The 55,755-nt window shown below is 43.4% G+C and carries 38 protein-coding genes and 1 pseudogene; 8 read left to right on the top strand and 31 right to left on the bottom strand.

The window, feature by feature from the left end; genetic code table 11:
• Positions 1-354 precede the first annotated feature (354 nt).
• Positions 355-1,668 (bottom strand): anti-phage deoxyguanosine triphosphatase, encoded by a 1,314-nt coding sequence (locus E0496_RS24530; RefSeq protein ID WP_141504406.1) that lies wholly within the window; start codon positions 1,666-1,668, stop codon positions 355-357.
• Between the two features lie 97 nt (positions 1,669-1,765).
• On the opposite strand from E0496_RS24530, the gene E0496_RS24525 reads away from it, so the two are divergent.
• Positions 1,766-2,323: a guanylate kinase gene (locus E0496_RS24525; RefSeq protein ID WP_161601553.1), complete on the top strand. Its 558-nt coding sequence runs from the start codon at positions 1,766-1,768 to the stop codon at positions 2,321-2,323.
• A 138-nt stretch (positions 2,324-2,461) separates the two neighbouring features.
• On the opposite strand, the gene E0496_RS24520 is transcribed toward E0496_RS24525, so the two are convergent.
• The 4 genes from E0496_RS24520 to E0496_RS24505 all read right to left on the bottom strand — a co-directional run bounded on the left by E0496_RS24520 (position 2,462) and on the right by E0496_RS24505 (position 7,750).
• Positions 2,462-3,292: a carbohydrate ABC transporter permease gene (locus E0496_RS24520; protein WP_141504404.1), complete on the bottom strand. Its 831-nt coding sequence runs from the start codon at positions 3,290-3,292 to the stop codon at positions 2,462-2,464.
• A 12-nt stretch (positions 3,293-3,304) separates the two neighbouring features.
• Positions 3,305-4,204 carry a carbohydrate ABC transporter permease gene (locus E0496_RS24515; RefSeq protein WP_141504403.1) on the bottom strand — a complete coding sequence of 300 codons (900 nt, stop codon included), beginning with the start codon at positions 4,202-4,204 and terminating at the stop codon, positions 3,305-3,307.
• 76 nt (positions 4,205-4,280) lie between these two features.
• Positions 4,281-5,600, bottom strand: coding sequence for an ABC transporter substrate-binding protein (locus E0496_RS24510; protein ID WP_141504402.1), 1,320 nt, complete (start codon positions 5,598-5,600; stop codon positions 4,281-4,283).
• A 56-nt stretch (positions 5,601-5,656) separates the two neighbouring features.
• Complete coding sequence (locus tag E0496_RS24505; RefSeq protein WP_141504401.1) at positions 5,657-7,750, bottom strand: amylo-alpha-1,6-glucosidase; 2,094 nt, start codon at positions 7,748-7,750, stop codon at positions 5,657-5,659.
• Between the two features lie 250 nt (positions 7,751-8,000).
• Between E0496_RS24505 and E0496_RS24500 the strand changes: the two genes are divergently transcribed.
• Complete coding sequence (locus tag E0496_RS24500) at positions 8,001-9,011, top strand: LacI family DNA-binding transcriptional regulator (RefSeq protein ID WP_141504400.1); 1,011 nt, start codon at positions 8,001-8,003, stop codon at positions 9,009-9,011.
• Positions 9,012-9,112: 101 nt separating this feature from the next.
• On the opposite strand, the gene E0496_RS24495 is transcribed toward E0496_RS24500, so the two are convergent.
• From E0496_RS24495 to E0496_RS24470, 6 genes are all read right to left on the bottom strand, one after another.
• On the bottom strand, positions 9,113-9,364 hold the full coding sequence (locus tag E0496_RS24495) for a hypothetical protein (RefSeq protein WP_175598115.1): 252 nt from the start codon (positions 9,362-9,364) through the stop codon (positions 9,113-9,115).
• 447 nt (positions 9,365-9,811) lie between these two features.
• Positions 9,812-10,696, bottom strand: coding sequence for a M48 family metalloprotease (locus tag E0496_RS24490; protein ID WP_141504399.1), 885 nt, complete (start codon positions 10,694-10,696; stop codon positions 9,812-9,814).
• 63 nt (positions 10,697-10,759) lie between these two features.
• The gene (locus E0496_RS24485; RefSeq protein WP_141504398.1) at positions 10,760-11,305 is read right to left on the bottom strand and encodes a LemA family protein; all 546 of its coding nucleotides are present in this window, start codon (positions 11,303-11,305) and stop codon (positions 10,760-10,762) included.
• Positions 11,306-12,423: 1,118 nt separating this feature from the next.
• A complete protein-coding gene (locus E0496_RS24480; RefSeq protein WP_141504397.1) occupies positions 12,424-13,419 on the bottom strand; it encodes a FecCD family ABC transporter permease in 996 nt (331 codons plus the stop codon).
• Entirely contained in the window at positions 13,412-14,422 is a 1,011-nt protein-coding gene (locus tag E0496_RS24475; RefSeq protein ID WP_141504396.1) for a FecCD family ABC transporter permease, read from the bottom strand. The genes E0496_RS24480 and E0496_RS24475 overlap by 8 nt, the downstream gene beginning before the upstream one ends.
• Before the next feature lie 77 nt (positions 14,423-14,499).
• The gene (locus tag E0496_RS24470; RefSeq protein WP_241674969.1) at positions 14,500-16,455 is read right to left on the bottom strand and encodes an AraC family transcriptional regulator; all 1,956 of its coding nucleotides are present in this window, start codon (positions 16,453-16,455) and stop codon (positions 14,500-14,502) included.
• A 242-nt stretch (positions 16,456-16,697) separates the two neighbouring features.
• Here E0496_RS24470 and E0496_RS24465 point away from each other — a divergent pair, with 242 nt between their 5' ends.
• Both E0496_RS24465 and E0496_RS24460 read left to right on the top strand, forming a co-directional pair.
• Positions 16,698-17,417 carry an AzlC family ABC transporter permease gene (locus E0496_RS24465; protein ID WP_141504410.1) on the top strand — a complete coding sequence of 240 codons (720 nt, stop codon included), beginning with the start codon at positions 16,698-16,700 and terminating at the stop codon, positions 17,415-17,417.
• Positions 17,407-17,739 (top strand): AzlD domain-containing protein, encoded by a 333-nt coding sequence (locus E0496_RS24460; RefSeq protein ID WP_141504394.1) that lies wholly within the window; start codon positions 17,407-17,409, stop codon positions 17,737-17,739. The genes E0496_RS24465 and E0496_RS24460 overlap by 11 nt, the downstream gene beginning before the upstream one ends.
• Positions 17,740-18,971: 1,232 nt before the next feature.
• Here the strand turns inward: E0496_RS24460 and E0496_RS24455 are convergent.
• The 3 genes from E0496_RS24455 to E0496_RS24445 form a co-directional block, all read right to left on the bottom strand.
• Complete coding sequence (locus tag E0496_RS24455; RefSeq protein WP_141504393.1) at positions 18,972-19,388, bottom strand: WapI family immunity protein; 417 nt, start codon at positions 19,386-19,388, stop codon at positions 18,972-18,974.
• A 98-nt stretch (positions 19,389-19,486) separates the two neighbouring features.
• Positions 19,487-20,347 (bottom strand): SWIM zinc finger family protein, encoded by an 861-nt coding sequence (locus E0496_RS24450; protein ID WP_141504392.1) that lies wholly within the window; start codon positions 20,345-20,347, stop codon positions 19,487-19,489.
• Between the two features lie 21 nt (positions 20,348-20,368).
• Positions 20,369-23,077, bottom strand: a complete 2,709-nt coding sequence (locus E0496_RS24445; RefSeq protein ID WP_206669849.1) for a DEAD/DEAH box helicase — start codon at positions 23,075-23,077, stop codon at positions 20,369-20,371.
• 267 nt (positions 23,078-23,344) lie between these two features.
• Here E0496_RS24445 and E0496_RS24440 point away from each other — a divergent pair, with 267 nt between their 5' ends.
• Both E0496_RS24440 and E0496_RS37250 read left to right on the top strand, forming a co-directional pair.
• Positions 23,345-26,896, top strand: a complete 3,552-nt coding sequence (locus tag E0496_RS24440) for an Npt1/Npt2 family nucleotide transporter (RefSeq protein ID WP_141504391.1) — start codon at positions 23,345-23,347, stop codon at positions 26,894-26,896.
• A gap of 200 nt (positions 26,897-27,096) precedes the next feature.
• Positions 27,097-27,894, top strand: a pseudogene (locus E0496_RS37250) (IS1595 family transposase); the annotation flags it as partial.
• A gap of 2 nt (positions 27,895-27,896) precedes the next feature.
• Here the strand turns inward: E0496_RS37250 and E0496_RS24430 are convergent.
• The 4 genes from E0496_RS24430 to E0496_RS24415 all read right to left on the bottom strand — a co-directional run bounded on the left by E0496_RS24430 (position 27,897) and on the right by E0496_RS24415 (position 31,803).
• Positions 27,897-28,241 carry a VOC family protein gene (locus tag E0496_RS24430; protein ID WP_241674967.1) on the bottom strand — a complete coding sequence of 115 codons (345 nt, stop codon included), beginning with the start codon at positions 28,239-28,241 and terminating at the stop codon, positions 27,897-27,899.
• Positions 28,242-28,432: 191 nt separating this feature from the next.
• On the bottom strand, positions 28,433-30,286 hold the full coding sequence (locus E0496_RS24425) for a nuclease-related domain-containing DEAD/DEAH box helicase (protein ID WP_141504390.1): 1,854 nt from the start codon (positions 30,284-30,286) through the stop codon (positions 28,433-28,435).
• Between the two features lie 230 nt (positions 30,287-30,516).
• Entirely contained in the window at positions 30,517-30,924 is a 408-nt protein-coding gene (locus tag E0496_RS24420; RefSeq protein WP_241674971.1) for an S-layer homology domain-containing protein, read from the bottom strand.
• Positions 30,925-30,957: 33 nt separating this feature from the next.
• Positions 30,958-31,803 carry an S-layer homology domain-containing protein gene (locus tag E0496_RS24415; protein ID WP_141504388.1) on the bottom strand — a complete coding sequence of 282 codons (846 nt, stop codon included), beginning with the start codon at positions 31,801-31,803 and terminating at the stop codon, positions 30,958-30,960.
• Between the two features lie 281 nt (positions 31,804-32,084).
• Between E0496_RS24415 and E0496_RS24410 the strand changes: the two genes are divergently transcribed.
• Positions 32,085-32,315, top strand: coding sequence for a hypothetical protein (locus tag E0496_RS24410; protein WP_206669848.1), 231 nt, complete (start codon positions 32,085-32,087; stop codon positions 32,313-32,315).
• A gap of 565 nt (positions 32,316-32,880) precedes the next feature.
• Here E0496_RS24410 and E0496_RS24405 read toward each other — a convergent pair.
• From E0496_RS24405 to E0496_RS24390, 4 genes are read right to left on the bottom strand one after another with little or no spacing between them, the layout of a single operon-like run.
• Entirely contained in the window at positions 32,881-34,938 is a 2,058-nt protein-coding gene (locus tag E0496_RS24405; RefSeq protein WP_141504386.1) for an AIPR family protein, read from the bottom strand.
• Complete coding sequence (locus tag E0496_RS24400) at positions 34,935-35,924, bottom strand: PD-(D/E)XK motif protein (protein WP_277755882.1); 990 nt, start codon at positions 35,922-35,924, stop codon at positions 34,935-34,937. The genes E0496_RS24405 and E0496_RS24400 overlap by 4 nt, the downstream gene beginning before the upstream one ends.
• Before the next feature lie 44 nt (positions 35,925-35,968).
• Entirely contained in the window at positions 35,969-38,731 is a 2,763-nt protein-coding gene (locus E0496_RS24395; protein ID WP_141504384.1) for a Z1 domain-containing protein, read from the bottom strand.
• Complete coding sequence (locus E0496_RS24390) at positions 38,732-40,255, bottom strand: ATP-binding protein (protein WP_141504383.1); 1,524 nt, start codon at positions 40,253-40,255, stop codon at positions 38,732-38,734.
• A 134-nt stretch (positions 40,256-40,389) separates the two neighbouring features.
• Here E0496_RS24390 and E0496_RS24385 point away from each other — a divergent pair, with 134 nt between their 5' ends.
• A complete protein-coding gene (locus tag E0496_RS24385) occupies positions 40,390-41,058 on the top strand; it encodes an HhH-GPD family protein (RefSeq protein WP_161601550.1) in 669 nt (222 codons plus the stop codon).
• A gap of 22 nt (positions 41,059-41,080) precedes the next feature.
• On the opposite strand, the gene E0496_RS24380 is transcribed toward E0496_RS24385, so the two are convergent.
• The 9 genes from E0496_RS24380 to E0496_RS24340 all read right to left on the bottom strand — a co-directional run bounded on the left by E0496_RS24380 (position 41,081) and on the right by E0496_RS24340 (position 55,384).
• On the bottom strand, positions 41,081-42,784 hold the full coding sequence (locus E0496_RS24380) for a DNA cytosine methyltransferase (protein WP_141504381.1): 1,704 nt from the start codon (positions 42,782-42,784) through the stop codon (positions 41,081-41,083).
• A 107-nt stretch (positions 42,785-42,891) separates the two neighbouring features.
• Entirely contained in the window at positions 42,892-43,638 is a 747-nt protein-coding gene (locus tag E0496_RS24375) for a DUF6339 family protein (RefSeq protein WP_141504380.1), read from the bottom strand.
• Positions 43,639-43,643: 5 nt separating this feature from the next.
• Positions 43,644-44,495 carry a hypothetical protein gene (locus tag E0496_RS24370; protein WP_141504379.1) on the bottom strand — a complete coding sequence of 284 codons (852 nt, stop codon included), beginning with the start codon at positions 44,493-44,495 and terminating at the stop codon, positions 43,644-43,646.
• The gene (locus tag E0496_RS24365) at positions 44,485-46,386 is read right to left on the bottom strand and encodes a hypothetical protein (RefSeq protein ID WP_141504378.1); all 1,902 of its coding nucleotides are present in this window, start codon (positions 46,384-46,386) and stop codon (positions 44,485-44,487) included. The genes E0496_RS24370 and E0496_RS24365 overlap by 11 nt, the downstream gene beginning before the upstream one ends.
• A complete protein-coding gene (locus tag E0496_RS24360; RefSeq protein WP_241674970.1) occupies positions 46,361-47,443 on the bottom strand; it encodes a DNA cytosine methyltransferase in 1,083 nt (360 codons plus the stop codon). Before E0496_RS24360 ends, E0496_RS24365 begins: the two co-directional genes overlap by 26 nt.
• Before the next feature lie 1,268 nt (positions 47,444-48,711).
• On the bottom strand, positions 48,712-51,462 hold the full coding sequence (locus tag E0496_RS24355) for a DEAD/DEAH box helicase (protein ID WP_141504377.1): 2,751 nt from the start codon (positions 51,460-51,462) through the stop codon (positions 48,712-48,714).
• Between the two features lie 8 nt (positions 51,463-51,470).
• Positions 51,471-52,727 (bottom strand): hypothetical protein, encoded by a 1,257-nt coding sequence (locus tag E0496_RS24350; protein WP_141504376.1) that lies wholly within the window; start codon positions 52,725-52,727, stop codon positions 51,471-51,473.
• Complete coding sequence (locus E0496_RS24345) at positions 52,717-53,496, bottom strand: OmpA family protein (protein ID WP_241674965.1); 780 nt, start codon at positions 53,494-53,496, stop codon at positions 52,717-52,719. Before E0496_RS24345 ends, E0496_RS24350 begins: the two co-directional genes overlap by 11 nt.
• Positions 53,497-53,515: 19 nt before the next feature.
• Positions 53,516-55,384, bottom strand: a complete 1,869-nt coding sequence (locus tag E0496_RS24340; RefSeq protein ID WP_141504375.1) for a hypothetical protein — start codon at positions 55,382-55,384, stop codon at positions 53,516-53,518.
• Between the last annotated feature and the right edge of the window lie 371 nt (positions 55,385-55,755).

Raw genomic sequence — 55,755 nt, 5'->3', positions numbered from 1 at the left:
CTGAGCCAGGATCAAACTCTCCAAATTGGTGTTTGAAATGCTCATTACTTTTTTATCGCTTTTTCGCTTATCCCGAAGGATTTGCGAGGCAGTTATTACTCGTTGTTCAGTTTTCAAAGAGCAATCTATTCTTTCGTTTGTGTTGCTTGTTTTTCTTGTCGTCCGCGTGTATCTCTCGGCCGGAATTAGAATATACCATGTATGAATAGAGTAATGCAAGTCTTTTTTTAAAATAAATGAAAATAGTTATGATTTATATGTTTTATCATGCTTTTATCACATTTCTAACGCCTGTTTGGAAGGAGAGGAACAGCTGCTTCAGTTAGCAGCTGTCCCCTTCCGATGAGTCCTAATTCAGATATCGAACAATCTTCCGCCTGCAGCTTCATATAACCGTGAATACATTTTTAACGCATAGGTATCCGTCATCCCTGCAATATAATCGCAAACCAGTCTCGCATTCACCCGCTCGCTTGATGCATCCCAGTTTATTTTTCTATTTTCCGGGAGCAGGTTCTTATCATGTATCATAGCATCGAACAGCTTCTCAATGATTTTCCCGCCGCGCCACTCAAAGGTTTGAACCTTTTGCGAGAAAATAACATGCTCCCCAACCAGCGACTTCAAATCCTCCAGCAGCAGCATCGCATCCTCAGGAATGACAGCCTTATAACGCAAACGGTTTGATGAGAATGAGGGCTGAGGCTCCACAATTGTAATCTCATTAATGAAGCCCGACACTAGATCAGCAAACAATGGCTTCGTCCGTACGTTTAAATGACTGCTTTGCTCCATGAAATTATTCAGGGCCCCAGCGATCCTTGCTGAGGAAACGGATCTATGTCTCTCCGCAATTTCATATAGTTGTTCCGATTTAATAAGGTTAAGCTTCACCGCATCTTCTAAGTCATAGGTAGCGTAAGCAATATCGTCAGCCAATTCAATGATGGAACATTCAAAGGTTTTGTTAATTGTTTTTTTGTGCTTTCCAGGCTGGTCATTCGATATTTGGGTGAAGTAGGCTTTTTCCTCTGCTGTAAAAGCTTCAATAACCCATTCGAATACCCGCTCATCTTCTTCAAAAACGCTGCACTTCGGCGGTTTTGTGATTATATCCGGATTATTCACTCTACTCATGCTGGCTGGGTACTTCAAAATAGACAATAGAGCAGCTCTTGTTAGATCAAGTCCCGTCTCCAAATCTCCTTGCCCATTGGTCAACAGTCTAAACGTATGCGCATTTCCTTCAAAGTTAAGGCCAAATTTGCTCATACACGAGTTCAGCGCACGCTCTCCCTGATGTCCGAAAGGCGGATGGCCCAAATCATGAGCTAATGCGGCAGCTTCAATAAGCGAAATATCGATCTTGTTTTGCGACTCTTTAAAGATATTGTGTTTTTCGTTCAAGGTTGTGGCTATTCCTCTTGCGATTTGAGATACTTCAAGGGAATGGGTTAGCCGCGTTCGATGAAAGTCCCCTTCGCTTATGCCGATCACCTGTGTTTTCGACTGCAGACGACGAAAGGCAGCCGAATGAATGACCCTGCCAAAATCACGTTCAAAATCATCGCGAATCGAAATTCGCTGCTTTGCATTTTCTTTATTGATCTGCCTCTGAATATCTGTATCAGTATAAAATAAATTCGAAGAGTGTTTATAAAGAATCATAGGCTCGCTCCCAGCTGATTTCAATTAGAGCCATTTTAGCAAGATATGGACATTATTGTAAGTACTATATTAAGAAAAGATAAAGGAGAGCTTTCGTTTGGGAAAAATATTCGCCTTTTATGGCCCATCCGCTTCTGGCAAGTCCGAAATACAGAAACAGCTGATCCATAGCGGCTATCCAAAAATCATTACGGCAACGACAAGACCCCCCAGAGAGCATGAGCAAACGGGGGTTCATTATATTTTTATGGACGCCTTATTATTTAAAGCTTCTATAGAAGCTAATAAATTTATCGAGTGGACAGAGTACAACGGATACTACTATGGAACGCTTAAATCGAGTATCGATGAGGTGTTGAACGCAGCCGGCATTGCCCATATCGTCATGGACCTTGCAGGCGTGCTTGCTCTAAAACAACTCTATTCAAACACAATAGCTATTTATGTCGGCGCAAACATCGAGACGATTGGACGAAGATTAGAAGCAAGAGGAAGCGCAGCAGAAGAAATCCTTAAGCGGGTGAAAAATGCAGAAGAGCTCGAATTAAGCAGCGAATACAGGCAGTATGCTGACGTCATTCTCTGGAATCATGATGGCATAGATTTCCAAGATACAATGAGACGAATCCATGAGCTTATTGAAGCTGAACGATAGCAGGCTGCCATCCTCCTCGTTACATAACCCACTAGGGACAGAACAACCCTTTATTGTGCTAAAAAAAGCGGCCTTCACAGTTTAAAATACTGCGATAAGGCCGCTTTATGTTTAGAAGGCTTTTGGATTGATTTCTCGCTATTTTCCGCCGGTAAACGTAATTCCTTTAATAAAGAAGCGGTTAAAAAATGCATAAATAAGAAGGGCCGGAAGCGTAAACACCATGGAAGCCGCCATAATGTAGTTCCAATGGCTAATATACTGCCCTTTAAAGGTATTAAGTCCAAGCGTCAATGTAAACATAGACTTATCTGACATGAACATGAGCGGCTTGAGGAACTCGTTCCACGCTCCCATGAATACGAAGATCGTCTGCGCTGCAAGCGCAGGCACGGCAAGCGGAAGCGCGATGCGGAAGAACACCCCGAACCGATTCAGTCCGTCCATCTCTGCAGCCTCCTCCAGTTCCTTCGGAAAGCTGAGGAAAAACTGACGCATCATAAAAATAAACGTCGCATTTGCCATCATCGGCAATGTCAAGGCCGCATAGGTGTTCAGCAAGTCAAGCTGCTTCATGATGAGATAGGCGGGCACAATCGTAAGCTGCCCTGGAATCATTTGCACGGCAAGAATCAGAATGAACATGATTTTGTTTCCGGCAAAGTCAATTCGTGCAAGTGCATAACCTGCCATGGAGTTGAACAGCGTGTTGCACACCGTGGCCACTACCGCTATAAGCGCACTGTTATACATCCAGCGGAGAAACAGCGGCTCTTTGACGAAAATATCATAGTAGTTCTGAAAAGTGAATTCTTTTGGAATAAAATTAATGCCTCCGGATACAATCTCGCTTAGCGGCTTGAACGAAGAGGACAGCGCCCATAGAAAAGGAGCGACCGTAACGCAGCCGTATGCGAATAAAAGAAAGTAAAGGATCGCTTTTCCCCATTTGGATTGTTGAAATACCACTTAATCGCCCTCCTAGTTCAGCTTCTCTTCGGCAAACAGCTTCCGCTGAATCAGCGTTACGATCATAATGACCGCAGCCAGCATGACAGCAAGCGCAGAAGCATAACCAAAGTCGAGATTTTTAAATGCATATTGATAAATAAGCAGCGCTACCGTGAGCGTTGAGTTATTCGGTCCGCCCGAACCCGCAGAGAAAATATAGGACTGGTCAAAGAGCTGGAAGGTCCCGATAATGCCCATGACTACCGTAAAGAAGGTCGCAGGTTTAATCAGCGGCAATGTAATGGAGATGAAGCGCCTCCATGCGCCTGCCCCATCGAGCATCGCCGATTCATACAGCGCGTCAGGGATATCCTGCAGCGCAGCCAGAAAGACGACCATAAAAAACGGAGCGGTGGACCATATATTCATAAGCATGATCGCCTTCATGGCGACCGCAGGATCTCCAAGCCAGTTATAGCCATGTAACCCTACAAATTCGAGCACCCGGTTCAGCAGGCCGTTTGAATTGTATATCCACATAAAGATCAGAGACAACACCGCCGATGAGGTAACCGTCGGCATAAAAAACACGATACGGAAAAAGTTTTTGAATCTTAGCTTTGCATTCAAGATAACAGCAAGCATAATCGCAAATGCCGTTTGCAGCGGTACTACAAATAACGCGAAGGAAGCTGTATTTTTAAGGGCAATCCATGCACGTTCATCTCCGGCCATCCGGGTGAAGTTGTTTACACCAATCCACTTGTAGCTGACTTCGCCAAGCAAATTAACTTTGTGTCCCGATAGATAGAGGGAATAGAAAACAGGCAAAAACAAAAAAGTGCCAAGTACTAAAATTGTTGGAAGCAGAAACAAATAGCCAGTCGCGTTATTTCTCAGCTTCTTTTTCCATGAAGAGGCCTCAGCCATACCTAATCTTCTCCTTTCACATGATGATCAAAGAATGGAGGAGGGAGCTCTACCTGCTCTCCCTCCTCCCTTCCGCTTACTTCGCTGCTGCAATTTCTCTGTTCGCAACGGTTTCTGCTTTTTTCATCGCATCCTCAAGCTTGGAATTACCCATAAATGTGTCCACGAATTGATTGTTGAAGTTGCTCATAACCGTAGGCAGCGTCGAGCCCGCTTGCCAAGGCGTTGCATAGGAAGCTCCTGCTACAATCGCGCTGCGAAGCTCATCCTTGTCATAACCTAGCTCCTGTGCGACCGATTTACGAGTAGGAAGCGCGAAGCCTTTGCTCGTCCAGGTTTTCATGCCTTCTTTGCCAGTCAGGAAGGAAATCAGCTGCCATGCAGCTTCTTTCTTCTTCGATTCTTTGTTCATCACGTAAGCTACCGTGAACGCCATTGTGCCTTTCTTGCCGTTTACGGTTGGCAGCTCAGCTGTGCCGTAATCCAAATCCTTATAGTTCGATTCAAGGAACGGGATCGCCCAGTTTCCTTCGAATACAATAGAAGCTTTGCCTTGGCCAAACATTTCCCCGCCCCAGCCAGCGCCAACTTCCTTCGGCTCGCCAGAGGCTTTGTCAACATTGTGCATGTCGGTTACAAGCTGAAGGCCTTTCAGCGCATCGGGAGATGCAAAAGCGGCATTGCCTTCTTCGTCAGCAACTTTGCCACCGAAAGCTTGAATCATAAACATTTGACGGGCAAGCTCAGGCGCAACGCCGAAGCCGTAGCGGACGGTTTTGTCGCCTTCTTTTTTTGTCAGTTTCACTGCAGCAGCCTTAAGCTCATCCCAAGTAGTCGGAGGCGTTGTAATGCCTGCCTCAGCAAAATCCTTTTTGTTGTAGAACATAGCGAGCGTAGAGAAATCCTTAGGGAAACCATAGGACACGCCATCCTGCTTAAATGCGTCGACCATTGGCTGTTCAAAGTCCGCAACGTCAAACTCTGGCGTCACGTAGCTGTCCAGCGGCTCAAGCACATTGCGCTCGATAAGTCCTGGCGCCTCGAAAGCATCCAGATAAAAGACATCCGGGCCTTCTCCGCCAATGAGTCTAGTTTTGATCACGTCCATATACTGATCGGCAATGACCTCGTAATTCACCTTTACATTCGGATATTTGGTTTCAAATTCCTTAAGCGTCTGGTTCAGCAGATCCTGCTCTTCCGGGCTTGCGCCCCAGCCTGCCAGCGTTACCGTAACTTGCTCGGCAGCCGGTTCTTTTGTTGCCTCTTGCTTGGTTCCATTATTTGTTTCTGTTGAACCTGTGCCGGCGTTGTTTTCATTTTTGCCACAAGCGGACAAAATAAGGACAACTACCAACATGAAAGACAAGACCATAACCCCTGATTTCTTCCTCATACATACAACCTCCTTAAGTAATGTGAATCTTGTATATATAAACGATTGCGTAAAACCTATGAGATTAGCAGCTCATATCCGGTTGAGTTAGCTAAAACCTCAACCTCCGGCCCCTCTGTTCCGCGAGTGACGCGAAGGCTGAGCGTGCCGCTGCCGATTTGTAGACGCTCCACTTTCAGCATGTTCATGCTATGGAGCAAAGCCGGCTTAATTGTAATTTGACGTGACAAGCCATCCGGCTGCAGAGCAAGCAGCGCCTGTACAAAGGTTAGCGGCGTGCCTGCTGCCCACGCCTGCGGCGAACAAGCCACTGGGTATGGTACCGGAGCGCCTAGTGAATCGTCATACCCACAGTACAGCTCAGGCAGCCTATTGTATTCGAACTTTTCAGCCGCATTCAGCAAGCCTTGCATTACCGTAACTGCTTCCTCTGCAAATCCACCATGGCTCAGGCCAAGCAGGCACATCGAATTGTCATGCGGCCAGATGCTTCCGTCATGGTAGCTCATCGGGTTGTAGCCAGATGCATCCGTACTCATCGTCCGAATACCGTACCCGCCAAACAGATCAGGAGCAATCAAGCGCTCAGCTACAGCCTTTGCACGCTCGGGAGAGGCTATACCTGACATTAGAATATGGCCAGCATTCGAGGTCACCGAGTCGACCCGCTTCTTCTCCTTATCGAGTGCAATGGCGTAAAACTGCTCATCCTCCATCCAGAAATCGCGCTCAAAGCGTTCACGCAGCAGCTCTGCTTCGGACAGCATGCCATCCGCCTGTTCTTCATGGCCCAAGCTTCTAAAAATAGGTGCAAGACGAGTAAGCGCTTGATACACATAGCCTTGAACCTCGACAAGCGCGATCGGAGCCTCCGCATAATCACCGCTCCGATGAACGACGGAATCCGCAGAATCCTTCCAGCCTTGATTCGCAATGCCTTTGGATGACTTCTGATCATATTCCACAAAGGAATCTTCGTCGCAGTCGCCAAATGCTCGGATCCAGGTCAGCGCCGCATTCAAATGAGGCATTAACGCGCTTACAAACGCTGCATCAACTGTCCAGTGATAATACTCAGCGGCAAGCAGCAGAAATAGCGGCGTCGCATCAATCGTTCCATAGTAAGGCGTAAATGGTACCTGATTCGTACCAGCCAATTCGCCATAGCGAATTTCATGCATGATTTTGCCTGGCTGCTCATCGCGCCACTCATCCTCATTCTGGCCTTGGTAGGCAGCTAGCGTGAGAAGCGTTCCTTTGGCAATTTGCGGATTCAAGGACAGCATTTGCAGCGCGGCAATCAAGCTGTCACGGCCGAAAGGCACCGAGTACCAAGGCAAGCCTGCAACGGGAAATGCTCCGTAGCCAAGATCAGTAAGCAGTACGCGCAAATCCTGAACGCCACGATGGTAGAGCTTATCGAACAGCGGCACATCACTCTGAATCGCTGTTGATGAATTATTCCAATCTTTATAAGATGCTCTGAGCTTCTTCATCGCATCCGCAGTCTCATGCTGCTGCGGCTCTACACCGTCTATGATCGGAGCAATAAAGAGAGTGATTTCATTGCTTTCCCGATGATTCAACTTCACATCGAAATGCAGCTCTCCAGACTCGCTTATCCGGCTCGCTGGCGTATTCCACTTGATTTTTGTTTCGCGGCGTACGCCGTCTGCTCCAAGATAACCGATCACTCTTTGCCCTTGATCGATCTGATCTCCCGTCTTGCTTCCCAGCTCACCGTGTTGAAAGCCGCGAACGACGAACATATCGGCAAAATCCGCATCGAGCAGTACAGAGAAATCGAATTGTATAGCTTTCGGATAATAGCTGGTGAGCTTCAACGTCTCGTATAGCGCACCTTCATAGATGAAGCGCGTACGCTCTACCTCTACGGATTCACGCCATAACTGAAGCTCGCCGTTTTCCTCCATATGCGGATTGGTTAAACGAAAGGTTGAAATATAATTCTCGTCGGCAGCAGAAGATAATAGAAGTGGCTTATGACCATTGATCCGAATTTCCATTCTGCTTATAAACCGTGTGTCTCTCGTATAGAGACCTAGTCCTGTAACATCACCTGCAGGAATGTCGCCATCCCTGTCTGTCATGAGGAATAAATCATTTTCTTTGATGACTCGATAATCCAAGCTTTCCCCTCATTTCTTACGTTAATAGCTTACTATGCGCAAAATCATTAATCGTTATCCGAAACGTTTCGGATAAAAGGCAAAAAAATAGGAAGCTGAAATGTGAAACTAGGCATTGCAGCTATCCAAAACGTTTCGGATACGATATAATCGAATTATAGATCATGATGAAAGCATTTACAAGCCCGAATTTATAATTTCATTTTTCACATTTATTACGCTGAGATTTACGAGATCCCGGAGGTATTCTATGGTTACGATTAAAGACATTGCCAAATCAGCCGGTGTTTCCGTTACGACCGTGTCCCGCGCTTTGAATGGTTATGACGATGTTAACGAAGGCACACGGCTCAAAATTCGCACCATTGCAGATCAGCTGGGCTACAGTCCCAACATGGCTGCGAGATCATTGATTTCCAAAAAAACTAAAACACTCGGCCTGCTTCTCTCCAATGTGACAAGAGCCAGCTCTAAAGACAATATCGCCTTTGAGGTTCTATGCGGAATTAACGATCGTTCCGGGGAGCTCGATTACGATCTCGTGCTCTTCAGCACGACGCCTCAGAAGCAAACCATCAAATCCTATAAAACCTTATGCCAGGAACGCGGAGTGGATGGGGTTATCATTATGGGCATTCGGTTGGATGACCCGTACTTAAAAGAAATCGTATCGTCGGATATTCCATGCGTGCTCATTGATATTACGCTTGAGGGGCCGCATGTCGGCTATGTCACATCAGATAACCTTAGTGGCGCCGTGGCTGCTGTAGATCATCTGCTCCAAAACGGACATCGCCACATTGCGATGATTAACGGCCATGCCCAGGCGGATGTAAGCTTGCTGCGGCTGGAGGGCTATCGTCAAGCGCTTCATAATAGCGCCATTCCCTTCGATGATTCGCTGGTGGTCGACGGCCGATTCTCCGAGCAAGGCGGGCGTGAGGCCGCTATCCAAATCTTATCCAGCAAGCCGGAGGTCACCGCTTTATTTTGCGCTAGTGATTTAATGGCGATTGGAGCCATGCAGGGCGTGAAGGACATGGGTAAACAAGTGCCGCAGGATATCTCGATCATTGGCTTCGACAACATCGACCTGACCGCTTATTGCACGCCGGCGCTGACCACGGTTCACCAGCATAAATACGAGCTCGGCTTCCATGCTGCCCAGGTGCTTATCGACTTACTTGAAGGTAAAGAAGTTACTCATCATGTGATGCTGGCTACCGAGGTTATAGAGAGAGAGAGTGTCCGCAAGCTGTAAATTCCTTTGAGGGTTTAATTGTTACGGCTTAATTCTGTAGCCAAAAGAAGAGGACGCTGTCAGTTGATAGCCTCTTCCTTTGAGCTATTGAACGACTCGCTCTACTCTTCTACCGTCACCCACCGCTGCTGCTCATGGCTCTTAAGGATCGCCTCCATTATGCACATGGATACGTGCCCGTCCGCAAAGGTTGCGAAGCTCGGCGTATCCTTTAACGGATCTTTGCCTTCCCGAATAAAGTGATAATATTGCATCATCATATTTTTGACTAAGTCCGGCCAGCCCTCCGTATGTCCTCCGGGATGGTGAATCGAAGGCCTTGCTTTCTTGAGAAACAAAGCCGGATCAGCCATTAGCAGCTCATTCGAGCGATCGCGATGTCCAATCCAAAGCTTGGCAGGCTCCTCCTGCTTCCAATAAGCAGATTTTTTGGTGCCATTCAGCTCGAATGTTCATTGCCTATGCTATTGCTCACGTATTACCCAGAGCGTAATGCAAAGCAAAACTATTTTCGTACCGTTAGCATCATTTCACATCTCCCTTCACTACTTTTGAGAGCACTTACATAACTATGTGTAGTGGTAATGCGGGGGCGACCTAATGCGGTAAATCCCATATTATGGACATAAATCTTTAGCATTTCGCTGGGAACGTCATAGAATAGGCAAGCGTTTAATAAGCAAAAACCCCCAAATCCGGGGGTTCAAAAAGAGACACTTCTTAAATTCACGATACAAATTGAGCGATAAATTGACGTTTGGCTCGTTGCGCTTAGAAGCAAGCTGCCAATCCTGCCTTGGCTACATCCGGCCCAGCCGCTCGATTCTGGATTCAAGTGAAGGATGAGTGCTGAACCAGCTGGTTTGCTTTATTTTGCGATACTTGCTGAACGGACTGGAGATATAAAGCGACGCCGTCGCTTTGCGTGCTTTACGCACATCCAGGCTGCTTGCGCTAATTTTGCGAAGCGCGTTCTGCAGGCCCAGCGAGTTGCGGGTCAGCTCCACGGCTGTTGCGTCAGCCAAATATTCGCGGTTTCGGGAAACCGCCAGATGGACGAATCTTGCTGCAAGCGGAGACAATAACACAAAAACAAGTGCAATAATGTATACCGCTGGATGAGTCTTCTTATCATTGCCTCTCCTCTGAACGAAGAGCATGCGAGTTCCGATATCGGCGATAATCGCAACGACAGATACGAGCGCAATCGTAATCGTCATCAACCGAATATCATAGTTGCGAATATGTGCGAGCTCATGGGCAGCAACAGCCTCCAGTTCCTCCCGGTTCAACTGCTCCAGTAGGCCGGTCGTAAAGGCGACCGCTCCTTTCTCGGGCTTGATCCCCGTTGCGAAAGCGTTTGGCGAAGGATCGTTAACGACGTAAATCTTCGGTACGGGAATCCGCGCAGGAATGCATAGCTCCTCCACAATGTTATACAGCTGCTTATATTTCTCCGGACTTGCAAGCGTAGCTCCTGACATCCGAAGCACCTGTGAGCTTGCAGACCAATAGGTGATTGGCAAATAAAACAACAAAATGACAGCAGCCAGTATGGTGCCGGGCCATAGCTCGCCGGAGCTTAAATATCCGACTGCTGTGCCCGCTCCAAGCACGATCACGCCAAAAAGCAGGACAAGCAGCAGCGTTTTCCGCTTATTTTGTTCAATCTGTTTATACAGCATAGCTGACATCCTTTGCTTTGGCGCACATGGGTGTCGCCTTGATTAATTGTTCTTGCTGCCGCATTAGAACGTGATTTTCGGAACGATTTTCTCCGCCTCGGGAGTTGTCAGCAGCTGTTCCTCTTTAAAGCTGAACATGCCCGCAATGATATTGGACGGGAACGATTCGCGCTTGATATTATATTCGGCTACCGTCTTGTTGTAGAGCTGGCGGGAAAACGCCACTTTGTTCTCGGAATTGGCCAGCTCCTCCTGCAGGCTCAGAAAGTTCTGATTCGCTTTCAAGTCTGGATAGGCTTCGCTAAGCGCAAAAATCGATTTCAATGCCCCTTGCAGTTGGTTATCCGCTTCTATTCTCTCATTGGGCGTTCCGCTGAGCATTTGGTTGCGTGCTTGAATGACCAGCTTCAACGTTTCCTGCTCATGCTTGGCATAGCCTTTTACCGTTTCAAGAAGGTTCGGGATCAAATCATGCCTGCGCTTAAGCTGCACATCGATCTGGCTCCAAGCTTCCTTCACCCAGTTCCTCATTTTCACCAATCCGTTATACGTTGCAATGACATAGATGACCACAATGACCACAATGCCGATTCCAATGATCAATCCCATACTTCCCACTCCGTTCTAATTTCCCGATTTTTGTTACAGCCGCTTATCACATTCACCTTAACATTTTACCATAAAACCCCTAATCCTGTTTTTGGGCATGCCTGTGCTTTTTTCTGAAAATAGAGCGAACACGCTAATCCCACTTGCTCCATGCATAAGCATATGCAGGCTCTACGGACAGCTTGACCGAAAAATGGTGAACGTCATCCCTGCATTAAGAAAATAAATTAGGCCTATTAAAATTAAGGAACTTAACAACTTCTGCTGGGAATATTTTTGGTACTATCATAGCATTTCAGCATCTGAATATAAGAAAAAATCGTATTTTTAGTCTGAAAATACGAATGGGTTAGGAGACCTTGGTGAGCTCCATCTCTTGTGGGAGTTAAATGCAGAACCATTTGCATCCGGAAAAATGAGGTGACAAGCTTTCATTAGAATGAAAGTTTGAACGGAAGGGGGAGTTAGAGTGAAGCGGATTTCTGACTGGTGTACCTAGGCGAAAATATCTTTCTAGGAAAGCGAGAAGGCTTGCGAATGGTTTAACAAGGAGGTAATGGAAGGAAGATAGTGAGGTAGACTCTTGAGGCGCTTGTGAACGGAGTGATACGCTAACGATGGGCATACTTCCTTCTATATATGAGCAGCTTGGTAAGCAAGCCAAAAAATCAGCTACACCATCTCTTAGACAACTCGGTGGAACAGCTCAGTAAAAAGACTCGGTAAGGCTGCTATCCTGCACGATAGCAGTATAGCTCATCGTTTCCAACACCTTCCGACGTCTATAATGTACTTCATGCAATATAGACGCCCTTACAAAGACAATGTAGATCAACACTGAGCACTTCTAATGCAATGGTGCAGGATAGAGCTCTCTAAGCTGGCCAAAAGGACCGCTATCCTGCAACCATACAGGAGAGCGGCGCTTTAGGCATCTCCTTACTCCAACCAATCCATTAGCCACCACACTAACCACTCACTCCTACCACTAACATACTCTTTCCTTTCATCTGACTAGATAAGCAAGATTAGGATAATAACAAGCCTATTCATCTGTTTTTGAGACGCGACTATGGGATGGTTAGAGTATAGTTGGAATTCCTCCCGTTAAAATAGCGCTATTCTTTTCGTTTAAACAGAAGGTACATAAAGAACGGGGCGCCGATGCCAGCAGTGAAGACACCCGCAGGGATATCGAGCGGCAGGAAGAGCATACGTCCAGTCAGATCCGCGAGCAACAAAATCATAGCGCCAAGTACTGCCGATACGGGGATGACCAGCTTATACGAATGACCGACAAGCTTTCTCGCCATATGCGGCGCTAATAATCCGATAAACGAGATCGTGCCGGCAACGCCGACGGCAGCTCCCGCGAGCGCAACGCTGTAAAACAGCAGGACCATCCGGCTAAGCTGAAGCCTGCTCCCCAGTCCGACCGCGGTCGCTTCTCCCAGCGATTGCACATTCAGCTCTTTGGCGTAAAGGATGGACAATGGAATAAATACGGCGACCCACGGCCACAGCACCTCGATATACTTCCAATTCGTCCCGTAAATGCTTCCCGTCATCCAATTCAGCACCTGCGCGGCCAAATAAGCCGGACCACTAATAAGCAAAAACATCGTTAGCGCACCCATAGCAGTTGATATGCCTATACCAATTAGGACGAGTCTAAAGGGAGAAATGCCATTTTTCCAAGCTAATGCATAGTTTGTGGCAGCGGTAAGGAACGCTCCGGCGACAGCAATGACCGGTACCCAGTGAATGCTGTATCCAGTGAACAAGGTCATAAACGCGACAACGGCTACCGATGCTCCTCCCGTCACGCCAAGCAGATCCGGGGAGGCCAGCGGGTTGCGAATGACACCTTGAAGTACGGCACCAGCAACCGCTAGAGCAGAACCGATCAATATAGCAGCGAGGATACGCGGCAAACGGAACTGTATAATGATCAAGTCGCTTGCTTCTTCGTTCTTGCCGACAAGAGAGAGAATGGTTTCCTTAAAAGGGATGTTTGTTCCTCCAATGGACAAACAAACGATAGATAGCGCAAGCATCGCGAGACTAAGCCCGACTAATATAAAAACTGCCTTTTGAGTTTTTCCTTTATGCATGCTTCCTCCTTCTCGCCACATGAATCAGGAATGGCACGCCAATAAGCGCGGTTGCAACGCCAACCGGAACTTCCTTGGGCATGAGAATGAAGCGTGAAACCAGATCCGCACATACGAGCAGAAGGCCACCCGTTAATGCGCAATAGGGCAGCAGCCAGCGATAGTCGTTGCCTACCAGAGCTCGGCAAAGATGAGGCACAATTAAGCCGATGAAAGCGATAGGACCAGCGGTGGCAACTGAGCTGCCCGCCAGAAAAACTACGGTAATAACAGATAGTCCGCGAATGAGCAGCATCCGTTGTCCGAGGCTTTTCGCGCTATCATCTCCTAGTGCCATGACATTAAGAGAGCCTGCCAGCAGCAGCGACAAAATCCAGCCCACAACGAGATATGGCAATACGATGAGCAGATGATCGATTTGTCTGCCTGATACCGAACCAATCATCCAGAACAAGGCAGCCTCCAGCGATTGCTTATTCACCAGCATAATGCCAGAAGTCACAGAGGAAGCAAACGCCGCAACGGATGCACCAGCCAATGTGAGCCTGATCGGCTCAAATCCGCCTCTGCCATGGAAACCAAGCGTAAACACAAGCAGTGATGTGACTGCTGCACCCAGCAGAGCAATCCATACCATGCCGCTCATCGTCAGCGAGGAACCGAGAATAGCCAGTGCGGTCACGATAAACAACACCGCACCTGCATTAATGCCGAAAATGGAAGGCGAGGCTAACGGGTTTCTCGTCAGCACCTGCATGATGGCTCCCGCCATAGCGAGGCTTCCCCCAACCGCAGCCGCAATAAGCGCACGAGGCATCCGTGTATTTGTAATGATAATGTGAGCGTCGGAGTTATCGAATTGGGTATAAGCCAGCCATACATCTCTAATCTCAAAGGTATGGATGCCGTACAAGATACTGGCCAGCATACCGGCAAGCAGCAGCAGTAAGCCAATGATTAAACCCGCAAGCTTGCTCCTGCGGCTGTTCAGCCCTAAAGCCATATGGGTTCATCCCTTTCATCATAAATAAGCTGACGTCTGGTAATCACGACGTCAGCTTGCGTATCCTTTATCCCAAATTACTTGATGTCAAAATAAGCAACGATCTCATCAAGCAGCAGGTTTGCAGCCTTGTAGCCGCCGGCCGTATTCCAAATCGCTTCATCCACTTGAACTACTTTATTGTTTTGCACGACATTTAATTTTTTGAACAAAGGATCATTCATCCACTCTTCTACGACTTTAGCAGCATCCGTCTTGCCGGCTGCTTCTGTAACAAAGTAGAACAAGACGTCCCCATCCATGCTAGGAATGGTTTCTTTCGACATCACTTCAATAAAAGAATCCTTGTCTTGAGATTCTGGACGTGCGAAACCAAGATCGTTCAACAAAACGCCAGAGAACGTTTGCTTCTGATAAATACGAACCTGAGAAGCTGAGAAGCGTGCTACTGATACTTTTGTATCCGCTTTGCTGCCAATTTTAGCTTTGACGTCGGCAACGCGCTTATCAAATTCAGCCATCGCCTTATCGCCCTCTTCGGTCTTATTGACCGTTTCCATGTACAGCTTAAAGTTAACTTTCCAGTCTCCGCCTAAGTCTTCCGCAAATACCGTTGGAGCGATCTGATTGAGCTGGTCATATATCTTTTCCTGTCTAACCTTGTTTCCAATAATCAGATCCGGCTTCAAGCTGGCAATCAATTCAATATTCGGCTGCAATTCATCGCCAACCGCTGTAACCTCCTGCATCTCATCCTTGATATGGTCATACCATGGATCGCCAATCCAGGATTGAACAGCTCCGATCGGTTTAATGCCTACGGCAAGCAGTGCCTCCGTGCCTTCGTTCGTAAGAATAACGACGCGCTCAGGCGTGCCAGTTAGCGTTGTTTCTCCCATCGCGTGCTTAATGACGCGCGGTGCTTCGGAAGATGCCGCATCCGTTGAAGCGGGAGCGGTTGTCGAGACATTCGTGCTCGTCGCATTAGAGCCGCCATTGGCTGAATTTGTATTTGACGTACCTGTTGAGCAAGCGCTCAGCAACAAAATAAAACAAAGCAATAGTGATGCAGCCATCGGTGTTCTTGTTCCTCTGTACATTGAAGATATTCCCACTTTCTTGTATTGATAATGATTTTCATAACCATTACCACTATAACGTCTGAGTCTGCGTGGGACAATTGCATATCTTGAACGATCGGCAGGATTATTTTGAACCTTTGCTTTAAATTGACCTAGCGACAGGCCTACCTGCTTTTTGAACATCCGGTTAAAATAACTGTCATCCGAGAAGCCAACGCTCTCCGCAATTTCTTGCAGCGTGGCATCCGTGCTCAGCAGAAGCTCCTTCGCCCTGTCGATGCGAAGCGCAATCATATAATCAATGGGGCTCTTCCCTACCGTCTGCTTAAACTTCCGCGACAAGTAGCTCACACTGCAATCGAGCAGCTCGGCCAGCTCGTCGAGCGTGACTCGATCTGCATAATGCTCCTGAAGATAGCGCATCGCTTGCGAGACAAGATCTACCCTTTTGCCTTGAATGCCTTGCTTGCTCATCTGGCTTAACAGCTCATGTACAAATTGATAGAATAAGATTTTTATATGTAATTTCTCGAGCATGCTCGGCTGCAGCCACTCTTGCTCCATCCGCTCTACTCGATGATACAAAGGAATCGGATATTCTGGGGCAAAGCTGTATTGGAGCTGAAATGGATTGTCCGTCTCTATCAGCTTCACCAAGGGCTGGCGTGCAGGCAAGGCCAGAATCGCTTTATAAAAAATCATATAATATTCAAAAAAGTCCTGGGCAGCAATATCCAGGCACATCCCCTTGCCACCATGCAGCACATGAAACCGATCTACAAAGCTTGCATTTCCATCCATCCACACCTGCGCGCTGCCTCGAACCGTATATACGAAAGTACTCGCAGGCAATCGATAGGATCGCAGCTCATCCCCCGGCTCCATGACAGTGTGACGCACGTCCATCACTTTGATCGAGGCTTGATTCCATAGCAATAGGTGATCACTCATTTTCATTGAGCCATTTCATTCCCTTCTAAACTTGTCAGCCTAGCGATTACAACTACCATTCATTATAAATGATAACGATTCTCATTTACAATAGATAGATGATTTTTTAGCGAAATAACTCTAGTGACTGCTCATCGCAAGAGATACAACCTGCCAATCGACCGTTATTTTGCGAATTCCCCTTAATTCGCTCCCAATTCTTCATGTATAATGGTTGGAACAAGGAGGCCGTTACGTTGGAAATGGATCTACAGCTAGCAAAAGAAGAGCATCTCACTTTCAAACAGGGCGTGCGGGACTGTATCCCTACTCTTCTTGGTTACATCGGAATTGGATTAGCTGCGGGGGTTGTTGGGAACTCCGCAAATTTAAGCATTATGGAAATAGGACTATTGTCGGCGCTCGTTTATGCAGGAGCATCCCAGTTTATTTTTTGCGCGATGATGGCTGCTATGAGTCCGCCATCGGCGATTATCGCTACCGTGTTTATTGTCAACCTGCGGCATTTTCTCATGAGCGCTGCGTTGTCCACCCACTTTACTCGTTATTCTTTGCTAAAAAATATTGGAATTGGCGCGCTGCTGACAGATGAATCGTTTGGAGTCGCCTCACTGCGCACTTCCAAAGGCCTGCCGCTCAGCGACCGCTGGATGAATGGACTGAACGTCACCGCCTATCTCACATGGATCGCTTCCTGCCTCCTTGGAGGCTACATGGGCAGCTGGATCGGAAACCCTGAGGCGATGGGACTGGATTTTGCATTGACTTCGATGTTTATTGCACTTCTTGTTTTGCAAATGGTTGCCTTGCCTTCATCCAAGCTGAGGCACTATTTGGTGCTCATTGCTTATACGGCCGTTGCCGTTTATGTTTTCTCGGCATTTTTCTCCATCTATATTGCAGTTCTGTTTGCAACGGTGCTATGTGCTGCCATAGGGGCGGTGACCGAAAATGAAGGTTGATTTCACTGTATTCCTAATCATTCTCGGCTGCGCTCTCGTCACATTCATTCCGCGCATCCTCCCGTTTGTCGCTATACGCAAGTTAAAGCTGCCTGTGGCTATCGTCAAATGGCTGGCCTATATACCCGTATGTTTACTGACGGCTTTGATTGTCCAAGGAGCGATTCAGCCGATAGAGTCCGTTCCTGCTTTGCCTGCAGTTAACTGGGTATACATCATCATCACCATTCCTACGCTAGTTACCGCCTTAAAAACGAGAAGCCTCCTGCTCACCGTGCTTGTCGGTATTGTTACCGCTGCTTTGGTTAGGTTAGTGGTTTGAGGTTTGAGGTTTCTATTTTAAGTGAGGTTGTGAGTGTTTCTCCGAGTTGACCCACGAACCATGGTGAAAAAGCTTGATTCATTTGCGCGTGCGAAAACGACTAACCTGATCATTCTAGATGGCCTTAAACTATAAAAGGACGATTACCAGGCTCCTCTGGAATATCGTCCTTTTTGACTTGAAGCTATGCACGTTCAGTTGTTCGCCTTTGTGAACCAGATAGCCTCCTCCATGTTGACTCGCAAACCATAATAAAGCAGCTTGATTCATTTGCATGTGAAAAAACGGCCAATCCTACTATATCCGCCAGCCTATCTTGCATTTTAGCAGGTAAATGACGATTTTGAGCTATAATCGTTGGCTATGTTGTATTCCATACAACATAGGAATGGTTCTTTAAGCCCTGAAGCTCCATAATGAGGCAAGCTGCTGCATAGATACAGGATAGAGCTCCAGTAATGACGCGTTACACTAAAGTTAATGCTAATCTGCAGGATAGAACAATCCCACGCAGACATGACAGAAGAGCGCGAACCTCCATAAGGTCACACCAGAGTGAGCGATTATATCCGAATTGAAGTTACCATAGCTAACGAAAGTAAGATAAGCAATATAAGTGAGATAAGTTAAGTGAGGTATGTGATGTGAGTAAGGTGAGTGATGTAAGTAAGGTAGGTAAGGTGAGTAGATAAGAAAGAGAAGTATGAGAAGTAAGAGAACATAATAATAGTTCGCATATCTTTTTTTTAAGGGAGCTTTGGTGGATTGGTTAGGTTTTAGCAGGAATTTCTCCGGTTAAAATAGCGCTATTCGCTGAGATAAAGAAATACATGGAATTTATCCCGTTAATCTAGCCGTTTTATGCCTTCTAGGGCTGAATAACTGGAGTTAACAGGATGAATTCCTTCTAAATAACTTAAAAGAGTGAAATCATCTAATATAGCGGTTGAAATTCAATCTAAATGAACATAGTCTAACAATGCGTTCCTCCAGAACGAAATTCTCGCTTCACTAAAACTTCGTTTTGTAAAATTCGACTCCTCAGGAAATTCATATTCTCTCAGTTTTTCTCGCTTTTCCACAGGAATACGTCATATTTAGAACTCGAACCTTTTCCCAAATGAGTTTGTTGTTTGCATAACAATCTTTCTACATTTAAATAAACAGCTGAAATATTGGCTCAAAGCCATATCTTCAGTTCCTAGCTTACTAGCAGAGTTGCAGAGTTGCATTTAAACAGCAGCTAATGCTGAGAAAAACTTATGCATTCGCTCAAGATCAGTCGGATTCAAGTCGAAGCCGCCGGAAACTAGTCTCTTTTGGGATGAATGTTCCAAATAAACTTGGCTGGATAGCTGGTATTCGAGCACGAGATGCCCGCTTCGGTCTACACTGATAATCGCAAGCAAACATTCGTCTGGGCTCATGCTCGATAGCTTTGCAGAACCTTTTCGCTCCCGATCAAGCTTTTGAACCGCTGTAACAAACCTGCTAACTTCATCGGCTTCGAACCAAACCTCCGGATTCTCTCCGCAAAACCCGCTATCCGCTACGGAAACGGAGAGACTGATACTAGGCAGATAATGACGTTCGGATTGGATGTGTAGCAGTTTAAGAACTGAGCTTTGATTGATTGACTGTATTTTCATTCGTTACTCATCATCTCCACATCCACCTCATAAACCGTACTCTCAAACACTAAGAATGCTCCATCTGAACTCCATCAGCGACCTCCTTCACAACTAGGTCACTCACTCAACCTTCTCGAGCTTTTTCTTGTCGTACTCTCATTCTTGCTTGCGTCTGTACTCTTGCCCGTGCTCACACCATTACTCGTGCTTGTCCCTGTACTTTTGCTCTTCTTCTCTGCCGCTTCTCCCAAATCCAGATCAATGCCAAACAAATTGGAAATGTCGGCATCTTCCATGACGCGTCGACTCCTGCCCTTCGACTTGCCGAGCATCGATTCCGAGGTCTGCGCTAAAGACAAGGAGATCAAATTGTCGATATTCACACCACGCAAGGAAAAGAACAACGCCGCATTTTCATCTAAACGAGCGCCCACGCCATACAGTGCCGCTGCCACATGCTTGCACATTTTTGCCGAATCTGGGCAGCTGCATGCCAGCTTAATTTCCTTAGGGGCTGGGAACAACCCTTTGCCTTTCATGGTAAACAGCTCGGATAGCCCCTTCGGGAATTTACCTCCCATAAGCTCCTGCAGCGAATTAATTTTTCCGGCGCATTCTTTCACGATGTCATCCCATAGCTTCTTAGACAAGGGGGCAATTATAATTTCGACTTTATATGGCTTAGAAGTGCTGCCCTGAACCAATGAGGTTACGTTGCCTTCCGAAATCTGTAGATCAAGTACCGCTCCATGCCGAACATAGCTGCGTCCCCGATCGATTCGATTTGAATAATCGGAATAGCTTTCCAAATTATCGCACCAGGACTTGCCCCACCACGTCTTCGTAATCGTTCGTCCCGCTATGACAATCGGGGAAATATTTTGACCTTTCTTTTTAAGCTTTTCAACCGCTCTCTCTGCGTTTCTCTTCTTCTCAGCAACGGGAACGTATTCCGGAAACTCGTTGTAAAATGCCATCGTTCTCTCTCCCTTCCGCCATTATATGGACAATCGCATTAAATCCATGATTTGCTCGTTATCCATTTCCGTAATCCAGCTTTCCTGAATATCTGGTACAATCTCATCTGATAGCTTCTTCTTGGCCTCAATCATGAGATCAATTCTCTCTTCAACCGTACCCTGCGTGATAAACTTGTGAACGATCACATTTTTCAACTGCCCAATCCGAAATGCACGATCCGTAGCCTGGTTCTCGACAGCCGGATTCCACCATCTGTCAAAATGAATAACATGATTGGCTGAGGTCAGATTCAAGCCCACGCCGCCCGCTTTAATGGAAAGTACCATGAACGGAACGTAATCCTTCCCTTGAAACTCCGCTACAAGCTCCTTACGCTTGCTAACCGCCGTCTCTCCATGTAGAACAAGTCCCTTATGCTCAAATATCTGCTCCAAAAACGAACGAAGCGACTCCGTGATTTCTTTAAACTGTGTAAAAATAATGACCCGTTCGCGCTTCTCGTAAATCGTCTCGCATATCTCTCTCAGCCTCGCGTACTTACCGCTTTCTTCCTCCGCATACATCTGCTGCCCCAAATACTGGTCTGGATGATTGCAGATTTGCTTGAACCTCATCAGCGCCCCAAGAACGAGACCCTTGCGCTCAATCCCCTCGTCTGCTGATTCTATCTTTTTCTGCAAATCTTTGACAAGCTTGTTGTAAAGCAAGACTTGTTTTTTCGTTAAGGAGGCATAGGTCTTCATCTCAATCTTATCCGGCAGATCGGAAATGATCGTTTTGTCTGTCTTTAATCTTCTTAAAATAAATGGGCTGACCACCTGCTTCAACCTTGCATAGCCATCCTGGGATTCACGCATATTTTTCGTAAATTGCGTAAACTCCTTAGCCGTTCCGAGCAGCCCTTTGTTCAAGAAATCGAATAAGGACCATAGATCAGCCAAGCGGTTCTCAATCGGCGTTCCGGTCATGGCGATTCGATAGGAAGCCTTGATCTGCTTCACTAGCTTGGTCTGCTTGGTGCCTGGATTTTTAATTGCCTGGGCTTCATCCAAGATCAACGTATCCCATGTCCGGTTTAAGAGCCAATCATATTTGGCGAGCATGCCATAGGTTGTAATGAACAGCTCATGCGTTTCCAGACTTCCGTCATCTTCGGCTATTTCTTTATTTTCAGAAGGGTGATAGACATAATAGCGGAGAGATGGTGCAAATTTTCCGATCTCGCTCATCCAGTTGCCAATGAGGGATGCCGGCACCACGAGCAGCGCCTTCTCTTGATTTCGAGTCCGCACATAATTCAGCAGCGCAATTACCTGAATCGTCTTCCCTAAGCCCATATCATCAGCCAGGCAAGCGCCCAAACCAATTGTTTTCATCAAATGCAGCCAGTTCAGCCCTCGCTCCTGATAAACGCGCAAATCAGCGTGAAAATCTGCTCCGACAGAAACAAGCGATTCCAGCTCATTCGGATGCCTCAAGCGATTCATGACCGATTCGAGCCATTCGCCATTCGAGATATCCAGCTCAACCACTTCCTCCGAAACCTTCAGCAGCTTGCTTGCGCTTAGCTTCATTCGCATCGCGTCGATCAGGGTCAGACTAGAATTGTCGTTCCATTGCTGTGCTTGTTCATATGCTTTAAGCGCCTCTTGCAGGCGCTTATGATTCACTTCGACCCACTTGCCTTTAATGAAGGCAAGCCCTTCTTCCTCTGCCAGCAGCTGCTGCAATTCAGCTTTCGAAATCGCATCCCCGCCAAGCCACAGCGCGGCATCGAAACCAAGTAGAGCCTCCGTATTTACATAAGAAGGCTGCTTGTCCCCAATGCTGACGGACAATTTGAGCGAGTCTGATTTATTTTTCCACCACTTCGGTATGCGGCATAAGATGCCGGCTTCTTCATACTGGGCTACTTCCTTAAGAAACGTGTAAGCTTCCTCCACCGTCAAGCCGATGGGATAAAAAATATCGCCTGATTCAACAAGCTCGGCTATAAAGTCGCTCTGCTCGGATGCTTTATGAACCGTCGAAAGCAGCTCCAGCAGCTTCCGGCTATTTTCACCGTACTCCAGCAAAGCGTTTTTGAGCGGAAGATGCCTGGACTTGCCCTCGGGCGAAAGCTCGGCTGCATACGTGGATAAGAAGGAGAAAGGATATTCTCCTTCCTTCTTATTTTCGACCAGATGAAAGTATACGCGCCCTACAAAATGGATGGGAGACTCACTTTCCATAAATAGCTGCGCTATGCTTCCGCTGTAGCTTTGAATACGGTTTTTATACGCATCATGAATCGATTCCCATGCTTTCTCTATCCAGTGTATGTCCAAATATTGCATGCCTATCATATAGGGTGCATTTTGAATGAATTCTGCTATCTCCTCATCATCAATCTCTACGATGGCCTGCTCTCTGAGCAGTTCAATATCGGGATTTTGGACAAGCTTCCTTACAAAAGCGCCCGCTAGGCGTATAAGATAGCCCAGTGATTCAGATAAACCTTCAGAGCCTCGGACGAGTCCCAGCCAAAACCAAAATCGCTCACTATTTTGCTGGTTCTGCTTATCTATTTCTATCTGGAGCGCAATAACGCCCGTATCCAGTTTCTGATTCGTTGCTTGCCAGTCCAGCATAAACAGCCCATCGGGATAAATAACCGCAATCAGCTGTTTGTCTTTATGTTCATGCTTCTCACTATTCTCGATTTCAGTCATTTCAGAAGCCATCATGCATCCACTCCAATTAGAAATATGCTCTCTATGTTCTGTTCTTTCCATCATAACATATGCCTATAATACTCACCTACAAAAGGTCAATTAACCTAACCGAAACGATCTTCTCGCTTCGCTTAACGGCACACCATAACCGTAGGTCTCATTGCCTATACGAATAACGCTGAAAACTAGCAAAGTTTGTTCCAATATGTATTTTTTTCATATATACTAATCTTCTTAGAAGCCTACAAGCAAGAAGATAAATAGAGAGGAATAAGAAACATGTCCAGCAACCGAGTGACCAACCCGCTGACGCTATTCACGCGCCAATTCCAGTCCGACCGGGCGGAATATACCAAAATCTTTTACTTATTCGGCTACCTCTTCTTTATCGTCTCCGCCTCAACGATCAGCCGAACAGCAGCGGACACCTTATTCCTCAGCAGATATGACGCTTCCGTCTTGTCCTACATGTATTTGCCCCAAGCGGCAATTCTCCTGCTCACCGGCTTTATCTATCAGAAATTATGCGGTCGTTTCCGGACCGATCAAATGGTTGTCAGCGTCATCATCACGGCCTCTGCTCTTGCGCTCCTCTCGAGAGTTGCCGTCGGGATCGGCTTTGGCTGGATCTTCCCCGTCATCTATGTCGGCTACGACGTACTCAACTTTCTCATGATCGTCTGCTTCTGGCAATTTGCCACCTCCATCATGGATCAACGCAAAGCGAAGCGAATGATCGGGCTCGTCGGAAGCGGCGGCCTAGTCGGCGGTATTCTGAGCGGCTTCGGCCTCAAGTTGCTTGTGCAGCCGCTTGGCACCGAAAACCTGATTTTCATCTATGCGGCGGCGCAGCTGCTTTGCCTATTGTTTGTTCTGAGGCTTTTGCGAGGCGTACCAAGCCCTGTAGAGTTTTTTGCAATCAAATCCAATCTCAAGAAAACCTCCAAAACACGGACACGTGTAAAAGAAGAAAAACAAGGCTTATTCCAAAGCGTGCCCCATCTCAAGTATGTAGCCATTATGGCTGGAACGCTCACGATTTCGCTTACGCTTATCGACTACCAATTCAAAGTGATTCTGCGGGGCACTCTGCAAAATGAAGAGCTCGCCAGCTTTATGGGCAGCTTCTACGGCTTTGCGGGATTGCTGGCGCTGTTTATCCAGTTATTCATCTCTGGCAAAATCATTACCCGTTTCGGCGTCATGCTAGCCATTCTCGTATTTCCCATTGCCTTGTTCACCGGCAGCTTCGCCCTGCTGCTCATGCCTGTGCTAGCCGTCGCAACTGCGGTTAAAGCAAGCGATAAAGTGCTCGGCGATACGATTTATTCCTCTGTCAGCCAGCTTATCATGTTCCCGGTCTCGCCGGAGTGGCGCGGCAGAGCCAAGGGGTTTCTCGATGGCATCGTACGCAATGGAGCCAAGGGGATTGCGGCGATTAGCCTCATTGTGCTGTCCCAATGGTTCAGCATCGAGCAGTTCAGTTATTTTATACTCGCGCTGATTGGCTGCTGTATCTTCGCCGCTGTGAAAATCAAAAAAACCTATCTGAGCATGCTGCTCTCCACCTTGCAATCTAAGGGGATGGACCCACAGGACGAACCTGATTTCGTCGATCCCGCCAGCATTCAGATTCTTTCAACGGCCCTGCACAGCCATGACAAGCAAGAAGCGTTATATGCCTTCAAATTATTAAGCGGCATTAAGGAATTTGATATGAATGTGCCAATCACAGCGCTTCTCCAGCATCCGGTTCAGGAAATGCAGATTGAAGCTTTGAAATTCATACAGTCCGAAACGCCTGTAGGTGCAGATAGCTTGCTTGAAGAGCATCTCTCTAGCCAAAGTACTGCTCTTCGCGCCCCTGCCATTCTGGCTTTGGCTGCCTATGCGAAGGAAGAACAGTTGGAGCGCATAACCGCTTACTTGCATGAAACGGAAGTTGAGATTCGGGCAGCTGCTATTGTCGGCCTTATTAAGTACTATGGGATCGAGGGCATGTTCCATGCCGTTGGCGTCTTGAAGCAGCTGCTGGAGAACGGCCAGGAAGAGGAACGAATTGCTATGGCAAGCTTGTTCGGACAAATTGGCATCGCCAGCTTTTATAAACCGTTAATTCCGATGCTGGAGGATGCTTCGCCGCTCGTTCGTATCCGGGCATTGGAATCCGCTGCCGTTCTGCGGGTACCTGAGCTCGTTAAGCATGTGATTCCACTTCTTAATGACAGTAAGGTCAGGGAGCAAGCCACAGCTGCGTTAAAAAATTACGAAGAAGCCGTCATCCTCCCCTTGCTTGAAGGATACATGACTGCGAAGGAGCTTCATCTTCACCTGCCGCGCGTGCTGGAGGAAATCGGTACGCAGGCAGCGCTCGATTCCTTGCTTCAGCATTACCTGCTGTTCACCCATGAGCTTCGGGAGAAAGTACTCGAATCGGCTGCGCGGATCCATGCGGAGGATACTCAAGTAGATAAAAAACATGCGGAGCATTTAATCGATCAGGAAATGGCCTACTACTTCGAATGGGTAGAGCATAGCAAGGCGATTAGCCTCACAGGCGATGAGGCCGAGCTCTCTGAAGCAATCGAACAAATGCGGCAGCGGCATGTGAAGCGGATTTTTCAATTGCTCGCCTTTCTTTACGATTCAAAGGCCATTCATGCGGTCTATACGAATTGGAAGGATGGCAATGCCAGGCAGCAGGCGAATGCGATCGAAGTCATTGACCAACTGCTGAAGGGTAAGCTGCGGACTGATATGACCAAAATCATTTTAGCAGCGGCTGTTGGCAGACATGATTCTACCTCTCTGGAGCGTAAGGAGAAAGCACTGCGCTGGTTTTATGCCCAAAACGATCCCTGGATCAATCTAAGCATCGACGACTTGAGAGCAACGGAAGAGGAACGCGCGCAAGCAACGTTAATGAAGCAGGTTCAACTGTTGAAGCGCGTCACCCTGTTTGCCGGATTAACGGGCCGGGATTTCTATAATATTGCACAGCGGCTGCAGCCGCTATCGCTGCCCAAAGGAGCTGAAATCGTCCGCCAAGGGGAAAACGGGGATTCTCTTTATCTGATTGAGCAAGGCAAGGCCGGCATCTATATTAACGGAAGCAAAGTTAATGAGCTGGGCGCTTATGCTTATTTTGGGGAGATCAGCGTCATTACGGACAGGGTACGCTCTGCTACCGTCCTCGCCGAAGAGGACGTTAAGCTGTATGAGCTGACCTCGGATGCGTTTTATGAGATTATTTTCGACCGGACCGAGATCGCCATGGAGCTGATGAAGCTGTTGTCGCTTCGTTTGCGCTCTACGAATGACAGGGTCGCATCGAGCCAGCTAGAGGCTGCGTTAGAGGCGACTGTAGCTGGAGATACACCTGCGATTGCAGCGCTGGCTGACGAGGACCGTAACGAAACGATGATAAGGCGTATTCTTGTGCTACAGAAAATCAGCCTGTTTGCCCATTGCTCGCAGGATGACTTTATCAGGCTTGCCCAAATGGTCGAGGAATCGGTGTATGAGGCAGGCGAGCGGGTTTGTGCAATCGGTGAGGACGGCGACAGCATGTATGGCATTATCGATGGCACCATTCAGGTGCACAAAGGCTCCGAGCAGCTCGCAGCGCTTGGCGTTGGGCAATGCTTCGGGGAAATGGCCATCATCGACGGCCAGCCCCGCTCAGCCGATTGCACCGCAAGCAGCCGCACGATTCTGCTAGAGCTGACGCGGGAGCAGGTATTCGCGTTCTGCTTCCAGAAGCTGCATGTCTTAAAAGGCCTGATGCGCGTACTGGTCGAACGGACGCAGGATACGGAGCGGCTAAGCTAAAGTGGTCAAGCAAAAGCTCCTTTGGCGTCCATTAGACGCTAAAGGAGCTTTGACGGTGAAATAGAAGCTAATTCTATACGTGAAGCCTATAAGATTATATTTAGAAAAGGCGGTTTTCTAAAAATTGTTGCTATATGCGGAACTTATCTGAATTTTGTTATAATACAGAGTAGAAACGTTCAAACGGGTGGGTGTTCCGCATGGCAAATGCATGGTTAGACATCTACGCACAGTTTACGGACTTGTCAGAGGAAGACAAACGACAGTCGTTTGAAGCAATAAAGAATGATGTGGATTCCGAACCCAGAAAAGTTATTGGGTTATATGAAGGTATTCGTGAATCTCGTTTTCGGAACGGATTAGCATGTGTTCATTGCGGAAGATGCATCAACGATATAAGCGGAACTCCTCTCTCTCTGGCACACATCATCCAGAAAAGTGGATGCGATATTTTTTAATGATGGTTGAAAACAAAGGGAAATCATTGCCCAAAATTGCTGTTGAACTCGAAATCCATGTTTCTACCGCATTTTATTGGAGACATAAGATTCTAAATGCATTGCGTTCGTTAGGTCACACGGTGTTAAGTGGCATTGTTGAAAGTGATGAACAAATATCTGTTGTTGTTTCTCTTGATCGTAACGGCTCAATTCTCTCAAAGTTAGCTGGGCGTGGACGAATTACAGCATCTCAAATCAATGATGTAATGGGGGAATCTTTTGCATGAGGACGTTGTGTTGTGTACCGATGCCGCAACCAACTATAAATCTTTTGCTAAGAAGCATGAGAGAAACCATGAAGTGATCAATACTCGTAAAGATGGGTTCGTGAAAAAAGGAATTTACCATATCCAACATGTGAATCACTATCATGGTGAACTAAAAGAATGATTAAAACGATTTGATGGTGTAGCGACCCGCTACTTGGATAACTACTTATTTTGGCATCGTGTCAGAAACCAAACTTCACCACTATTAGCACATATAAAACGTCTGATGGGTTACTTACCAACTAATACAAACACATTCCCATCAGGAGCTTCCATTACGGCAATATGTCCAGATTCGGTTGCAAAAGGAGTCCTAATCCATTGGATTTCTTCGTTCTTTTTCAACTCGTCATATGCTTGTCGAACATCTTCAACAAAGATTTCAATTTCTGTGAAATTAATATCAGGGTGATTACTCAACACAAGTTCAGAACTATCTTTTAAAGGAAATTTTAAACCTATCACTGTCCAGGTCGACCCGTTCTCTAAGTTACGTTGTATCTTCCAGTTTTCTGTTAAGCCCATTGATATGTAAAACGAAAGTGATTTCTCAATGTCTTTTGTATGAATACACACGCATTCTAATTACTTAAACACTTGATACATCTCCTTCTACAATTGCATTGGGAACAAGTGTTCCTAATTTAATTATACCACTATTTTCCATGCTGTAAAGCAACAATATTGTAGAAAACCGCCTTAGAAAAAGACCGTCAGGATGCATAGGCTGCATCGTTGACGGTCTTTCTCTTTCCACGCGGGGGCGGTTAGCCCATGTGCTTGACGGATGTTTTCTTGTGCTTCCGCTGATGCTGGAGCTCGTCCAGGTAAAGCGTGAACTTCGAATCTCCGCTATAGGAGATGCACAGCCAATCCAGCGCACGGGTCATCGCAAGGTAGAAGAGCGAGACCTCGCGCTCCTCGGCCTCCTCAAGCGAGAGCGGCATATTTTCCGCGTTTACGATGAATACCGCTCGAAAATCGAGGCCTTTGGCCTGGTCAACCGCCAGGATTTGAATACAGTCGTTAGAGCTGCCATTGGCCTGCGGCGTACCAGCAGCTGCTTCTGCATCGGCCACCCCTTGAAACGTGAGGTTCTGACGCCCCAACTCCTTGCGGATCAGATCTATATAGGACATATGGTAATTATTTTTCACACGGTACAAAATAGCCATTTCCCCATAAGCGACCTTCCGTTCGTGATGCAGATGCTGGATGCGGGTGGCGACAGCCTCCATCTCCTCTTTTAAACTATTGCAACGCAATATAGCCGGCTCGGGCCCTTTGCGCCGCGTGCTGTGGGTAGGGATAATATCGACGCCATCGATCGAGCCCTCCTGCATGCTGCTGCGGAGAAGCGAATGCTGCTCATAAAAGCTCCATGCGAACTGGATGATTTGGGCGGAGTTGCGGTAATTCATCGATACGATGCGGGACCGATCTTTCGATTCGTGACTCGCTTGCTGCAATCCCGGTCTCAGCATGTGATGGAGCAGCCTCAACCACTCCTGATCGAACGCCTGCCCCTCATCAATGAGTATCACATCGTAGGACGGCAGAATCGCCTCTTTCCTCTCGAGCTTTGCAGTAAGGTCAGCCACATCAGTCGCTCGGACATTTAACTGGTTGAACAGCCACTCATGAAAATGATAGACCTCTACATTATGCTCATGGGCCTTCTGATCCTTTTGCTCCTCGAGCATAAGCCAGTCAAACAGATCCTCGGGCTCATCCATGAGCTCGTCAATGAGATCCCGCAGGATGACGGATAAGGAATGATTGTTGCTTAAGACAAGAATTTTCCAATCAGGATGCTGCTTGGCAAGCGCCTTGGCCCGATGGGCAAGGAGGTTCGTTTGTCTAGTGCTGCCTAGACCATTGCGGCGGGTAGCGGCGAGCGGGCTTGCCCTATTTTCCGAATGGAGATCGGCCGCCTTAATCGGATGCAGCGACAGCAAGAGCTGATTCTGATCGTCCTTTTGCTGGCGATACTCGGCGCTGATGCGCACCTCTGGCTGTAGGCAAGAGCGGATCGCGTGAATTTCCTCATGTGACAAAATCGCGCTGCTGCGGCTCCATACCGTAAACATGCCATGGATTTTCTCAATGAGAAGATCGGCTGAGAAACTCGCTTCATCAGGGTCAGCCTCGTCACGGCAAAGCACAAACTCAGGCGAAATCACGTCGTACAGCTGGTACTTATCGAAATCCTCCTGCCGCATCCGCGTGAAAACCGTACCAAAACCGCAGCGGAACCTCAGCTGGCGTCCGTTCTCCTCCGCAAGCAGCGGGTCTTGCTTTAGCCGATTGCCGACATGCCGCGCTTTGTCCTTGGCTTGCTTATAGGGGTTCGTGACAGCCTCTATCCGTCCCACAGACGTGTGCAGCTGCCATTCGTCTTGATCAATCTGCAATAAAGCCGACCGGGTATAGTCCCAGACCTCAAGCACCACTACCCCAAGATCCGGACCGATGATGACAAAATCAAGCTGTATCCCTTCGATTTCCGGTTCGTAGTAGACCAAGTAGTCATCCGCTAAATGCTCCTTCAGCGTCCGAAACAGCATTCGCTCTCCCGCAGCCGCACTCGTCCGAATCACCTCGGGGACCATGTAAGCCATCCTTTGCCACCTCCCGCTTCCGTTTTTTCTGGTTGATGATAGTATAAAGCTCGGAGCGGGAACAAGCAAAAATATTTTCTTGATGGAGGGGAATTTTCAGCTCAATTGGACGTAGAGCGTAGAGTACAGCTTCAATCACGCAGCACTCCTCCATGCCAACAGCCCCGCAACAAAAAGAACAGGAGACAAGCAGCACGCTGCTTATCCCCTGTTCCTTTCAGTCGTTCATGTTATTCACTAATGAGGTGAAGCAAATTCAATATCATTTGTGCGCTTTCCGCCCTAGAGCCGTTATCTCCCGGAGCTAACTGCTCCTTCGAGCGTCCCGTGATTAGACCAAGGTCCGCCGCTTTCGCAATCGCGGCTTGCGCCCATTCCGGCGCGGAAGCCGTATCCACGAAGCTTACGCTGCCGATTGGGGCATTCAACTTCTTGCTCAGCGCATATTCGTAGCCTCTCACGAGCATGGCCGCCATCTCTTGGCGGGTAATGGCAGCGTTAGGAGCAAACGCAGCAGCCGATACCCCGCTTACAATTCCGGCTTGGTGAGCCAAGGCTACTTCTTCCGCGTACCACTTATCTGAGGATACATCCGTAAAGGCTAGTGCGGCCTCGCCCGTGATTCGAAGCGTCCGCACCAGCAATGCGGCGAACTCCGCACGGGTTACGGCTTAGCCCGGATTAAAGCGGTCAGCGGACACGCCTTGAATCAACTGCTTAGCCGCAAGCTCCTTTACCGTTTGGGCGGACCAGTGACTTGAAGGCAAATCGGTGAAGGCTTTGTTATATTCCAGCATAGCGTATGAACTAAAATGATTGATCGAAGCGGTCAGCCTTCCATTTTCCAGCTTGCCGCCGATATATTGCAGCTTACCGTCATCCGTCACATAATAAATGCCGAGTAAGGACGCGTCTGCTGACGGATCAACCGCGAAAGAAATGGTGATGGGCTGCTGGAACTGGCTTAACGTGACTGTTTTACCAGCCTCGGTCGTCATGCTCAAGGTAAAATCAAGAATTTCAGCGCCAGCAGTTAACTGCGCGCCTGCTTGGCTTCCAGCCTTGGCTAGCATAGCGTCAGCTTCACTTCTCGCCAATGGTTTGGCTGTCAGCGATATTTTGCTCTTGCCCGCCTCATCAGCCGGAAGCTGCTGCGTAAGGCTAGCGAGCACCGTTGCTGGAATGGTGATTTCCAGATTGTTAGCTTCAAGCGTAATCGCTGCACCAGCAAGCAATTGCGCAGCATTGCCTGGTAACACCAATTCACTCATGTTGATTTCCGACTTGATAACCACCTCGCCGTTCGCATTTTTATCTGCGAGCTGCTTCTCCGTTACGGTGATCACGCCAGTCGGAGTGGCCGATGGCACTGCTGTAGGCGTTGGTGCTGTTGCTGGTACCGATATTTCTATGGACGATGGCCTGGGCCGTACTTCACGTCTTCCTCGATTTTTCAATGTATACGGCGTGCAATACTTCAGACTGGTTTCATGCAAATGCTTCCTCACCAGCGCCATCTAAGTTTATCTACGAACCCATCTTCGATCCGAATCTGTTCGTTCTCCATGCTGCTATGGCTGTTCAGTATCTTCGGAGCAACGGCTATTTCCCCATGCATCTTTTCCTTAACTTTCCTGTTTATCGGATACAGGATCCTGATCGGCCACATCGTGTTATGATAATATAGGACTGCCCGTTTTCATGGTCGTATTTCCACTTGTGAGAGAGTCTGCAGGGGATAAGGAAGGAATAACCGTTTGTTCCGCATCGCCTGCGGACATGACGCTCGATTCGCTAATTGACGTTCAAGAAAGAAGCGATTTTGAAGAAGGAGGAACAGAATGACGTGATTCAAGCGGCGATGGGCAACGACGGCGTGCGCACTTTTCTTCATATCACACATCATATTCATATCACCTGCCTAAAGCTTCAGAACGGATACCGGATCGAGCTGCGGGACCTCCGATTCCGACATAGCTGTAATAATCTCCCCTTCAGCATGGATGTCACGTTATATGAGCGGCTGTAAGTGACAGGGGACACGATTGGATGGAGGAAAAAGATTTGGCCCCCCCTTTTACTTGATGATTATGGAGGTTGAGTGGGTATTTAAGATAGTTGACTTGATAACAGAAAGCAGAAGGATATACGATTCTTATCGGATTCTCGTAGCCTTCTGCTTTTTCTCTATCGCTTCTATCCTGTATGATTTCCCAAAAAACAACTCTTCTTAACAACGTAGACAGCATAAAACCTATTTATAACCATTAGTCTATTCATTCGTAGATAAACTTGAACGTGGCATCATAAAAAAATGCGAATTTGTCTACAGTATGCGCAGCTAGAGGAGATGTTACGACAATGCACCACTGTAATCCTTTTTAGAGAATCCAAGATGAATTACACAACGTGTATCGTTTTAAAACTATTTGAACCTTGCCATTGTACTCGGATTCTCTATTGAATATAAAAAAGATATCCCGCAACTTTAGGAGAAAAGATAAAAAAATTACATACCCAGTAATCATTTAAGAAGACCCTATAGACGCCGGTTGATTAGAAATCGAATGATCATATAATTAATAGATTCAGAGCTAATTGGCTTTAATAAACCATGCTGCCTTGTTTCCTGTAGTCTTTCCACCATTAGGGCTAAAATTAAATCCATAGCCCTTCTTAGCCAAAGCCTTCATCTGTTTCTGACAGTTAGGACTATCTATGACCCATAGACACCCTCCATTCAATCGTTTGTCAATGATCTCCAAGTTCGCTGACCTCAGTATTGCTAATAATTCTGTAAATTCATCCTCTAATTCATATGAAGCAGTAGCCTCAGCGACTTTTTCTTGCTTCGAGGCAGAAGCTTGACTACCTCCCTCCAACATTTCTAATATTGGTAACGAACATCTGAGTTTCATTTCCAGCCAACATTCTTCACGTTTACACCATTGACTAATATTTGTCCCTTGAGCAGAAGGGTTCGAAATGAATTTCCAAACAAGTTCTGCTGTCTTCTCTAAATAATATCTCGCAGCAGGGCTTACTTCTTGTTTATTCCATGTTTCAATCAGCGAAATATGATTGGAATTGTCATTGGTTGAAAGCAAAGCTATCGTATAAGCAACTACATTTGCCTTATAACCCGGCAAATTCATTTTTTGTACGATTCTATCCGTCTCATTAAATATAATCCCCTTGGCTACTGCTTCTTTATAGAATTGGGCATCTATCGCACATTTACTTTTCTTAACATAAGACATAAATTCAGCAAAATTGGTTTCTGCTCCTTTACTTACGATATGCGGTTTTTGCTCCCACGCCATAAAGTATTTAGATAGTTGCGTCTTAGAGATAACTTTCTCTTTTGGAAATTGCTTCTTAAACTTATCCTTTTGCGCTTTCGTTTTTTGACGATTATAATCGACCAGATATTGTCCTCGCGCTCTTTCATAATACCAAGCACATTCAGACTTTCTCCCCGTAGGTTCAGGGGCCCACACATTCCTAGATAACTGCTCTAGATGAATATGAACCGAGTTATTGGCACCTAAATCTGATAATGAGATTTTATTTTGAGTGTTTGCATATTGAGATATACTTGAGATAAGTTCGTTAACCATCCCCTCATCACTTGTCTTTAAGACCGATAATTTCATTTGAACATAGACGCCGCTAATATCAATACCTAGCTTCCATGCATGGTGAAGTGATGCCGTTGTCTGACCACCGTTTACAATTTGCCATCCCTTCATGGATTTTAGATTATGAAGTTCCGACATTCCTTCACCAACCACCTCAAAATCTGCATTTTCAGCAGTCGTTGATATTCCATTATTATAAGAAATAAACAAGCCCTTATTGTCTTGAAGCGTTGCTTTAATTCCTTTATTGACAGCTCCTTTTGCTTGAAGAAAAGATCTTACATTACGCTCGATTAGCCTCTGACCGAATTTGTCATACGCTTTAGCAAGTAACATTCCAGATACATATCCAATAAAAACCTCTAATGGATTGGCAGCATGTTGTTTTGGCACCTTTAATAAGCTGACTTTCTCTTCAAAGTCCTCAGAAATGTTTATTGTAAATGAAGTTGATGCTTCTTCCATTTCATTAGAAAGCTGATAAAGACGTTCGATATCCCATATCTGAATAGAGATATCTTGGACTCCCTTTACTTTCAAATCAATGGTTTGGTTTGCTTTATAAATACAATTCGTAAGCAAAAAAATCTCCAGTTGTAGAGTCGTAGAGTTTTGTTCAATTATCGTAGCTAGATCGCAAACATCGCCATTAGATTCTTCGATGAAGTCCTTTATTTTTCCAGTAGCGCATTGCTCATAAAATTTAATTGCTCTTTTTACACCTTTTTCAATTTCCGTTTTACTTATTGTTTTTTGAACGCTATACGGCATTTCGTGCACAGCAATAAATAAGCTAAGCTTTGAATCATCATCATTATAGCTGTATGCATTCACTTTAATGCCACTTGAAACTTTTTGCCAAAAACTATGCTGTACATCATGCGTTACATTAAACTCAGAAAGGTCACTACACATTCGTTTGACGAATGCTTCTTCTGCACTATCCGAACTTATCTTCAAATCTTCATTAATATTCTGATAGAACTGATGTGTGAATTCTTGTAAGCTCATGATTGCATCCCCTGGATCGTATTAATAAATATCGATTCATCTGTTTGAAATTCGCTTAAGCCTTCTAATAAAATATCATAGCGTACATTTACGACATGATTTGGAATCATCTCTGTAGTTATTTTCGGAAATTGTTCGTTTATACGAAAGTATAAGATTTCGTTCACATTATATCGATCAATTGAATATAGTTCATGTTGCACGTCATGATATCCAACTGCTAGTAGAGCTGTTTCATACTGTTTACTGTAGGTTGGCCATTCACTCAATAGCTCTCGTATTTCCAAGATTATTTCAAATAATGTTTCTCCACTTTTCTCCGCCTCTTCCAACTGGAGAACGACTAAATATAGCAGTTCTAGTTCCTTGGCTTCAAGTTGATATTCACTTGATATCGTAACCTTAATCGGCTTAACTGAGAAAGTCGTTTTTACCTCTAGTCCTATACCATCGAATAGAAAGTCGATATGTTTGCGGAATGGTCCTTGCCAGTTCATAACGATATCAGGATGGCACTCTTTCTTCAGAAAATACCTTAGCAAATACAGTTCACCATATAAGCCTCTCTGCGCTTCCAAAGAAAGTCCTCCATTATTAATTTTACTGAAAAATTGTTGCCACTGTTGCATACATTTTTGTGCCTCAACATAAACACATTCAGCTTCAACTTCCCATAAAGATTCCAATAAATTTGTTACAAATGATTCAAACAAATCGTTCGCACTACTGGTTTGAATAACGGTTACGCTTTGCTTATTGTTCAGGGGCCCGATCTTATCAAAAAGCACTTTCTGCACTTTTGTTCCTTGGCATGTGGGAAAGTATTTAAGCTGTAGCGGACCCATTTTACTGGTAATCGGAATAACAAGCATTAACTTTTCCTCTAGCGGTTCTACCGCCAAGAAAAAAACTTCCCTGTATGCATTTCGCAACTCTCTAAGCACTAACTGATTGCTTATTCGATAATTATCCCGCGAATAGCTCATATCGAATCGAAGATTTGAAATTATGGATTTAATATCGTACATAATCATTCTCCAATAATTGACTTATTAACGAGCACCGCTCTAGTGCTATGGGCAATTTTACTTCTTGGGAATGAAATTGCAAATCCGATTGGCAAATCATTCTCTGTTAGCCCTAGATACTTAGCTGCTTTAGCCATAACACCTTCATCATAAGTTGATGCTGATTTTGTTTCAATTGGGTACAACAATAATAAGCCATTAGTCTCTTTACGTATGCTTCGTGCTTTAGCGTGTAAATTAGCTTTATGTTTCTTTTTGTTTCCTTCTTCAACATGATCAACAATCGCTTTAGCCTCTTTTTGCTCTTCTGCACTGAAATCAGCATATTCATGCCCTTCCGATGTCAAAATTTTAATGGAAAGACTTTGCGAACTCATATCATAATTTGTTTGCCCTTTACGCTTAACTCCTGAATTGAGCTTGACATCGTCGATTTTTCTAGCACTTTCTTGACCGGGATTGATTATAACAACAGTCCAGTTTTTCAATTCATTTAATTCATTACAACTTTCAATATATTGCTTCAAGCTTCTCGTATCAACCCTCGAAATGAAGGAGGGAGTATGATATTGTTCCAGAAACGATAGAATAAATGTCGATTTGACATTTTCCCAATAGATATTGTCGTTGCTTCCCTTTGTTGTCGATTCTCCCAAACCACCTAATCGTTTAATTAAGTTTTCAGTAGCCACAAAATTACTTCGAAATGCCTCTTTTTTGTTTTCAAAAACGGTTGTTTGAACTAAACTAGCACTGTACGATGTGTGTCTAACACGTCCTGTTCTCATCTTATTTGGACTTGTTATGTCCATATCCGGATGCACGCTAATTTCCAACGCATATTGTTCAGGGGTTTGCCCCGTTTCAGACATGTCTTCTAATTGTCCACGAAGTTCTTCTGTTGCAACAGCTATATGATAGAACCAATCTGATAGCTCTGAAGTTGTGTAAATGCGACATAGATCAAAATACCCCTCGCGATATCCAAACCAACGCCCCATTTGCATAAGCGTATCGTATTTATCTGTCGTTCTTAAATAATAACTGACAATAAGCCCATCTAACGTGAGTCCGCGAGATAACTTATCTCCACCTATAGCCAACACATAATGCCCATCCTTATGTTCCTCGTATTCAAGAACATCCGAGCTTTTCCCGTTTATTTCTTTTACCCTTAGCTTAAGAAGTACGTTCGGAATTTCTTTTTTCACAGCTTCCCAATTAAACATCTCCCCACCGTCAGGCCTTGAATTCGATGTCGTCATAAAGTCACTTTCATAAAGAGACTGCATGTCTCGTTCTTGCTCCGAATTTCCTCTAGCGTATCGGATGGCATCTTTAATCGATTCAACGTAATCGTTTATTTTTCGATATACGCGATTTTGAACTTCTGTATACCTGGTCACATGCACAAGCATCGAACTGTGTTTCTTTTCTTGACCTCTTAGTCTCCGCAAAGCAGTCCCAATCAAATAAGCGTAAATACTCTCAATTAATGATATCGGTATATCACCAGGTATGCGATCCTTTTTATGTTTTATCGGAACAAAATCTTCTTCATGGATGACGGTCCTAACTAACGCGCCTTGTTGCTCCTCCTCGTTATCGTAAACATTAAAATATTCTGCAGGACCAGCATAACTATTTGGCTTTGGTAGTCCATATATAAAGTCTCTGGGGAATAGATCATCTCCATGATCTTTCGACTGGGAATCTCTGTCGATAAACATATTAGCAAACGGGGTAGCTGTGTATCCTACATAAGAACGCTTTTCAAACGTATGGAAAATATCCCGAATAAGTTTATTAATTGTAGATGGATCATATTCAGGGTTAATAATTGTATTGTCATTATCTTCATAGATATCGGTCGTATTTACCGTTGCCTGGTCTGCTTCATCATCAATAATGAGCAGCGGCAATTCCTTCACAACTTTGTGCGCTACTCCCTCTTTCTTGACTGCATAAGGGCTCTTCTTTTGCAAATAGTTTAATAAGTTCGTCAATACTGTCTTATTTTTTTTTACGACAAGTAGAATTGGTGGACTAAACATTGAGCCTGCTTTACTAATAGAGAAATCGCCATTGTTATCAGAATTAGTTAGCGATTTCACATCCGTGAATTGATATCCATTGAGTAATCCAACACCTACGAAACGATCTCTTACCTGCTGGCGTTTCATCGTAAATCCAATGACTTCCTCATCGAGCCTGATTTGCGTTTGACTTCTTAAGTTATTATGCAAACCGGCGAGAACGATAACTACTTGATATCCAACGTCAAACGCTTTGTTTATAACACCTGTAAAGTTAGCAGTTTTGCCGGATTGCACATAACCCATGACTAACCCTCGTCGATCAAATGGTTCACCCGACGTCGGGTCTCCGCATAAATCCAAAATTTCATCTGACGTTTCGTCCAATGAATCAATAACGAGCTCAGGCCACATTTTCATTGATCGCAAATAATATTTATATCGATTCCAATGTTTTAAATCCTTGTTTTCTTTTACGCTGTTTAACCAAGATAAATGATACCCGCTCCCACGTAATACTGAGGGGAGTGATACAGTTGTATTAAAACTTGTTCTCAGGTTTTCAATTAACTTCTCTTTCATTTCATCATTGAATTCTAAAACTAATTGATATTTGGTAACTACAGCCTCGACGACCGCGTTTAATTCTCCGGCAGCCGGTTCAGCAAGTTTTACCTTTAAGATCGGGAGCAATGACTGCTTGTAATCTTCAAAGCCTAATCCTATCATCTACTTTCCCCCCTGTATCACTTGTCTAATCGATTGTTCTGAGTACCGGTTGTATGCCGGCATGTCTTTGATCGTTGAAATTAACTTTGTAAGAGGGATAGCCATTTCTTGATAGATAGCATGTATTTTTCGTATTTGTTTCGCATCTTCATCCGTAATTTCATCTAGCTCTTTAGTAGGAGTAGCCGGAACATACGTAAAAGTATTTATTGGACAAAACTCTTGAAGCATACTAAGATATGCCGTTAGCATTGCATCGGTATCCTCATCAATGGCACTTTTTATTTTCGTTAATAATGGGTTTTCCCGATGTATCTGAAAGTAAGCCCTATCGTTTCTCGTTGTCTGAGACCAAAGAAAATCGATCTCTTGATCTTTTTTCCCATCCCTCTTACTACTGGTTCCCGATATGCCTCTATGATAGAACACCTTTTGAGATAACGTCCTTGCTTTCTCTCCCCATCGCTTTAGCGCTTCAATTACTTCTTGAGGTGGTCTGGCAACCGATTTTTTAACATCAATTTGCCAATCAAAGTCCGAGTCTTGACCAATATCAATTTTAATTCGCGCAAGCTTAGTAGACTCTTCCTTGGGAAATAAATTAAGCCAGCCTGCTACCAGAAGCAATCTCTTATTTCTATAAATATAAAATCCTTGCTGATCGTACCAACCTTCAGGACCTTTTGCTTCCTGGTACTGTTCTTTGTTTATCTTACTATGATGAGGAAGAACATACCCCTCGATATGTATCACTTTGTCATCATTAACGATAGACTCATCGCCCAATTCATGTGTTTGCTGAAGCTTACTGCAAAAGGGATCCCATGGTGCTAATACATTCCCGTTAAGAATAATGCTTACTTTTTGCAAACCCGATAAAAAACGATGAAATACCATTCGAAGATGTAGCTCCAATATACTTAACTGTCTAAAAAATTTATTTCTTTTATGACCAGTATATGGTGGGTTTATTAACCTATCGAGTTTCTCAATTAAAACAACTGTTCCTGTACGGGTAGATACGGTATCCAAGCAAATTAATGAATCAATAAATGCTTGTTTCCTAAGCTTCCACTCATTTGTTTCGTTAACAGTATCCAAATCCCAGCAACGAACATTTACTTTTCCTCCCAGTTTGGAGGAGACCGTTAATCGCTTTCCCAAAGAAAAAGAAGCAGTTTTCAATCCCATTCCAAATCTACCTAATTCTTTGCTCCCTCTTTCAGCAGATGGATCTTTAGAACCTAATCGCATAGCAACCACTAATTCGTCTTCTGACATACCTCTACCATCATCTTCAATCCGAACATAGCTTCCTTCTTCTTCCCAAATCATATCAACCTTTATCATTTTTGCGCCTGCATCCAAACTATTGTCAATAAGATCTGCAATTGCAGTTTCTAACGAATAACCGATCGCTCGTAAGGACTGAATCACTGGAGAAGCTTCAGGCGTAACGATATCAAAATCCTCTATCAATGTTGTTTTTTTGCCGCGCTTCAGTTTTCTCGCTCCTTCAGTCATATAGTAAAATATTCCTAGTATTAGGATATCAGACTATAAGACTAAGTGTAAAACGAACATATGTTTTTTTTGGAATTAATCTACTATAGTTAATGATTGACTTTATGCACTATAGTAGAAATAAGGTGATGAATATGAATTCTAACTATTTCTTTTGGTCAACTTTATTGCGATGGTTTAACTATAATTGCCGTGAGTTCCCATGGCGAATCTCAAAAAATCCATTTCATGTATTAATTGCAGAATATTTATTACAGCAAACTCATGTCAGAAAAGTAGAATCTGTTTATTGGAGACTCATAGAACTGTATCCAACACCAGAGAATCTTTCTGCAGCTGTAAGTGCGGACATCAAAAAAATTATCGCACCACTTGGTCTAAGCTATCGTGCTGATAGGTTGCATGCTGCCGGAATTCATATTTATGAAAACTTTAACGGCATTGTACCATCTGAATATAGTGAATTAATCAGCATGAGAGGTATCGGAGATTATATCGCAAATGCAGTTCTTTGTTACGGTTTCGGCCAAAATACTATACCTATTGATACAAACGTTATTCGATTGTTCACCAGATACTTCAACTTATCATCTCATTGTTCTAGACCGAGAACTGATAAAAGATTGGTAGCTGACATTAGGGATAAATTTCCGAGATATGCAAACTATAAGAACTATAATCTTGCGATATTAGATTTTGCAGGGTTAGTATGTGTGGCAAATAACCCACAATGTAATGTCTGTCCTATGGCTGCAAATTGCTTGTATAATAAAAAAACCATCTCTACTTATGCTAAGTCATAATTGCATAAGTAGAGATGGTTTTTCATACTAAACTAGCTGTTTTAGGAACAATAATATGCACTAGTTCCTCCTCAGGTTCCATACCAAGCAGAAAAAGAACATGCTCAGCGACTGCTCTTCCTAGCAATGGTGGAACCGCATTCCCAACTTGTTGATATTGGGCATCCTTTGGGCCAACAAACACAAAATTATCTTGGAATGTTTGTAGCCGAGCAGCTTCCCTAATGCTGATTGCCCTATCCTCTCTAGGATGAATCCACATTGATTTTCTTACATTTACAACTGTTCCAGACGGCTCATTATATTTTAAACGCAGGTAGACAGTATTCTGGGTTCGATTCGGATTTGAATAGGTTGTTTTCATTTTTTCCGCAAGATGGTGAAAATTCTTTCCTTCATCTATTTTCTTAAATCTTTCTAAAGCTATTTCTGTGGTTTCTGTACATATGTGATTGTGTAATTCGTTAGTATTAGCATTCAGATATCTTGACAATAGGTTGGTTGATTTTCGTTCAGGTTTTATTTTCAGATCACTATTCATTATCGTTTCCGGCTCTATATGCCTCAAATCCTCAATAGCATTTTTCACTGTATAACGATTTTCTTTTGTTATTATAGCCTTAGGGAGTGTCACAATATTCATTTTATTTTCATTCAATTTTTCTTTTTTAACTCCTATAATAAACAATCTCTCTCTGACCTGTGGAGCTCCAAAATCTGCTGCATTCAGAATAAGTTCTTCACGTTCATTATTGAAGACATATCCCAATTGAGTAAAACTTTCTTTCAAATAATCTAATACGCCGTATGTCTTCACCTTAATAAACACTTCCATTAAACTTGGTTCGCAGTACTCAAAATCAATTTGTTTTTGCACTATTTCGCACATTTTGTTGAGTAGTTTTTGGACTTCAATTATTTCCTTCAGCGAGTCTATTATCTGAGCTTCAAGTGAAAAGTTACCGTTGAAATAATCTTGAAAGTTTTCTTTCAAATTCAACCATAACTCCGTGTAATTGTCGTTCCAATCTGTTTGATGAAAACTATCCCATTTGTTTAGCTGACTAAATAGATATGTCTTCCCTCTATCTGCGTATTCCGCGAACTGTTTTTCTTTTCTAACTAGATGAGATATTTTCGAAAAAAATTTATCATCTGTGATTTTATATTTCTCTAACATTTCAGTGTTTATTTGATTATAATTTTTCAAGAACTTCATTAATGAATCCACCAATTCCGACCTTTTGGAAAGAATAACACTTTCGCTCTTCAATTCAATTCCTAACATTGAAATCGTTTTTTCTTCTCCTTTGGCTAAGAAGAATTTATGTTTTGACGACTGCAGCATTTTGACATTCTCCATAACGAATGCGTCGGGATCCATCAGCTCAATTGCTTTAACGTAAGCTTTAACCAATTCATTATTGGTGGACAAGAAACTCACTTTCTGCCTATTGGCATTTGAGAAACCTTGGCAAGGCGGACCGCCACAAACGATATTAGCCTTTAAATCATGAGCATCTAAGTATCTCGTCAAGTCATCTAGTTCTTTAGTCACATCTCCGAACATTTTCACATTTTTATGATTTTTTAGGTAAGTTTGTTGCGCCCATTTATTATTCTCAAACGCAACTATCACATTCACTTTATTTGTTTGTCTGAACCCGGCGCTCAGTCCGCCCGCCCCAGCGAACAAATCAACTACATTTAATTTGTCCTTTTGCATCTTACTACACCAACTCTCATTGCTATTCATCCTACTATTATAGCAGTTTGGCATATTCCTGCTACGAGAAATAATGACAAAAACCGTGCATTTCTGCACGGTTTTCTCTACAAGACTCGTAGGTTATTTAACTCCTCCACAAGCAATTGTTCAAGTTCCTCTTGGGAGTAAGAATCCAATACGGTTACTCCCCCAAGTTGATTTAGATATTTCATTAATTCCCTAAATTCGTTTCGCGTGGGGTCTTGAACATCAGATTTTTCGATATTCACTAAAAAACTTAAAATTGACTTAGTAATGATTCTATTTCTAGAGAAGCTGCGCTCTATGACGTTTTGTGTTATATCCAACTTTGAAAGCAACATTTTGGTCAGTTCGAATGGATCATCTCTCGTCTCGTCATAGGAAATGTATCCGTACCACCATAATCGAGATATACCGTTCCGAGTCAAAGCTCTATCCTTATTCGCCATAAAAAAATACCTTTCTCTTATAACAGACGAAGGATCTTCTTTTTCCAAATATGTATCAACCGACCACCGTTTACTCATATAGTTCCAAAAAACTTTATGGGTAAGATATGCCCATAACCGTTCATCTATTGCTTGAGAAATGGTTAATTCCTTGAAAGCAGTAAATAATCGTTTCGTATTTTCCAGATCATAATGTTGCGTGGCGCTCTGAGGCAAAAGCAGATCTATCTCGTGAAATCTAAATTTCGTCGGTCGTGACCATTCTTGCCCTTCAAAGTAAGAACTCACCCAAGATGCCTCTTCTAAGTAATGTTGGATATTAGTCTTAACATTTAATTTCAGTTGATCTAAATAATTTGATTCAATATATTCCAGGTTCATTTACCTTAGTCCTCCGCTTCCAAGTTTTCAATGGCAGCTAGTGAATGCGTTAACGGGTCACCAATTAGCTTATGAGCAATAATCACTGTCGAGTCTGTAGCAGTAGCAAGATTAATATTGAGACTTTTCAGTTTTTGTTTAATCACTTGATACCAGCGGCAATCTTCATATTCAAGCGCATCTTCTATTCCCTTAATAGATTCAATTAATGATACAAGAGACGGAACAATAATTAATGCTGACAGCAATGGTTGCAAATTTTGATCCACAGATAAATATTTATAGCGCTCAAAATTTTCAGGGGACAAGGAGACGACAATTTTGTTACCTGAAGCATCAAAATCCATCGGTAAAGCATCATCATTATAGTTTGGCACTACTGAGAATATTGATGGGATTTTTTGAAGCGGATCTATATCGTTATCTGCATAAAAAACCCGTTCATTATCGATGGCCAATATATCGCCCTTTTTTATCGAAAAGTAATGATCTCCGTAATCAATATGAAACTCTTCCAATCTATACTGATCGTTATCAGCTGTGGAAATAATAAACGAACATATTTCCACTTTTCCATTAAGCTCGTCTGCTTTTATCTCGAAAGAAAACTTATCCTCAAACGATGTGAACATCCTTCTGTATCGAGTACTCTGGCATTCAATATGGAAAGCATATTTTGCTTTCCTATCAACCACATATTCTCTCAACCCGTCGCAACTTGTAATCGCGGATGCGTCGAATATATAAGTATTATGAGTCTTAGTCGGTTTCAGAGCTGTTTGAAAATCGACATCAGGAACATCATCTGAAAAATAAGAGAGCACAGGATGAGGATACTGTCTGAAATTAATTTGCATGGATAGACACCTCCAATGCACAACGTTTAGATCTTTGAAGCTTAATAATAACATTGCATTTCTTGTCCTTTAGAAAACTAATGGGACCTACTCTGCCATCGCCAACGTTAAGCGGCTCCTGCATACCTTCCATTACAGCAGACTTGATATTTGCAAGCTCGCCACCAACTTCACCTGCTATTTTAACACTGAGATAGCCTAATCCATTATCGTCTGACTGCACGCTAATCTTATACTCTCCGTTTAATGCATTCGTACAAAATACACGCAAATGTTTGAGTTTCAACGATTTCTTAGGAGCATCGTTTTTCCTCTCGTCATTCTTTTGTTCAGGTTTTTCAACGACATTATCGTCTGTGACATCGTCATCATTCTCTTCGTTATTAGAATCTTTATCGGAATTTTCATCTCCACTTTCCGAATTCGTTTCTTCATCTTCAGAGTTAAACACCGATTGATCGCTTGTAGCAGCTACTTCTTCATTAACTACAAGTACGGTAGTCGCCATTGGCCGCCTTACAATATCCAATTCAATTTCCTTTGACACCAACGGTTGTTTATTAGGTGAATTAAACATACTTACAGGCTGATCATCACCTACATAATCTGGTAAATGATCACCTAACCCCTCAACATCAAGCTCCTCTACATTATCTTGGATAGCTATAGACTTTACTTTATCGTTTATCCAAGCGTATAGAGAACGAATTCTACTTTTAGCGAGCTCAGGATCATCATGACGTTCTGCTTCCCAAGCAATATGCGTTGGAGGTTCCAATTGTCTTAAGAAAGAGTTCAATTCATCACCCTTGGCAATCATGACACCCGCAAACTTGAAAGGAGTTCTAAAATTTCCTTTATCATAGATTTTCATCCCCGTTTGCCGTACCATAGCAACACGTTTAGGAAGGTCTTTACCTGGCAATACGAATAACTCAATACGTCCAAGACCTAAAAAATTTTCTTCATAGAAATAATGACGATTAGATAAGGTGTATGCATCAAAGTATGATGCCGACAGACAATCGGAATCTTGACGAATGTATCGATTAATTAATTCTGCCATCGTTGCTGAATTAATTAGTGTGTCTCCTACTTTTACTACTAGTTTTTGCTCGAGAATTGAAACAAAAAAATTTTCCAATACAGACTTAATAACCTTTATCTCCCAGTCCGCTTCTACCATGAAGCCCGCTACAAAAATATCTGTTCCCATCTCTTCACGTTTGAAAAATGTATGCAACCCCTCAAGTTCATGAATAGGGCTGTTTCGATCCTTAATGCCAAAATAACCAGTTCCCTGCGTTGGCTCTCCGTTACTTCCATTATGAGTTACTAGTTTTGAAACTCCTTGAAATGCTCGATTACCATTTTTATCTAGTGTTCCATAATAGACAGTTCTTAACTGTGAGCAAGCAAAGGGGGCATGTTTACCAATGCCGAAGGAGCCACCAGATTTTGACCCTTTATCTGAAGAACCAACCGATTTAATCAGGTTATGCCAACCTCCTCGATCCAGTTCAGATGAGCCCGTTAATCCAGTCGTATTAAAATCGCTGATTTTTAAAAAAGGAATCCGATCTTCGCTCATTAGCTTTACTGCGTTTGAAAAAAAAATTTCAGTTTTCGCGTTTCCCTTCCAAAATTCAAAGCAGGATTCTAAAATTTGAACAAACTGTTCATGACCCGGAATATCAGTCCTTTTAATAAGTTCTAATTTGAATTCTACTTCTACGGGACGAGTACTGTCATCACCTTTCGCATCGCATGAATTCTGATTTATCTCGCGAGCTAGTGAATCCCAAGTATTTCCTTTGAATGTCTCGATGCCAGCATCATTTAAACCGGTCGTTTGACCGTAATTATTAGATGGAAAACTCCAACCTATCATATACTTTAGTCCTCTCTTCGGCTATTAATTGATTTTTACATTGAGCTGCCAATAGTTGAACAAGATCGACCGTTACAGCATTGCCTATCTGCTTATATTGTTTTGTTTTTGCCATTTGAATTGGGAATGAGAACTCATGATCTTTAAACCCCTGTAATCTAAGACATTCACGCGGAGTAAGCTTTCTTATCCCCCAGTCATCTTCAATGACTGGTACATTATGGCCACCGCTCCCCATATTTGCTGTAAGAGTAAAGGCACAGTTATTTTTATTCTCCCTTACATAAATACGCCTTAGTAAATAAACAGAGTCATGACGTCCTTCTTTTTTAGCCTCCTTAATTGCATCTGCAAACAGTGTTTCATATTTACTTCCAGACTCAAAATACAGTTCAGCTTCGCCTTTTTGTGACTTATCAAAAAAGGATTGAATATCCGCGAGCGGTACGGTTCTCTCATCCGGAAATTTAAACCTGTTTTTTTTGAAATAATCGCTGTTTAACGCAACCATGTATAGCCGTTCACGATTTTGAGGAATAGTAGTATGATCTTTCGTATTCAGCACCTTAGCATTGGGAGTAGAGTTTAATAAATGACCATTCAGGTCTTTATTCACTCGAAACCAATACCCTGCATTCCTTAGCTCTTCTTCTAATCGACGAATTGATCTACCGGAATCATGATATATAAGATTCTTAACATTTTCTAATACGATAATTTTGGGTTTCTCATTACCGAATTCTTTTATTAGCCTAATAATTTGAAAAAATAATGAACCACGCGGATCCTCGAAACCCAGTTGGTTTCCAGCAACTGAAAAAGACTGACACGGAAATCCGGCAGTCAAAACATCAACTGGATTCAATTTATCCATATTCACCGAAAGTCCTTCTATCGACTTTTCATGTAAGTCAACTTTAGGATTATTGTATCTATATGTTTCACACGCGGACTTATCAAATTCATTAGCCCATGCGATTTGAAAGCCTTCCCTTTTAAATGCGGTACAAAAACCGCCGATACCTGCAAACAAACTGCCTACGCTCATTGAGTACATCTCATCCAACCCAATTTCCCCTATGACTGAATTTTTTGTTCTGTCAATCAATAATAATAGAATTCCTCAACAACCATTATTATCCTTTGTTATTATACAACACAACTTTCGCAGCAAGAAATCAGCAGGTAAGACTTTATACAACTGGACAACGCAAAAATTCTGTGCTGAAGTTAACTTAAATAACTTCTGCCTGATTTAAACAGCGAATTCATTCTTCAATTTTATCAATTGTTGCAGGGCAACCACCCTATCCAAGGAGCTGATCTCATAACAATGTAATGAACAATTCGCCGAGTCCCGGTGCTTTCCTTTGACTTGCAAGGTAGCTTGGTAAGAGCTTCAAAATCCATCCGTTGTCCGTGAACGGATTGAACTTGTTATCGTTTTTAATCTTGCCAAGCACATTCAGTCAGTGATCGACAATTCTCTGAACTAGGGGCGAATGCATTAAGCGACTGTCCATGAGTACGTAAGCTGTAGAAATCTCTGAAGCAATCGTCTGATCCAGCATTTCAGAAATCAGATGTGGAGCAGATAACGAAAATTCTTTCCGTCGTTTGTAGCCACAAGAGCGCTTGTAGATTTCCCGATAGAGGTCGGTGAACCACGCTTTCACGGAAATCAGTTAGGCGAAGTCTACATAGAAAAACGTATGTCTGCCAAATTAACTCAAGGTCAGCAGAAGAAAGAATTGGCAATATGCGCCTGTTGCATATTCCTTGAACCGAGCCAGCAGTTTTACGGTTTTACTCCATTTTCATTCAAAAAGTGACGACAAAAACATCGCCAAGCGAATCCGTTATGATTGTGAAAGTGATAATCCAATCTTTGCCTAAATCAACTTTCCCATTCGACACTTTATAATAGTCGAAATCAGTTTTTCTGACGGATAACAATAAAAACACGTATAATCAAATGAGAGTAGATATAGCCCAAAGTCATTTTAAAGCCTGATTCCCTCAGATGTTTCAATGACATCTACCACCTGAATCGCGGTCTTAATCTCAAATTGGCGTTGGTCTAGCGATAGATCTTGCTTAATCATAGGGGCTTCTGTAGTATTAGTGATTCTCGACAATTTCACTTTCCTAAAATAATCCATATTTCCTTTGATGACACAATCGTTACGTAATTATACTCTACTTCAAACTGGACCAGGTTTCATTATTCGACTCACGAAGCCCTCGTGGCAGAAGTTTAACACCTAGTTTGACAATTCGTCATTAAATTAACATCTTTTCATAAATTATAATTTTGTTTTCGAATTACCCAAACATACTTTCCATTACTTCACTCTCTACATCTAGCTTATGGCTGGATACGATAATAGATGAAGCTAACTCCTGCTTCTCGCCTAATATCCGATGTACAATCTGCTCCACTGTGCCCGCTTTAAGAATGTATTCCTCATCCGTAACAATTGGATAATAGACTTGTACAGGCCTCTCCTGTCCAATTCGATATACGCGATCTGTCGCCTGATTTTCTACCGCTGGATTCCACCAGCGCGTATAGTGAATCACATGATTTGCGGAAGTTATTGTAAGTCCGGTTCCAGCAGCTTTTGGAGACAAGATCATAACATCGAAACCAGACCTTCGATTAAAGAGATCCACATGGTTCTGCCTTCTCTCAGTTAAACCGTTAATAATAGAAGGATTGATATCAAATTGTTCACGAATAGCATCTCTAAGCAGCTCTTGCATTTGCCTCAATTCTGTGAAAATCAATACCTTCTCGCCTTTAAGTTGAACCTCTTGTATAATCTGCATTGTCTTAGCCAGCTTAGGAACCGCACTGACTGGTAACTTTTTGAATTGTTCATGCACTAATCCTGGATGAGAACACAGCTCACGCAGTACCTGAATGGCTTGTAGGCCTGACATGCGCTTGGCTTTTACTTGAGAGACTACATCGGAATAAAGCTGTTTCTGCTCCTTACCTAATGGAATAGGTAGTTCTAATGCGCTTTTTGAAGGAAGCTGACCTGCTAACTCCTCAGACTTTGTCCGACGTTTATATACCATGGATATACGTGCAAGAAGATTCTGTTCAGTTACCAGATCGCGTTCTTCTGCTTCGAGCTTATCAATGAATTCTTTTTTGAATTCACTTAGGCTTCCTAATAATCCCGGTTGTACATAATCCAAGATTGACCACAATTCACTGAGCCCATTTTCTACAGGAGTCCCTGTAAGCGCAAGTCTAAATTTCGTATTCATAGCCTTAATTACTTTACTAGCTGCAGTTGATGGATTTTTAATAGCTTGTGCTTCATCACAAATAATTGATTGCCACTCAACTTGTCCGAATGCCAATTGATCACGTACTAATGTTTGATACGTCGTGAGAGTAATTCCAGTCTTTTTCAAAACCTCTGGATCCTTAACCCTGGATGTTCCACCATGCACATAAATCTGCTTTGTAAGCGGATTGGCAAACTTCTCGATTTCTCCAACCCAGTTATCAATCAAAGTCTTTGGTACGACGATGAGTGTTGGAGTTAGTTTTCCAACTTGCTGCAGATAAGCTAACAACGATACAACTTGAATCGTTTTCCCTAACCCCATATCATCTGCAAGCAGTCCTCCAAGATTACGGTAATGCAAAGATTTCATCCATACAAAACCATCCTCTTGAAATGGTTTTAATGATGCTCCGAATAGAGATGGCGGAACTCTATCCAATACTCCTTGATCTACCATATCCTGTTGCGCAATTAAGATCGGTTGATTAAATTCCAATTGTCCAATGTTATCGAATATTTCAAGAACATAGGGTAGCTTAGTTACATCAACCCTAGGCGTGTCTCCCCAAGTCTGCTGCATTCGTTCAGAAGCTTCAGCAAATTCGCTCATATTATGAGGGACTTTAATCCATTCTCCATCCATATTAAAATACTCATTGCCAGACTCCTTTGACCCTTCAATTAAAGATTCAAAATCTGCAGGAGTATAGGAATGTTTGATCTCACCTTCTCCATCTATTATTGATATACCAGTCTCCAGCTCAAACCAACCGCGTCCTTTATCCGATGCATGGACGTAAGGCTGTGCTTTATACACCCTTATGCCTAATGCTCTGACACGTTCGCCAAAGAGGGATAAATCAAGCCCTTCTACTTCTGGTAAAAAAGCTTCTGGGTTCTCAGCAAATCTTGGAATATCTTGTCCTTGAATGACATCCATCACTCGAACCCGCTCTGCTCTCTTTGCCACATCGGAAGAAATAAATATCTTTCCGTGTTCCGGATCATTAGCAAAGGATGACTTTCCTTCACTCATTTTTTTGAGCAGACTAGATGGAATATGGTCATTAGACGTATAAAGTGGATTAAATTCAAGCTGTTCCCCGCTGAAATTAACCTCAACATCTAACCCATCTGCAAATTTATATTCTTGTTTGTCTAAATAAACGCCCATCTGAATGTTTAAGCGTTTAGCTTCAGAGCGAACCTGGGCTACATATTCAAATATCCGTTCCTTATCCATGGGATTAGGAGCTACATTTATTAATTGTTGAAGTTGATACTGTTCTGGATTCATTAAAAGCCAATTACGGTCAGGTAGTTTAAGCCAAGGCCCTATTAATTGTGAGGTTCTTTCGAGATGCTTCCATCCCTCATAATGCATCTCCAATATAAATCGAAAATGCGCGGCGCCTACCGCTCCTTCATGCCCTAGAGCCAAGTTGAGTTGTACCGGCTCAGGAACATCCATTGCTTTCCTAATTTCCGATGGCGCTTCAATAAGCTTATCATAGGGTAGCAAATACCCTTGTTCGGTTTGAACTAACCATTCTTCAAACCACATGTTCTCTACGAGCTCTAGCGTCTCAAGAGCTGGCTGTTGTCTAAGCTCTGCAACTGTCATATTTATTGGCAGTGTAATTGGTTTATTATCATGAGCACGAAATAAACGAATATCTAATCCTTTCTGTTGCTTTTCAAAAATCCACTGCACAGGATCGTATAGAGGCTGTTTGTCCTTACCAGATAAGCGATTCCACCAACTCATATTTTATGTCACTCCGAATAATCGTAATATCCATCCATATATTCTTGCATATGACGTGTGAACTTAGCTGTCCATGTTTCAAAATAACCATGATGTCCGAGTTTATGAATAAAGAGAGGCTCGCCATACTTTCTCCTATCCGTTTCTTTAAGAAGATTTTCTTTCGCTGTTACACTTTTTCTTCCGAAATCAGTACCGGTTGTTCGACTTAAGATGTACTGGTCGAATCCTCTTCTGTGATAAAAATATGCGGCACCAATATTACCAAACTCAACTACAACAACATCTTGAAAATATATAAAAGCTACTTTAGGATCGTTCCTGCCTTTTAACTGAACGACATTTTTAATGTAATGCAGATATCTCTTCCAATATTCAAACCGACGGTTTGCATCCCCTTCAAAGAATTTCTTTAATTCAATTTCAAGAAGCCATCTATTAACTTCATTCATTGCTGATTCGGACAGAAACTCCCAATCGACCATTCTCTCTCGTGGATCATGCAACCGTTTAATCGCTTGTTCTAGCAGCTTCGGATGAAACTCCTCATGATTTCTAGCTTCCAAATATGATTTAATTAACTCTTGATATTGCTGAATAGGATAGCGCTCAAGTAATTGACATATGAATCCTTCACCGTCACGTCGCAATATTTCATCATTAAACAATCCGTTTTGAAGCATTCGGAATAACAAGAAGTCTTCTATCGGAGACTCCGACTTAATCTTTATGGTTTTTAAAAGCTGCTCCGTTTTTAACTTTCCAGTTGTAAACATCTGCACCATACTCGGAGCAATTCCTTCACTACTTGTTAATGATGTTACGAACCCCTTTGTAACGGCTTCATTATTAACATGTAAAAAATCAAATTGATCGATTGCAAAGAATCTTCTAAGAAGATCCTGTACATAAATATTCTGATATTCATGCTGAAACAAGCCCCATACATATGAGCCAATTGTTGGACTATAATGATTGCTTATCACAAGATTAATTTTCTTCTGCGTGTCATTGGACTCTGCAAAATGAGGATATTGGTATAGTAATACCATAATGTCTGTTTTATTAAGCTGTTGTGCTAGCTTTTCAATTTCATCTTCTAGCGTCTTCCTAATTAACTCCAATAGTTTCGGCAACCGCAGACCACTAACTTGTGATGCTGTAAGCATATCAATATCTTCATAACGTTTCTGTACTGTTTTCCTTGCTTCAGACAACTTCTTTGGAGTAAAAGTAAAGTTGAAAATATAGGTGTTATTGTCCATCTTCCACCATCAGCCCTTGAAGCTTCTCCAATAGTTGCTCGTCCTTGAGACGAAATTTAAACTCCACACGTCTTGATTTATTGAGATCCATTTTACCGCTAGCATCTAAGATGGGAACACTAAACGACCGACCATTCGCCGTTACAACGGTTTTTAATTCCTCTTGATATTTAAACTTTGGAAACGCTGGATTAAAAACCTGTTGTACAACAGACAATGCTCTGTCTTGCGACAGTTTAAGGTTATACAAATATCCACCATCGCTATCCGTATGTCCTTCGACAATAATTTGGGCAATTTCATTACGGAATTGATCCGATAATAAAATGTCTATATATTGAGGAATGAATTGTATGAGATAATCGTTTCCGTTAGATGACACCGTGCTGCTTTTCTTATCAAAAAACACGCCTCCTGAGAACCGGATTGCTCCTGTTTGCTGATCAATTTGCAAGTCTAAGTTCGAGTCTTTAAAAGCCATTACCAACTCCTGAATAATTCTCGATTTGACACCGATAACTTCTTCAATGAGTTTGTTCTTTTGTGTAATGGCATCTTCTTTCTGTTTAATCGCTTCAGCCGTCTGCTCCATGGCTTCTATTTGCTGTTCATAAGCATTTTGAGTGTCATACATCGTCACCATTATGACTAACGCAAATATTATTAATAGAGCAGACATGAGATCCGTATAAGAGATCCAAGAGCTTTCCTTCTCATCTTCGTGAGCTGTTTGAGAATGCCGTTTTATATTACGAAAACCTCGTGCCACTACCTATCTTCCTCTCTCTTTATAAAATCGCTGTAGCACGTTTAGCCTGCTTATTTATCTCTATAACAGATTGCTTTAATTCTTGTATGACCTCTGGCAATTCTACTAGTCCATCTCGCATAGAATCTACACCCTTAGCTAACAAATTCACGGACTTTGTTAATTCTTCGTCGAATTGTTCGAATGTACGCGTGATTCCACGATGCATATCATCGGTGAATTGATTCATTGATGTTCCTAATTGGTTATTCATTTTAGTCATAACACTGCTATTTTCTTCCCATACAGAAGTCATAATTTGTACGCGATTATCCATTAATTCGACTTGCTTAACAAGATCTTCTTGAATGTTAATGATTAACTGATCGACTCTTGTTCTCTCTTCTGCCGTTTGCTCCAATAAATCTCCAACGCCAGCCTGCAATTCTGTAAATAAAGACGCGTTATTCTCAAAACGCAAAACTAATCGTCCTAATTCCTCTCCTGATTGCTTAGCGAGAGATGCTTGATCGGAAAGTGCTGAGACTAGGAGCTGCTGACTTTCTGACATATCAGTCATTCGTTGCAAATTCTGTTCAAGATGTGCTTGAACAGTAACTTGAATTTCTGACTGTGACACGATAGATTCCACATTTAACTGTAAACGACCAATATGATCGTCAAAATGATTATGAAATACATTTCTCTCATCTACCATCCGTTCAAGGAGACCTGTAACAGCAACTTGTAGCTCACTGTTTTTGGACGTGGTATCGTTTAACTGGGCTACTGTACCTTCAAGCACTTTTTGATAGTCCGTAATATTTTCCGTATAATTATGGATTTCCTCAGTTAATACAGTTGTCTTCTCCACCATCTCAGATTGATGTTGTGCAGACTGCTGCATGGAATCGACTAAAGCGCTCATCTCTTCATGAACACGCTTCTGCCATTCTACTGTTGATTGGAGAGCCTCCCCTAAATTTTTCATGTGCTCACCTGTGATTTCATTTAATGAATTCATAACCTCGGTGGTTAACTGCTTCACACCATCCATTTGATTTGCACTTGCATTACTTATAAGCTCACCCATCAACGTCTGAGTCTGTTCTAATGGAGGCAAGATCGACTGACTTAGCGCATCGGTGAATCCTGTCATCATCTGAGGAATTAATTGTTCAGACATAAACACTTGAAAATCTTGCATATGCTTCTCTTGGTTTTGAAGCATCCGAAATAGAACGGTGCTCTCTTCCTGTGTTGGAAAAGCATCGTCCATACTTTGACGAATCCTATGAAAGCTCTCTTGTAAAACAGGTAAGTTCCTCTTTTTATCAACATATTGCCATACTGCTGAAGCGAGAATACCTGCTATAGAAGACATAAACTTTACCTTCATACCACTTAAAAGCAGACCTATTCCACTTTTCATTGCAGCGGAATCTCCGTTAGGGTCCAGACCAGATACACCCGTTGCTATACCTAAGAATGTACCGATGATACCGGCCGCTAAAAACAATCCTGGTACCAATTCGGCTAGCTTTCGATTTCCGTACTTTTGAATAAAAATATCTTCGTGAAAATAATCATAAACATCTGGAGTAATACTTAATCCATTTCGTTGATAGTCCATAAACTTTTTATAAAATGTTCTCCAACTTGGTTCTAAACATCTTGTTATGTATTCATTGTTTTGGCTTTTAATCCATTCATCCATATTATTAAATCGATCTACTATATTATTGTCATTTTTCAGATTTTCTAGTTGAATAACCACACTATCTGCAGCTGTCTTAGCCTTCGAATATTTAGAATATATTTTGATATATTGATAGGTACCACCGATTAACATTGCAGCAATATAAAAAACAAAAAAGTACCAGGTAGTAAATAAAGACCAAAACCCCATTCTGTTCATTCCTCCAAGTTGAAAATTTTCCTTATTATGACTTTCGACGCAAGTTCAAGTAATTCCTTTTTCCTAATTCTTAATATAAATTTAAAAAAGAGATACGCTTTTAGACGCACCTACTAGCGTTTTATAAATCTCATCTAAGTTTTCAATGTTTTTTGTGAACAATTACCTAGGTATAAATACATCCTGTACAATGGAATGTCAGTTGGTTTCTGTACATAACCTACATTGGAACAACCGGTTCGGCCCCTTAATTATGGAGTCTATCTGCTTCATACTCACGTTCTCATCGTTTTTCATTTTTCAATAAAGTAAGTATTTTACTAGACCGACATGACCACATCACCTAGTTTGTTAGCTTTCCA

This window comes from Paenibacillus luteus (assembly GCF_006542765.1).
Classification (GTDB): Bacteria; Bacillota; Bacilli; order Paenibacillales; family Paenibacillaceae; genus Pristimantibacillus; species Pristimantibacillus luteus.
The sequence above is the reverse complement of the archived record's forward strand: the minus strand, read 5'-3'. Positions and strand labels throughout refer to the sequence as shown.

Coding starts and splice junctions, on each gene's coding strand:
- E0496_RS24380 (WP_141504381.1), bottom strand. CDS start 42,784: ATGCAAAAGGACAAATTAAATGTAGTTGATTTGTTCGCTGGGGCGGGC.
- E0496_RS24415 (WP_141504388.1), bottom strand. CDS start 31,803: ATGGCGCTGGTGAGGAAGCATTTGCATGAAACCAGTCTGAAGTATTGC.
- E0496_RS24480 (WP_141504397.1), bottom strand. CDS start 13,419: ATGCATAAAGGAAAAACTCAAAAGGCAGTTTTTATATTAGTCGGGCTT.
- E0496_RS24510 (WP_141504402.1), bottom strand. CDS start 5,600: ATGAGGAAGAAATCAGGGGTTATGGTCTTGTCTTTCATGTTGGTAGTT.
- E0496_RS24375 (WP_141504380.1), bottom strand. CDS start 43,638: ATGAACCTGGAATATATTGAATCAAATTATTTAGATCAACTGAAATTA.
- E0496_RS24405 (WP_141504386.1), bottom strand. CDS start 34,938: ATGAGCTTACAAGAATTCACACATCAGTTCTATCAGAATATTAATGAA.
- E0496_RS24340 (WP_141504375.1), bottom strand. CDS start 55,384: ATGGGGTTTTGGTCTTTATTTACTACCTGGTACTTTTTTGTTTTTTAT.
- E0496_RS24370 (WP_141504379.1), bottom strand. CDS start 44,495: ATGCAAATTAATTTCAGACAGTATCCTCATCCTGTGCTCTCTTATTTT.
- E0496_RS24495 (WP_175598115.1), bottom strand. CDS start 9,364: ATGGCTGATCCGGCTTTGTTTCTCAAGAAAGCAAGGCCTTCGATTCAC.
- E0496_RS24360 (WP_241674970.1), bottom strand. CDS start 47,443: ATGTACTCAATGAGCGTAGGCAGTTTGTTTGCAGGTATCGGCGGTTTT.
- E0496_RS24385 (WP_161601550.1), top strand. CDS start 40,390: ATGAATTCTAACTATTTCTTTTGGTCAACTTTATTGCGATGGTTTAAC.
- E0496_RS24530 (WP_141504406.1), bottom strand. CDS start 1,668: ATGATTCTTTATAAACACTCTTCGAATTTATTTTATACTGATACAGAT.
- E0496_RS24395 (WP_141504384.1), bottom strand. CDS start 38,731: ATGATAGGATTAGGCTTTGAAGATTACAAGCAGTCATTGCTCCCGATC.
- E0496_RS24390 (WP_141504383.1), bottom strand. CDS start 40,255: ATGACTGAAGGAGCGAGAAAACTGAAGCGCGGCAAAAAAACAACATTG.
- E0496_RS24485 (WP_141504398.1), bottom strand. CDS start 11,305: ATGGGATTGATCATTGGAATCGGCATTGTGGTCATTGTGGTCATCTAT.
- E0496_RS24365 (WP_141504378.1), bottom strand. CDS start 46,386: ATGATAGGTTGGAGTTTTCCATCTAATAATTACGGTCAAACGACCGGT.
- E0496_RS24355 (WP_141504377.1), bottom strand. CDS start 51,462: ATGAGTTGGTGGAATCGCTTATCTGGTAAGGACAAACAGCCTCTATAC.
- E0496_RS24440 (WP_141504391.1), top strand. CDS start 23,345: ATGTCCAGCAACCGAGTGACCAACCCGCTGACGCTATTCACGCGCCAA.
- E0496_RS24500 (WP_141504400.1), top strand. CDS start 8,001: ATGGTTACGATTAAAGACATTGCCAAATCAGCCGGTGTTTCCGTTACG.
- E0496_RS24475 (WP_141504396.1), bottom strand. CDS start 14,422: ATGGCTTTAGGGCTGAACAGCCGCAGGAGCAAGCTTGCGGGTTTAATC.
- E0496_RS24450 (WP_141504392.1), bottom strand. CDS start 20,347: ATGGCATTTTACAACGAGTTTCCGGAATACGTTCCCGTTGCTGAGAAG.
- E0496_RS24515 (WP_141504403.1), bottom strand. CDS start 4,204: ATGGCTGAGGCCTCTTCATGGAAAAAGAAGCTGAGAAATAACGCGACT.
- E0496_RS24460 (WP_141504394.1), top strand. CDS start 17,407: ATGAAGGTTGATTTCACTGTATTCCTAATCATTCTCGGCTGCGCTCTC.
- E0496_RS24465 (WP_141504410.1), top strand. CDS start 16,698: ATGGATCTACAGCTAGCAAAAGAAGAGCATCTCACTTTCAAACAGGGC.
- E0496_RS24350 (WP_141504376.1), bottom strand. CDS start 52,727: ATGGACAATAACACCTATATTTTCAACTTTACTTTTACTCCAAAGAAG.
- E0496_RS24490 (WP_141504399.1), bottom strand. CDS start 10,696: ATGCTGTATAAACAGATTGAACAAAATAAGCGGAAAACGCTGCTGCTT.
- E0496_RS24425 (WP_141504390.1), bottom strand. CDS start 30,286: ATGGCTTACATGGTCCCCGAGGTGATTCGGACGAGTGCGGCTGCGGGA.
- E0496_RS24400 (WP_277755882.1), bottom strand. CDS start 35,924: ATGAGCTATTCGCGGGATAATTATCGAATAAGCAATCAGTTAGTGCTT.
- E0496_RS24445 (WP_206669849.1), bottom strand. CDS start 23,077: ATGATGGCTTCTGAAATGACTGAAATCGAGAATAGTGAGAAGCATGAA.
- E0496_RS24455 (WP_141504393.1), bottom strand. CDS start 19,388: ATGAAAATACAGTCAATCAATCAAAGCTCAGTTCTTAAACTGCTACAC.
- E0496_RS24470 (WP_241674969.1), bottom strand. CDS start 16,455: ATGAGTGATCACCTATTGCTATGGAATCAAGCCTCGATCAAAGTGATG.